Consider the following 57,671-nt stretch of genomic DNA (forward strand, 5'->3'; position numbering starts at 1 on the left):
CTGCTTTTTGCTATAAGTTTTATAGCCTGCAAAAAGAACAACACCATTGAAACACCCGCACCCGACGACAATGCCAACAAAGTGTATGCTCACATCCTGAAGCTGGGTTTCCCCGCCAGTGAAATCGTTGACAAACCCGGTGAATTTATAGTCGAGGGGGATATTTCTTTTTCTAAAGACATGGTGGTACCCGACAAGGTGAGCACCGAACAATATTATACCGGCAGCCTGGTTAGCAGCACTAAAGTGACGAATATCCGGCTAAGAGTAGATGCGACCATGAGTTCCATGGCTTCGGAGATCAACTCGGCTATTGCCCAATGGAATGCCGTTCCCGGCAGCCGCATTCACTGGACGGTTGTGACCGGCACATACGATGTGCTGATCATTAACAGCAATTTGGGTAACGGGGTATGCGGTTCCGGCACCTTCCCTTCCGGGGGTAATGCGGGCGGTACCATCCGTATTAACAAAAACTATATTGCCGGTAATAGTTTTGCGCAACGGGCTCGTACCATTTGTCATGAAATGGGTCACAACGTTTCATTCCGGCATACCAACTGGTCTTCTATCGGCGAATCATCTGCTACGGCCGTGCCCGGCGTTGGCGGCACCGATGCGTCCTCTATTATGAACGGCGGCCAGTGCGGCAGCGGTGCTACCGTTCTTTCCACAAAAGACAAACAGGCGGCTGCAGTTCTGTACCCGCTCTAATGTATTTGGGTAGGTTAAGCATCCCGATTAAACCGGGATGCTTTTTTATTTACCGCCTAACGGAAATGTGCATTGTTTCCCTATACTTATCATGGAAGAAATGCGTAAATTTCTGGAGCCGTAATTGCTAACTTATGCCAAAGCATTATTTCAACCGGTTGGAATACATCGACCGCCTTATCCGCATGAAGGGAACCGGTACACCAAAACAACTTGCAGAAAGGCTTCACATTTCAGAAAGTTTATTATACGAGTATCTATCGTTTATGAAAGAACAGGGCGCACCTATTGTATACAGCAAACTGCGCCAAAGCTATTATTATGAACGTCAGGGTGGGTTCAACCTCCGGTTTATAAATGCGAATACGATTGGTGAAGATTAGGCTGCGCCGGCATTATTTTGTCTGTTTCACAATTATTTTACTATTTCTGCATAAAGCCATTGGAAGGTTCCAGTGTTGCCGGTTATTACCTGAATCAGCTCAATACCGCTCTTAATATTATTTTTCCCTTGTTTTTTGTCAAATTGTGACATACCGTTGTTTAAAATATATAAGGCATGCTTTTACCATAAACTTATCCGGTCCCCGCACGCTACTCTATGATATGAATTCCAGTGTCGCTTCTTTATTAAAAACTTTCTATGACCATTTAAATTTTAAAGCATGAAAAAGTGGAAATTACTTTTCATATCCATTGCTATTGTAATGGGTATCGGGGGTGCTTTTGCCTCCAGCCTTACTAATTGCAGAACCTGTAAATCCGCTGTGCAATTCATTCCATGGAACGGTACATTTGTATATGCAGGTGAAGAGGGCGTTGATTATGCCTGCGTGGGAGGTGCCGGGATCTGCACTTATTACAAACCAGGCCTGGGGAGCCCCTATCTTCCCTGTCAATTCGGTTTTTACTATCCTATTTATGATGACGAACTCCACTCAAAAAAGTAGTCAATAGGTATTTTGATCGATATGTTTATTGAACCGGCGTACCTGCCCGGGTATCGGTAATGCGTATCGCCGGCTGTTGGGAAACAGCTCATATGTTTGCCCTTGCACTGTTCGTGTCAGCGTAAGCAAAGTATCATTTACGTTTAACCGCCGGATATCGGTCCACCGGAGTCCGCGGAAGATGAGCTCTTTTCTTCGCTCCAGAAGAATGATACTGAGTGCCATTTGGGGTGTGGATGCAGTATAGGGAACGTATTGTTCTGTTTTCCAACGGCTTTTCAGCAATTTATTTAAATAGAACAGAGCAGTATCTACCTCACCCTGCCGGGCATAACATTCCGCTACAATAAGGAATTGTTCTGCCGTATTCAAACCGGTGAACGGATAGAGCTTTCCAAAATAACCCGATTTGAAAACTGATGGCGGATTATTCTTTGTGAAAAAGAGGGCCCTTCGCAGATCACCGGTTTTATATTCCCGCAACAACGTGGAATCAACAAAGACCTGTCGTTTTATCATGGCTTCATACAATCCGTCGCCATCGCTGGCTATTCTGCTTTGGTAGAGCGTTTCTTTATTGGTAGCGCTTACAAGCAATGCAGCATTCGTTAACGCCGCATTGAAATTGATCAATGAATCATACACCAGCGATCTTTTTGCGGCATCCAATGCCTGATCGTATACACCCATACTTAAATACACCCTGGCAAGCAACGCACAGGCTGCCGGCCGGCTGCTCCGATTAGGGTGTGCAGTATCTACTATTGCCGGCAACAACCCGATTGCCGCCTCCAGGTCATCGATGATCTGTTGATAAGTAGCAGCCACAGAACTGCGTTTCAGGTCTTCATCCCGGTCGATGGTGAGCCGAAGGGGAATACCCGGCTCCTCCAAAGTATTAAGGGAATAGGGCAGCGCAAAGATCTGGGCTGCGTTAAAAAATGCAAAGCCACGTTTAAAGTAAGCATCACCTGCCAGGGGGTTTAACGTTTTCTCGTCGATGCTGCCCCGTAACCGTTTCACGCCCTCCAGTACATTATTGGCATAATATGCCTGCGCATACGCATTGTTCCAGTCGGGCACTTCTTCCCCTTCATCAAATAAAAAATCTTTATGCAGATAGGCATTCACTATACTTTGCTTCAAACCCGGCAATGCAGATTCTACGAAATAAAACTCGTCGCCACCAATAAAATTAAACGAAGTGGTTGGTGCAAACACTTCCTCATAATCCAGTAGGGCCTGGAGGTCAGCGGGTGTTGTGGGCACAATAATCGCAGTACCCTGTTTTTCTTTTAACAGGTCTTTTTTATTACAGGCTGTCGTTTGTAATAAAACCAACAGCAAAGCAATCGCATATTTCATATTAATCTTGTGTCTATAATTTAAAAAGTACACTTTACGCCAACTGTTATGCTTTTAGGTTCGGGGCTGCCAGTGAGATAATCCGGATCTATTTTGCCCGGCGCAGCCTTCCATATCAATCCCAGGTTATTGCCGATACAATAAAAACTCAATGCCTGCAGTTTCATTTTTTTCAGCCCGGCCGCAGGTAAATTATAGGTTACCGATGCATCGTACAATCGGATATGATCTCCTTTCACCACCAACGGCATGGCATTGCTGTAGAACAGATTCCGGGAAGGGTCAGCATTCAGGGCAGGAACATCTGTTTTATTTTCATCGCCCGCCACCTGCCAACGGTTTGCATAGTCATCCAAACCCGCTACCACCATACTCAATGGCCGGCCATAGTTAATGGAGCTGCGCCTGAAATAATATTTGGCTTTGAATACAAGCGTAGCAGCTACAGTAAACCGCCCATAACTTAAAGAACTAAAAAAACTGCCTGAATAGATAGGCACCCTGGAACCCACCCGTTCCAGGCTATTGGGCGAAGCCGTGTAAATGGAGTCGTAGTTTTTGCTCAGCTCCCCATTCAAATAACCTTGCGGATCGCCACTTGCATCCAGCTTGCCCCACTTATATGCATACAGTGAATTTACTGCATCGCCCACCTTTGGAGTTAATAAATCCGGTTCAGTATAATACCAGGCCTGATTATATGAAGCATCATAACGGGTAACCTTATTGGTGGTTTTGCCAAGCAGTAACAAAGTATTCAACCGCCATTGCTTCCCAAAGGCATGATTGGTTGCGAGGCTTACATCAAAGCCACTTCCTTCCATAGCTGCATTGTTACCCCAGAAAAAGCTACTGCCCAGGGTTGGGTCCTGAGCTCCCTGTGCCAATAAAAAGCTTGATTTCCGGCGGTAATAGTCAACACTTAATTCCAGTTGTTTTTTCCGGTCTGCCAGATCGATACCAACATTGAACAAACCGCTCTTTTCCCATCGGAGAAAAGGGTTATTGGGGCTAATAATACTCATTTGAACGGCATTGAACTGGTTGGTGCCAGCCTCTATCACCGCAGAGGTATAAGCGGTAGTGCGTTTATCGACATTACCGCTTAAGCCATACGATGCCCTGAGTGTGCAATAAGGCAAAAATGACGTCTTGGGATAAAAGGATTCATCCCCGGCATTCCACCTAAAACCCGAAGACCACAGAGGTATACTTTGGCGATTTGTTTTCAGGCCAAAGAGATTGGATTGGTCTATCCGCCCACTAACAGAAAAGGTATATCTGCGCCTTACGGTGAATGCGGTATTGATATAAGCAGAAGGATAAAAATCAAAACCGGCGCCTATCCGATTTACATTGAGCACACGATCTGTTGATGATGGATCATAAAACAATGGATAGTTCCCGTCAAATTTTGTAGCAGGGACGGCCCGGTTGCGATCGCCATAATACCCAAAATAGCGCATGGCAAAGCTGTCTGTTCTAAACTTTCCAAATTCCACCCCGCCCAGGGCCGAGATGCGCAGATTCCGCTTCTTATTCCACTCAAAATTCAACTGCACCCGCGCTTTATTGGCTGTGTATTCATTGGTGCCGTAATCAAGGATGCCACCAAGCGGGATCAAATAGTCCGCAACACCGCCATTACTGCTGGCAAACCTGTTCTGCAAATTCCGGGCATAGTAAGATGCGGCGCCTTTTATATCATTTATTTCTTCTGCGCCCTGCTGCCGCTCATAGATAAACTGCACGTTTAAATCACTCGTCAGATGAAATTTACCTGTTAGGGTTAACCGGGAGTGCCGTCCTTTTTGGAAAGTGGCTGTTTCCCGGTTTTCCTGCAGCGGGCGATACGCCCAGTCCTGCAACAACCCCGATACACTATCTTTATAATGTGGTTTCAGGTCACGCGGCACTTCCTCATTCAGATCTGAATAAGGAAAAAATCCATCCGGGGTGGCATGCACCGTAGACCGCGTGTCGGTAAAAAACACCTGCACACCAAACTCACACAAATTCTTAGCATAGCTCAGGTTACCCGTAAGGGTGGTCCGTTGCTGGTACGACTTAACCTGCGTCATCCCTTTATTTTCAAAACCACCACCCAGGTAATACCGCAGGTTTTCACCGCCACCGGCAACACCCAGCGTATGCCTGGTTGTTAAACCGGTCTGGTACAACAAACGACGCTGATCATCGCGTACATCTTTTGAACGGAGGCTGTCGAGCTCCGCCTCCATCTCTTTCTCGGTAATTGATTTCGCATTGTATCGTTGCCTGATCTCCACGTCAGGCGGCACCAGTGTGTAATAGGAATTGAGATCGCCTTTAAAACAACTATTATCGAAAAGCATGCTATTGATCCCGATGTATTCTTTTGAGCTTGGCAGCGGCAGGTACCAAAGGTCAGGCTTTGCCGTTATAGTGAGGGAGCTGTTCAGTTCAAGGATTGGTCTTTTCCTGTCATTCCCCTTTTTTGTAGTAAGTACAATGACGCCATTGCCGGCGCGGGCGCCCCAGATAGACGTGGCCGCAGCATCTTTCAACACTGTAATGTTTTCAATATCGTTCGGGTTAATATTCCTGATATCTCCATAATAAGGGAGATTGTCTACTACATACAAGGGGTCTGTATTGGCGAACAGGGTGCTTTGTCCGCGAACGGAAATAAAAGGCAGGTTGGTGTTGGGCATTCGGTTCATATTGACCAATACCCCTGCTGCCCGTCCGCCGATCTTTGTTAAGATGGAGGTTTCGATCTGACGATCGAGTTGTGATTTGGATACCTGGGAGTAAGCGCCGGTTGCCTGTCCTTTGTAGAGAAACTGAAAACCGGTATTGATGAGTTTAGACACACTATCGAGCGTAACCAGGTTCAGTTTCATCCGCACGTGCAAAAGGGTATCGCCGTGCAATTCATAAACGTCGGGTTCATAGCCCACCCGGCTACAACTGAGCTGTTGTTCACAGGCAGCATTATCGATGATCACTTCCCCATTGCTGTTTGTCATAACCGACTGGCGATTGGGGATGGTCACCGAAACCCAGTCTAACGGAGCCCCATATAATCCGGTTATCACCACCTTTAATGGTCTGGGAGAGATCTGGATAGAACCGTCTTTTATTTTATATTGTAAGGGCTGCCCCTGAAAGATCCGATTTAGTAATGCCTCTACAGTGAGGCTGTCTTCCCTGCAGTACACGGGGGTTGTACACCGCATCCATTCCGTTCTCACAAAAACCGTCAAATCAGTGTACCCATGAATATCTTCCAGTACTACAAAAAGCGGCTTCCCGTTATATTTGGACGGGATCTTTTTTTGCAAGATCTGTAGTTGACTATAGGTTACTTTACCTGCATACAGGCAGAGTATGACAATAAACAGCAATCGTTTCATAAACATAATGCCTTTAACCAAAAAATAAACGAAGTGAAAGCATACTCCAACGGAAGTATCGTAAATTCACTTCGTTTTGCCTTCAGGCAATTCTCCAATTAATTAAAAATGATAAAGAGAGTTGGCCCCTGACAACTCCTGCGAACCATTTATAGGTTCGCAGGGTGCTTTAGGACTGTCATTGGTTCCTAATGACAGAGCGGATAAAGTCAAAATAGGAAAGGCTTTGGGATGAATAGGATAAGCCGCATGGCTATGGGATTTGAACAGACTACAATTGATGCAGCAAACTCCGGACTATGGTTGTATGATGATCCTTTTTCCGTCTACTAAAAAACCGATACCGGTTTGTTTTTGCAGATAGTCAAGAATCGACTCTATTGTGCTGGACCGGGAAAAGATACCGTAATAGGTATTTTCAGGAATTTCACCTTTATATTGGACTTCCAGGTTGTACCACCGGCACAATTCATTTATTATTTCTTTAAGCGTATTGTCTTTAAAAACAAAAGATCCATCTTTCCAGCCAATGGCATCTTTTACCAGGGTGGCATCGGTTTTCACTTCGAGTTGCTTCGATGCAGTAAACACCGCCTGTTCGCCGGCTTTCAGGTAGGTCACCTGTTTACCAACTTTTAATTTTACATGACCTTCCACCAGCGATGTTCTTATTATGTTATCTTCTTCATATGCTTCTATATTGAATTTGGTGCCAGTTACTTCAATTTCCAGTCCGGGTACCCGTACATAAAATGGCCGGGTGCGGTCTTTTACCACTTCAAAATAAGCCTCCCCGATTACTGACACCCGCCGTTCACTACTACCGGATGTGGAAGCAAACAAAACGGTTGAGGCGCTGTTCAACACTACTTTACTGCCATCGGGCAACTGTAACCGGTAATACCCGCCGCGTAATGTTTGCAGTGTATCGGTTAACAGGGTATTACTGCGCCGGGCAGCCGGGTATACCAGTTCACTGTCGTTCTTTATCACCGGCTCGCCATCAGCATAACCAATCACTCCGTTTTTTAGCTCATCCAGAAAAACAGCCAGACCGGCCGCCCGCTTCCAGACCGCTTTTTGCGATTTGGCATGATAGCTGGCAAACTGCGTTTGAGCGGGGCCGGGTGCTACTGTTGGTATTACTTCCTGTGCCGGTTTTGCATAAAAATACCAGGCAACCACCCCGGCAACAGGCAGTATAACCGCAGCAGCAGCCAGGTATTTTTTCAAGCCATACCATTTATTATGAAAGGGGTAAGCCGCTTCTATTTGCCGCCAGGAAACCCGGGTTTTACCTTCACTCATGATCTTTACCTGCGCCCTTGTCTGGTGCCAGTCAGTTAATTCCTCAAAGAGCTTCCGTTTAGCGGGGTCTGTAAGGATCTGGTTTAGTTCAATGCTGTCTGGTCCTGACAAGCTACCTGTCATGTGCTTGTGTACCAACTCAGCCATCCTATAATGCGTAGTAGCCATATGCCAGGTTTAATATGATGGATGTTTTGGGGTTGTGCTGCGATTAAATAAAAGAGGCAAACAATCGTTAGTCCCGAAAAAATGACAACTTTTTTTTATTTAAGCGGCAGCAGTATACCTAATATGAGCACTGTCAATGACTTACGGATAAGTTCATTCCTTATGGCTTTCAGTATCAGTTTTCTTGTATTATGTACCGTTTTAACGTTCATTCCCAGTTCGTCGGCTATGTCTCGTGTTGACATCTCATCTAAGTAGTAGAGTTTCATTAATTTTTTGTTCCGGTCAGGCAGATTTTCAATCGCCTGTAAGGCTAAATGATAAAACTCTGCTTTTGTCTTTCTTTCCTCTACGCTGTTGTCGTCATCCGGCATTTCCATTAGATCCTCAATATTTCCATGGGTTGCCCTTTTCTTCAAAATATCCAGACAAATCCAGCGCACCCTTTTATATAACCATGCCTCAATATTGTTCAGGCTTACAAATGCCTCCTCCCATTTTATGATCGCGAGGTAGGCATCGGTAATAGCATCTTCTGCCTGCGCCTTATCTTTCAGAAAGTCATAGGCGTACCAATAAAATTTCTTATGAATATGACCATGCAACTTATTGATGGTATGTTTATCCCGGCAGTTAAGTCCCTGCAATAACGCTACTTCATCCAATTGAAATTTTTTCATTATAAACAGGCAGTTTGGAGTTGAAAAAACCACCCCGTACAGCTTAATAAAAGCTATCGGAAATGATATCTGGACAGAACAGGTCCAAATACACCATCCTATTAAATTGGTTGGAATGACTGCGGGAATCTATGTAACAGCTACGCGAACGGGAAACACCCGGCATACAAATATTGATCTTAAAATATGACAGGTTGACTGCAAACCGGGAATACGCAAAGCTAAAAAAATTTTCAGAATATGTTGGGAATGAATTTTTAACCTGCGCTTTCTCACAGTATGGTGCATTGATTTTCAACACAAAGAATGCTGTGAGTACACGAAAAAACGTCAGGTAGTGACATGAGTGCACTAAAAAAATGCACCGTATTTACACCTTAAAAATGCAAACACGGTGCATTTCCGTTAGTGGATCTGCTGTAATGCCTGTACCAGTGTGTCCACGTCGGCACAGGTGTTATACAGGGCCAGTGATGGCCGAACCGTGCTCTCTACGCCAAAGCGACGCAGGATGGGTTGGGCACAGTGATGCCCGGAACGTACGGCAATGCCCTGTTTATTGAGCCAGGCGCCTACTTCTTCTGTTTTGAAACCTTCCAGTACAAACGATAATACGCCCGCTTTATCGGCAGCAGTGCCAATGAGCCGCAAGCCTTTTACCTGTTTTAATAACCCGGTAGCATAGTGTAATAAGTTATGTTCGTATTGATCAATCAGCTCTAATCCTATTGCAGAAACATAATCGATGGCAGCACCCAGCCCCACGGCATCGGCTATATTACCGGTGCCCGCTTCAAACCGGGCTGGTGCCTGCTGATAGGTAGTATGTTCAAAAGTCACCTCCCTGATCATATTACCCCCACCCTGCCAGGGTTGCATTTCGTTCAGCAAGGCTTCTTTTCCGTATAAAACCCCAATACCGGTTGGGCCAAAGACCTTGTGCCCGGAAAATACATACCAGTCGCAATCCAGCTCCTGTACATTTACCCTTTTGTGTGAAACCGCCTGTGCCCCATCTATCAATACTTTAGCACCGATAGCATGCGCCATGGCTGTAATCTTCGTTGCGGGCGTAACAGTGCCCAGTGCATTAGACACCTGGGTAAAAGAAACCAGCTTTGTTTTGGGGCTTAACAGTTTTGCATATTCTTCCAGAATAACCTGACCATCATCATCTGCCGGTATCACGCGCAACACCAACCCTTTTTTGGCCGCCAGTTGCTGCCAGGGTACTATATTGGCGTGGTGCTCCAGGTGACTGACAATGATCTCATCGCCGGCTTTTAGATGTTGATCGCCCCAGCTTTGCGCTACCAGGTTAATGGCTTCGGTGGAACCCCGCACAAAAACGATTTCATTAACAGAAGCCGCATTCAGAAAACCCTGTACTTTTTTGCGCGCCCCTTCATAAGCATCTGTTGCCCGGGCTGCCAGCTCATGCGCTGCGCGGTGTATATTGGAATTCTCCGTTTCATAAAATTGACTGATGCGATCGATCACCTGTCTGGGCTTTTGCGTGGTAGCTGCATTATCGAGCCAGATCAATGGGTGCCCGTTTACCTGTTGCTGCAGGATCGGAAAATCAGCCCGTACTTTATTGAGATCGAATGGTGGTTGTGCGTGTATCCCTGATTGTTGACCAGCCAGGAAATAAAAAGAAGGTGCTGAAAAATCGGGCAACTGTGAACCGGGAATGATAACCGAAATCTGTTTCAGGATCTGCTGTAACTCTTCTTCAAACGAAGGCACGGTGTTGCTCTTATTTTCTATAGCAGGGGAAATGCCGCTGCCGGCTACTGATTTCGGGATCTGTCCGGCTACAAAATGCGGATCGGGCAAACTGGTTTGCGGATCTTTTAAATCAAAAGAGTTTCCCTGCTCCAATGCCGAGGGAGAGATTCCACTGCCAGCCACCGATTGCAGTACAGCGCCATTCGCAGGTGCAGGTGGCTCCAGCCGATAGGTTGGAATGGCTGACTGATCATTGGGCAGTGTTTTAAAAAACCGGTTGGCTAACTGCTCCAGCATCTTTACATCGGGTAATCCGTTTGCGTGTCCATTTGCATGTTGATGATTTACACTCATAGCCATTAGTTGTATTGATGATATTTACCAATTTCAACATCATCGAGCACCGCTACGGCGTCATCTACCAGTACAGCCAAAGAACAATACAGGGAAACGAGGTAAGAGGCTATGGCCTGGTGATTGATACCCATAAAGCGAACGGACAGACCGGGTGACTGCTCGCCGGGCAAATTGGGCTGATACAACCCTACCACCCCCTGGCGGCTTTCACCTGTACGCAACAGTAAGATCTTGGATCTGCCGTCTTCAATGGCGATCTTATCGCTTGGGATCAGTGGAATACCCCGCCAGGTAAGGAATTGGGAACCGAATAAAGAAACCGTTGGTGGCGGAACGCCCCGGCGGGTACATTCCCGGCCAAAAGCTGCAATAGCAATGGGATGCAATAAAAAGAAACCCGGTTGCTTCCATACTTTGCTGATCAGTTCGTCCAGGTCATCAGGTGTGGGGGCACCCGTGCGGGTGCGGATCCGCTGCTGGGGAGCAATGCTGTGTAATAATCCATATTCGGGATTATTGATCAGCTCACTCTCCTGCCGCTCCTTGATTGTTTCAATGATCAGGCGTAACTGCTCACCAATCTGGTTATACGGTTTGCTGTACAGGTCAGACACACGGGTATGCACATCCAATACGGTATTCACCGCACTCAGCATATACTCCCGGGGATCTTCAATATAGTCAACATAGGTTTGTGGCAGTTCGCGTTCATCGCGCGCAGAACAATCAACCTGTACACTGCTGGCATCCTTAACTTTATTAAGCCGGTAAATGCCCGATTCAACCGGGATCCAGCTTAAGAGATGGGTAAGCCAGCGGGGCGTAATGGTGATCATTTGGGGCACCGTGCGGGTTGCAATAGCCAATTGCCGGGCCGCCACATCGCCAAGGGCGGTCTGTTTTCTTGTTGCTTCAACCATAAGTATTGATTTTTAGGAAGAAAAAATTAGATGGGTGATCAATGAATGAATAACAGATAAAACCTATATTATTTATTTCCTACCTGTTTAGTGGAATATTACATCCTAAGGATGGCCTGGCTGTTCCCTAAGATAGTACTTTTTAATTAGTCCACCATTTTTACATACTTATAATTTAAAACACAAAGGGCATGCGCCCTTAAGCACATGCCCTTCCAGGAAAATTTATACGAACTGTTATTTTACGAATACCACTGTGCTGGGGTTAACCGCAGGCGTGGTAGAGAATGAAAATTTGATCTTACCGTTTTTATCAAAGCAAAATACTTCGCCTGAAGTTTTGTAATCCTTTGCATCGGTAATGTAAACATCGTCGTTGTCGGGATTAACATTCACATTATAGGGATTAACTATTACAGTGCCATCTGTAACAAAGTTGGGGCTCTGCTGTGAAAAATCGGTGGTGCTTAATTTCCGTACTGTTTTCACGCCTTCGTAACTGCTGGCTGCATACAGCGCGCCGTTATAGTATTTAATGCGGCCTACCGAGGTGTCAGCCACTTTCAACACTGAATTGCTGGCGGTGCTTACCTTAACCAGTCTTGCCCCTAAAGTGCCCGTATTATAATCAGGACCGCACGTGATGTACAAATTTCCTGCTTCGTCTGCAGTCATATAACCGGGATTGTAACCTACGGTTATTTTACGGGTTTCGGTCATGGTGTTCAGGTTGATCTCTGAAACGGTTGAATCGTTCACCGTATTCAACGCTCCTGAATTAACAACATACAATTTATCACCAATGATGGCCATTTGCTCCAGATTGGTTTTCCCCAGGTTAATATCCTGTTCAATGGTTAAGCCAGTGGTGTCAATAACGGCCACCTTACCATCCCAGTCAGACACCAGTATTTTAGATTTGTAAGGTATCACATAACGGGGCTGGCGGGGCGCGCCATCAGATTTTAAAAAATCTATATTTTTAATTTTTAAGCCAGTGTGTGCATCCACTACAGTCACTACACTCGACACATTCATTACGATGTACATTTTACCTCCATAGATCACCATATCGTTACCCGTATCACCCAGGCCGGTACCAGCATTTGTATTGGCAAATAAGTCGGTACTGGCAGTTTGGGTACTGAAACTATAATACGAAAGCATGCTGTTATTTTTATTCGCCAGGCCTTCGCACAATACCAATACACCGGGAGTAATCTTTGGCGCCTGTGTGTCGTCCTTATCTTTTTTACAAGACGCCAAACCTGCTACCAAAAGGGTTACTAATAAAATGATCCTGTTCTGATTCATGTTGGTTAATTATAAATTATTAAAAAGCAAACTTATTTTCCATGACCTGCCCGGCATAGGGAAAAACCGTACCACATCATACTTTTGATCGGTCAGGTTATTGAGCTCGCCTTTTACCTGCAGGGCATATTGTTTTATATTGAACCGGCGGGAAACAAATACGTCATGTATTCCCCAACCTTCTATCTGGTTATGTGGATTGTTTTCACCCAGATCGTACCGGATACCGGAAAACAACAGGCTGTAGCCGGCAGTCCATTGCCGGTAATTGACACTGGCCAATGCGGAACCGGAGTGATCGGGAGTATACAGGATCCTGTTCTTATAGGTTACACTTGTTGGGTCAGTAACATCCAGCGCATGTTGAAAGGTATAGTTCAACCGGGTGAACCAGTTTACCTGTTCACTGAATGCACCATCTATTTCAGCTGTTACATCTACGCCTTTAATGCTTACTTTACCCAGGTTCAACATCGTCCAGCCAAACAGCGTTTTGCCGGGCACCGCCACTATTTTATCCCTGATTGAATTGTAATAGGCATCGGCACTTAGCTGCAGGTGTTTCACCACACCCTTCATGGCTGTTGCATACACGACGCCGATATTATATTGCCGCGCATATTCGGGATGCAGGGAAGTATTACCAATAAGCCGGTAATACAGGTCGTCGAAACTGGGCATCCGGAATACATGTTTGTAAAACAGGCGCAACATAAAGGGACTGTGTGCCGTTAGCTTCCCATTGAATGCAAATGATGGCGTAAGCTTATTGATGGTACTGGCAGCCGGCCCTGTTTTCACCTCGTCGTTGATAGTAGTAAGCAAAGCGGACCCATTCAATTGCCAAAGGGGTCGGGTATAATTTAACGCCATGCTGTTCCAAAAGCTCTTGCGCTCGGGGTACACAAAACCCACCACATTGGCATTCAGCTTTGAATAAGCCGCATCTGAAGAGGCCGATACGGTCAAATGCTCCAGTACAATTTGGCTAACGGCTGCACTGAGGTAGTATTCGTATTGGGTATACCGGTTATCGAGCCCGCCACTGTTGTTCTGGTAATCGGGATCCCGGTACCTGGTATAACTGCGGGTGGCCTTTGCTGATATCAGCAGGCCGGTGTTGTTATGATTAAAGAATTTACGGTAGCGGCTTTGTACATAATAATCCTCGTTCCACAGGTGTTGTACCGACCGTTCATTATAAAATGTTACGGCGCCTGGCAATCCACGGCTGCTGTTATACCCCGACAACTTTACCTGCCAGGTAGCACTGTCGGCGAATTGTTTCAGCATATTTATTTCTCCCTGGAATGATTGTACATCGGTATTCTTCCGTTTGGTATTCAGGGAGGAACTGCCATTATCTACATAATAGGGATAATTACCTTTTGAGAACACCCCTTCGGCATTTATGCCAAGTGCCATCTGTTTGGGCAACGCGAGGTTTATTCCGGCGGATGGTTGCCATAACCCAAAGGAGCCTGCTCTTAAACCGGCCTGCCAACGATTCCGTTGTAAAGCTTCCGTAGAAAAAGAGAGGGTATTGATAGAGAGCACAGCCGCAGCCGCATAGGCCCGGGCCGGTTGTAACACGGTTTGTGCATTCGCCTGTTGCAGATCGATGCTTTGCACAAAGGTTACGCTGTACTTGCTCAGATCTATCTGCCCGGTTTGCGCATCAGACACCGGAATGCCATCGTAATTGATGCCGGTATGTTGTGCGCCCAGGCTTCTTACCGAAATGGTTTTAAGACCGCCTACGCCACCATAATCTTTTACCAGAACACCGGAAAAGAAACGGGCCGCATCACCCACCGAGGGTGCATTGATCTGTTGCAGCGTTTGGCGGTTTAAAGACTGGGCCGGTGTTATCGCGGTGAATGGTTGCTTCTTTTTTTGAGACCCAACAGTCACCTTTTCCAGGGTTATTACACTGTCTTTTTGTTGTGCAACAAGCGCAGCCGGCAATAAAAGCCCCACGCCAAGGAAAGCAGATATAATTAAAGCTGTCTTCAATTAATTTTTGTTTTGGCTGCACACCATGGAACAAACTGTAAAAACAACAAATGGAGAGGCAACAGCAGGCCTTTAATTGTTTTCACCAGCTTCTTCCACGAAAGCCGATAAATAAGCTTGAAATGGCAGGTCTTCTGGCTCGTTTCATTTGTTCAACACCTTCCCTCCCGATACTTCGGGAAGTGGCTGTAGATTGAACTCTTGTGAATGATCATCATTCACGAAACTTACAGCTGCGGGACAGCCCCGGACTTACACCGGGTTCCCTTTTAATCCCTCCCGAACTGGCCGGAAGAGAACCATAACACGCGCAAATGTAGGGGAAAAATAGAATATGTGGGGGAGGAATGATGAAGTAAGAGGTAAGATGGAGGAGGTAGGAAGTAAGAGATAGGAATTTGCGAAGCTCGCGAACCGCTTACTTCCTATTTCTTACCTCCTGCTTCGTACCTCATACATCTTACTTCCTGCTTCAGATTATTTCGAAACGCGTACTTCAAACCTGTCTTTCAAACAGGTATAGGGATCAACTACTTCGTACACCGTTTTTGCAGCGGTTGGTTTTACGATAATAGAGCGGGTGGCATCTTTCCCTTTGTTCCATTTATACGTACCGATAAAAGAGGCGGTGAGGGTGGCCGCCTGGCCTTTTTTAATGGTGATCACCTGGTCACGGTTCACATCCTTCATCATTACAAAATGGTCCCTGATTTGTCCGTCGGAACAGATCCATTTCAACTCCAGGCGGTTTTCATTGACCTCGATCATGGACGCACCGCCCAACTCGTTATAAGAATAATACATGGCATCGTGCGGATAGGTAGCCTGTCTGCTGCCCATGGCGCCGGCAGAACCGGTTACCACATACACCGTGCCTTTGTTGGCTGAATCTTTTATATATGGACAGGAATTTTCACTGCCATCGTATAAGGCGGTTGAAGAGCTCAGGTTATGTTCTGCTGCGTTGAAAGTAGCTTCCATTCCATAATGGCCGTTCATTAACCGCGATCTTTCATACAAATGGCTGTGGCCACAAACGATGAGGTCAACCCCATACCGTTCCAGGATGCGGATAAAGTTCTCTCTTATTTTTACCAGCTCCGTTTCGTGATCGGAGTTATGCGAACCCATAGTGTATGGCGGATGGTGCCAGTACGCCACTACCCATCCTCTTTTGGTATTGTGAAATGCTTCCAGGTCTTTTTTTATCCACTGTACCTGGGCGCCCAGCGTATCGTACAGGCGGGTTTCCTTGTCTTCCTTGCCATAAGAATCGATTGACAGGAAGTGCACATTACCAATATCAAATGAATAAAAGGCCTGGGTGCCGGAAGCTACGCCCCCGCACTCCCCTTTGGTGGGCATGGAGAAATTCTGGTAATAAGCAATATCATGTGTGGCCTGCGCGGTTGCTTTATACTGATAAAAATCATTGTAGTCATGGTTACCGGGCGCTGGGAATAAAGGATATTTCTTCAGCAGGTTGTCTTTGTAAATATTGAAGAACTTCTCCTGGAATTCCGGGTCCTGGCCAGAGGTGTAAGCATTATCGCCTAACAGGATCCAGGCATCCATGGGTTTATCGGCCAGGTATTTTATCACCTGGTCGCGCACCGAACGCTGGTTTACGGAGTTGTTGCCACAGTCGCCAAATACGCCGATGCGGTAACTGCCTTCAGCACCGGGAGGCGGCAGGGTTACAAAATAATTATCGCTTCCTTTTTGCAACGTATCGCCGGGACCACCGCCAATGGCATAATAGTATTTAGTACGCGGTGAAAGACCGGTTATGGTAACCTTATGCTCAAAGGTAAGGGCCGGATCCTCTGCCAGGCCTTTTAGTTCTTTTTCATCGGGACTATAATTTACCACGCTTCTTTGTAATGCATCGGTACGCCAGCGTATAACAATACTGGTACTGCTGGCCACCTGTAAATAGGGACCACGGATCAAATGCGCCTGTACATCAGGCTTTCTTTGCGCGCTGCTGATAAATGGCAACAGCAGGCCAGCTACTGCCATCCCGGCTATTAATTTCCTTTTCAATTGAGTTGTTGATTTATTACTAATGGCCGCAAAGAAACAATTCGTATGTTATGTCTATATTAACCCCTCTTTGATCGCTTTTAAATAGGATTTGTTATTCGACTTTTTAATCACAATTTCATGGCACTGGTTGAACCGGGCAAACGCCTTCAACACATCCGTAAATGCCTCAAGCATGGCCTTAGTGAGCTTTACCTGTTCAAAGTGGAGATTGTGTACGATCAATTGCCCCTGTTTGCGATCTGCTTTTGAATCCATCCGGGCCACAAAGCGATCGCCTATTAAAATGGGCAGCGAGAAATAACCGTATTTCCTTTTGGGGGCCGGTAAAAAGCATTCTATCTGGTAATCGAAATCGAAGAAATCTTTCAGGCGGTGCCTGAACACATTCAACGAATCGAATGGCGACAGGATAAAGGCATCGCCGGTCAATTTGAGCTTTTTGTTTTTATAGGCGGGCAACATATAGAGCGGCCCTTTCAATCCTTCTACCGCCACCTGCAGTATTTCTTCCTCCGCAACCATTTTCTCCAATTCCTTTTTTACCAGGTTGTCTTTTACATAATGCGCCCGCCAGGCCATTTCTTTGGCATAGGCCACCCCCATACTTTGCAAACAACGCCTGATCACCTGCCGCGCAAATTCTTCGGGTGTTGGCATGCTGGTATCTACATCGGCATGAATGATATTCCGGGGCAGGTCATACTGTTTATGGAAATCTTTTTTGCGCGTAACCATCAACTGGCCACTCATGTACAATCGTTCGAGTGCCACCTTTGAAGGACGCCAGTCCCACCACCCTGAACTGGCCACCTGGCGGTCATTATCAAAATCCTTTACGCCCAGTGGGCCATCTCGTCCTATTCTGTCGAGCACCTGTTTCATCAGGTTGATCTCGGGTTGTTCCAATGGATATCGTTTAGCAAAACTTTCTTTTATGGGCAGTGAAAAACGGAAATCATGCATGGGCATATAACCTGCATCACAGGTGAAGTATTCAAACACCCGTCCATCGTGTTGCAGTTCTTCAAGCCATTCGGGTTTATAATCGGGCACGCGGGCAAAAATGGCATGGTGATGCGCCCGTTCCACCACATAGTTGGTATCGAGCTGAACAAAACCCAAATGATCGATGAGTTTATACACGGCTTCGCGCCCTTTTCCAAACTGCGCACGTTTGGCCAGTCCGGCCGCATGGAGAATGATTGTTCTTGCCTGTTCTTTGGTAAGGATGAGCTGGTTCATATGTAGTCAATAAAGTTAATAAAAATCCCGACGGGTACCCGTCGGGAAGTCAAACTGCAGATCTTGCATGAACCAAAACTATTTCACTGTCAGAATTTTTTCCATACGAATGTCCACGGAGGAACTGCCCAGCATGAGCTTAAATTCACCTGGTTCCACTACCCGTTTCATCTGGCGGTTCCAAAGCGACAGGTCATCTGCTGTAAGGGGAAGCTGCACCACCTTTTTCTCGCCCGGCTTCAGGCTTACCCGTTGAAAACCTCTTAAACTCATAGCCGGCGTAGTTACACTGCTTACCAGGTCGCGGAGATACAGTTGCACTACTTCTGTACCTTCCACAGTACCGGTGTTCTTTACTGCAATGGATACCGTAGTTTTTCCATTCACCGGGATCTGTGCGGGCGACAACTGCAGATCGGTATACTCGAAACTGGTATAACTCAACCCATGTCCAAACGGATATAAGGGCGTATTTTTTTCATCTACATAGTTATATCGTGAGGTGGGTTTGTGGTTATAATAAATGGGAATTTGTCCTACGCTGCGTGGAAAGGTCATAGGCAATTTGCCGGATGGGTTTACCGTACCCAGCAACACATCGGCGATGGCGGTTCCTGCTGTTTCACCCAGGAACCAGGTTTCCAGCACGGCAGGTACGTGTTCCGCCACCCAGTTGATGCAAAGCGGCCGGCCATTTTTCAATACAGCCACTACAGGTTTGCCGGTTTCTACAATAGCTTTTACCAGGTTTACCTGCGCTTCGCTAAGATCGAGGTGGGCGCGGTCTTTCCCCTCGCCTACTTCTTTTACATTTTCACCGATCACTACAATGGCCAGGTCTGAAGCCTTCGCCAGCTCAACGGCTTTTTGTTTGGCCTCCTCAGTAAGGGTATTGCCTTCGTAGCCTTTTTCATATTGTATTTGAAAGCGGTTATCGGCGCGTTGTTTCAATCCATCCAGCACGGAAATAGCTTTACCATCCCGGTTCGAATAACCACCGAGGTAAGTACTGGTTGCCAGTTCGCCAATAACAGCGAGGGAGCGTACGCCCGATCTTACCGGCAGCAACCCATTGTCATTCTTCAACAAACAAATGCTTTCCTGCGCAGCCTGCAAAGCAAGGTCCTGGTGCGTTTGGGAATGGAATACGCGATCGGCCAACGACGTATCGGTATATGGTTTATCAAAAAGTCCCAATAAAAATTTCACCCGTAATACTTCCCGTACGGCCCGGTTCAATACTTCTATGGGCAGTTGTTTATTGTTTACGGCCTGCTTCATGGCATCCAGAAAAACAGCATGGCCAAAGTCGTAGAACTGCATATTCATACCGGCCCTGAAGGTTTGCGCCAGTGCATCGGATATACTGCCGGCAATGGTATGGTTCTCCAAACTCATTCTGATAGCGCCGAGATCGGATAACACAAAGCCTTTAAAACCCCACTCGCTGCGCAGCACGTCTGTGAGCAGCCATTTATTATCTACACAGGGAACACCGTCAATTTCACTATAGGCTGCCATCATGCCCATGGCGCCACCCTCGCGGATTGCCTTCTCAAAAACATACAGGAAAGAAGAACGGGCTTCGCGCTCGCCGATGTTAACAGGCGCCGTATTGCTACCGGCTTCAGGAATGCCATGTACGGCAAAATGTTTGGGTTCCGCAATTACAGCATCGGGTTTACTGAGGTCATTACCCTGCATGCCTTTTATAATGGCCACCCCATTGGCGGCATCGAGATAGGGATCTTCGCCATAGGTTTCTTCTACGCGGCCCCAGCGTGCATCACGGGGTAAACAAAGCACAGGTCCCAGGATCATATCGATGCCATGCGCCCGGCTTTCGGTTGCAATGGCATGACCGATCTTATGGATCAACGCCGTATCAAAGGCTGAGGACATTGCTATAGGTGTGGGAAAAGAAGTGCTGCCAAACTTTTCATACCCATGCAGCCCTTCTTCAATAAATAAAACGGGGATGCCCAGCCTGGTATTTTTTATAGTATACTCCTGGATCCTGTTTGCCAGGTCTGCTGTTATGGGGTAGAAATCGTGCACAGAGCCGATACCGGTTTTTCCAATATATTTTACCACAGAGTCTTCGGAATATACCGTGGCTTCGTGCCCCCCTTTCATATCAGTTATTTCTTTACCCCAGAACATATCCAGTTGCATGATCTTTTCATCGAGGGTCATTCGTGCCAGCAGGTCGTTCACCCGGGCATCTACAGGTAAGGAGGCGTTTTGATAAGGATATTTTACCGGTGGCTGTTGATCGAACGCACAGCACACCAATAACAACAGGCATTGAATCGTTTTCATTTTCATATCTATGAATATAGGCTTTTTATGGTTTCGGAACCGTTACCTGTACCGGTATTTGCTTCCTGAGCATTTTGGCTGCCATACCGGTGAGGTATAAGTAATAATCTTCCCGTACATCTTTCTCAAACGTCACGAAATTGCTGAGCCCCACCGGTGGGTTTTTAGATATTTTAAAGATAGCGGTGCCTTCATCCACTTCATCGAACATGGCTACATACAACATTCCGGCACCGCTCTGAATTGCTCCAATGATCTGTTTCCAGTAAAACTGTCCCCTGTTGCGTGGCGTTTGGTTCATGGGACTTTGATTGTACATGTTGTGCCAGCTGAAGCCGGGGAAAATGGTAGGCACATAATCTACGTGGTGTTGCTGGCACCAGGCTATGTCGTCTTTGATCAGTTGTGGAAATGACGAATAGCTTTCTTCGTTATACCGGCCTACGAACCAGGGATGGATAATATCCACCTGCTGCAACAAGGTATGCAGGGCGGAATCTTTTTCCGTATCCCGGCCCAACTCACGCCAATACGTAGGCACGCCTAACAGAATGGAACAGCCGCCATATTCCTTATCGTTCTTTAAGAAGTTGACTATCTTTTCCACCTCTTTCAATCCATATGCCCGGTGGTCGTTAAAGCCAACACCCCACAGGGCCACCAGCGGTTTACCATTGTGGTATAAATATGGTTGTTTATTACCGCGGGTAGTTAAACGCAGGCTGTCTACCAGGTGTTTCCAGTCGTTCATCACCATTTCCTCATCGCCGGGTCTCATGCCACTGAAATCATACATTACTGCAACAGCGCGGTGGTATTTTTCGGCAGCATTCAGTGCATTGCTTAACACGGTATTGTTATGGTGCAGGCTGTTCTGACTTTTTATATTGGTCACGAACCGTTGTACAAATACCCCATCCACGCCATATTGCTGCATCCATTTAAAATGCAGGTCAACACTGCTGGCGTCGTAGGAACTGAAGACATAAGCCACACTGCTATCGGCATGTTGAAAAGGTGTTTTATACGTCTTCCTGTATTCGCTTACATCGGGCCATAGGTCTATTTTAGCATCACCTGGTTGAAACTTTCCATGGTTAGCATAATGAAACCAGCCCCGGTTCGCCCCATCTTCCGGTGCATTGAACCAACCCTGATAGCCGGCCATTACCAGGCCTTTGTAAGAAGGAAAGTCTGATTTTTTACTGTGTTTTGTTTGAGAATAAGCACCTATACAATGAAGGCTTATTAGTAGTAAGACAAGCTTCTGTAACATGAACTATATTTTGTTCAGGGTTGAAAGTTTAAAGTTCAAAGTATTAAGTTGAAAGTTTTATGTTCAAGGTTTAAAGTTCGCCATATTGCGAGGGCTTTCAACTTTAAACCTTAAACTTTCAACTATCATCATTCTGTCCCCCACTCCTTATTCGGCTTCGGTCCCATTTCCAGCTCCAGCGTGCCGCCGGCCATGAGTTGTTCATGGGTGAACCAGGGTTTGGTAAGTGGCTGTCCATTGAATTTGGCGCTTTGAATGTACTTGTTCACCACCGAACAATTCCTTGCGTTTACGTGAAACTGTTTGCCGCCGGGCAGGTCGATGCTGACCTTTTCAAATAAGGGGCTGCCAATGGTATATACCGGCAAACCGGGAGTAACGGGATAAAAACCCATGGAAGAGAACACCACAAAAGCCGACATACCCCCGCCATCTTCATCACCGGGAATGCCAAAGATGTTGTCTTTAAACCATACATCGAGCAAAAAGCGAATGCGCTTCTGCGTTTTCCAGGGGCTGTTGGTGAAGTTATACAAATAGGGAATGTGGAAGCTCGGCTCATTACCCATGCTATACTGACCAACCAGCGCCGTAGCGTCTGGGAATTTTGCCCAGAACTCGTACTTGCTTCTATCCAATCCTTCATGAAACAACTGGTCGAGCTTTTGTTCAAAATTGTCTTTGCCGTTCATCAGCGATACCAGTCCTTTTAAATCATGCTGCACCTGCCACAGGTACGTCCAGCCATTGTTCTCATCATAATAATCACGGCCGCCCATACCGCCGTCGAACTTGGGGTCTATTTGTACCCATTGGCCTTTGTCGTCTTTTGGCAGGAAGAGGCCACGGGTAGGGTTCCATAAATTTTTATAGTTCACCGCATGGGCGTTGAAGATTTTATAGTCGTCGCTCCTGCCCAGCTCTTTGGCCAGTTCACCTACTGCCCAGTCGTCGTAACTGCCGGCGAGGGTAACGGCTACGGCCTGCCGCTTTTCAAAAGGATGCACGGTCGTATTGGTTTCCGTAGCGCCTTTTTGCAGGGCAGGAAAATAACCATTGGTATGATAGTATTCGTCCAATGGCGTGGCGGGGCCATTGCGCCAGGGGATCATGGTGGCCTGGGTGGCATTTTTCTTCATGCCTGCATAAGCTTCCTGCACATCAAAATGCCGCAGCCCCTTGCGATATCCATCGAGGATCATCACGGAAGAATGGAACCCGTTCATACAGGCATGATCACCAAACAACACCGGGAAGGTAGGCATCCAGCCGCCCTGCTGGTACATGGTGACATAAGAATTAAGGATGTCTTCTTCCATGGAAGGGTTTAACACCGCCCGCAAAGGATGTTGTGCCAGGTAGGTATCCCAGGTCCAGTCATCGACATAAAAAGGGCGATTGTTTTCAATAGTATGCACTCTGTTATCGAAGCCACTGTAGTATTTTCCCTCTTCGGTAATATCAACCAGTCGTTCATAACAGCGGTACAGTGCGGTATAAAAAGAACGTTTCTGGGCATCGGTACCGCCAGCCACCTGGATCTGTCCAATGACTTTGTTCCAGCTGTTCTCAGCCAGTTGCTGTACCTGTTCAAAACTGGCATTGGCCAGTTCGCTGGTAAAATTCCTTTTCGCCTGTTCGGCACTGATATAAGAGATGGCGTATTTAAATTCGATCACTGCAGGCGCGCTGGCGGAAAAGGCAGCCCAGGCTTTTATGTCCTTGCCACTTACACTTCGTGCCGTTTGCAGCGCCCCACCTTTTACGGTTCCGCCAGTAACATCGGCATTGAACTGCCCATATACATACACTTTTATATTACCGTGGTAAGTTTCCATACCCGTGAACTCGCGGGGCGACGTGAAGTTGAATTCACTCTCACCATTATTATATGGTGAGAACAAAAGGTTTTTGGCAGAATTGGCGGGAAAGGTAAACCGGTAATACCCTGCTTTTTTGCCGGGTGTAAACTCAACGGTGATGTTGTCATTCACCAGCCAGGTACTGTAATACCAGGGTCTGGTAACCTCCAGGTCATGGTCATATAACATAGTTTCTTTCCAACTGGCCAGTACTGGTTGTTTGACGGTGGGTTTAAGGGCGAAGACTTCGCCCAACCGGTGCGATACAATGTTCAATGGAAAACTGGCAATCTGATCGTCGATGTAATCGGTCCGCTGCGGATGCATGCGGATCATCTGGTTGGGTTGCTGCACTGTTGGGCGGGTTGGTTGCAACAATGTGCCCACATTCCCAATACGCGGATCAACATACCGGGTATTGTTTTCCGGGACTGAAATACCGGTTGAGGAGGCGGAGCTTTGCGCCCGGCTGATCAATGCAGCTACCTGTAATAATAAAAATAGTACTATACGTTTCATTCAATAAATCTATCCCTGCGCGTATAATAAAGTCTTAATAAACCATTAACAGCCTCCATTTCAGTTATTAAGTGGGTCATTTTTATGCAATTGGTGTTTTTGGGCCGCCTGCCTCCGCGCATTAATTCACAAATGTGAACGAACCAGCCCTGGCTCCGGGAGTAGTTTTGTATCCGTAAATCGATCAGCCATGAAAGCATTCCATAAAACATTACTGATAATATTAATGACAGGGGCGGCTTCAGCCAGCTATAGCCAGGAAGCCCAACCCCGGATTTTAACCCTGGCCCATGCCTTTGAGCTGGCCGCACAAAACAGCGAACAGTTAAAAATAGCGGCGAAAAATACGGAACTGGCCCATCAAAAAATCGACATCGCCAAACTGGGCCACCTGCCCAATATAGCCACCGCCCTCAATTATGGGTATTTAAGCAATTCACAAATATGGGAACCTTCGTTCGACAAACACAGAACGGCACCCGTTCCGCACAACCTGACCCAGTTTTCAGTGCAGGCATCGGAAACCATTTTCCGGGGCGGTGAGGTTGCCAACAATATAAAAAAGGCCAGCCTTGAAGAACAGGTTGCCTTGTTGAATCAGGACAAAAACGGAGAAGACATAAAATTCCTGGTGGCTGCCAAATACCTGGATATTTATAAACTCATCCACCAACGCCGGGTATTCGAGAACAATACCAAACTGGCGCAGGAGCGACTGAAAAATATCCTCACCCTGCAAAAGCAGGGACTGGTGACCAACAATGATGTGTTGCGCACCCAACTCATCATCTCCGATCTTGAACTGGCCATCCGTAAAACAGATGACAATATCAATATTCTTACGCAACAGCTGAATGTGGTACTGGGACTTGGGTTGAATGAACAACTGGTACCCGATTCTACCCTGTTAACCCTTCCTTTTAAAAATGTGACCATTACCCAACTGATGGCAACAAGCTATGCCAATAACAAAGACCTGAAAACGGCAGCTAAGGAAATTGAAATTGCGAAAACCAATCTGAAGATCATCAGTGCCGACCGGTATCCCGAGGTGAGCCTTTTTACCAGCAACAATTTTCAACGGCCTTATACCAACAGCCTCCCGGCCATGGATATCTATTATAATATCTGGCTTGCCGGTGTAAGCATCAAGTACAACCTGTCTTCTATTTACCAAAGCCCCAGGAAAGTAAAAGCAGGCAAAATACAGGTAGAACAAACCGTTGCCAAAGAAACCCTGCAAAAACAAAATGTAGAATTATCGGTAAACGCCGCATTTATAAAATACAAAGAAGCAAAAGATGAACTGACCACTTATACTGATGACCTGAAATCGGCCGAAGAGAATTACCGCATTGTAGAAAAAAAGTATTTCAACCAGCTGGCCCTGCTTACCGACATCATCGATGCGGCCAATACAAAAATTGAAGCAGAACTTAAAGTAAGCAATGCACAGATCAATATGGTATACACACATTACCAGTTACAAAAATCAATCGGGTTATTATAATACACTCAACTCACTTATATGAAACACAACCTGCACAAAAACAAAAAAATGATCGTGCTCAACGGTTTGTTGATCGCGGTAGCCCTGGTTTTTATCGCCTGGGGCACAAACACCTATTTTCACCTGAACAGCGATCTGTATACCAACGACGCGCAGATCGAAGAATACATCAACCCGGTTAATACGCGCATTCCCGGTTATATAAAGGAGGTTCGGTTTACCGAGCATCAGCATGTAAAAAAAGGCGATACACTGGTGTTGATAGATGACCGGGAATACAACATTCAGGTGGAACAGGCCGAAGCAGCGTACCTGGCAGCCAATGCCTCAAAAAATGTAACAGCAAGTAACGTCAATACAGTAGAAAGCGGGCTGCGCATCAGCGATGCCAACATAGCAGCTGCCAAGGCCCGGTTGTGGAATGCGGAAAAACAATTCCACCGCTATGAGAACCTGTTGACCGAAGGCGCTGCCACCCAACAACAATTTGACCAGGTAAAATCCGAGTACGATGCATTGGCGGCCCAAACCAAAGCATTACTGCAACAACGCACCACTACCGGTCTTTCCGCTGCTGAGGCTTCGCAGAAGATCCCGGTCAATAATGCCGATATCAAACGCACACATGCTTTACTGGAATACGCCAAACTGAACTTATCCTACACAGTTATTACTGCACCCTATGATGGCGTTACCGGTCGTCGTACCATCCAGGAAGGACAATTGTTACAGGCCGGACAAACATTGCTATCCTATGTACGAAACGGCAGCAGCTGGGTGGTGGCCAATTACAAGGAAACACAAATAGCCCGGCTTTCCATTGGACAAAAAGTAAAAATGCGGGTGGATGGTTTTAGTGGGCAGGAACTGGATGGTGTGGTATCTGCGATCGCCGAAGCAACGGGCTCCCGGTTCTCCGCCATACCCACCGATAATTCAACCGGCAACTTTATAAAAGTGCAACAACGCATACCCGTGCGAATTGAGTTTGTAAAAAATGACACCAATGCGGAGTTACTAAAACACTTCCGCGCAGGAATGAATGTTGAAGTTCGCATCGCTCATTAAAATAATTACAACATGGAAATCAAACCACTTTTTTATACCTGGGTACCTACCTACCTTAAGAATGCTGTTTTAACACTGCTGACGTTTGTAGCGCTTTGTATAAATGGTGTATTTACCGGAATAACCATTGATATGTACAGTGACCTGGGGGTATATGCAGAACCATATACCATGGCCGGCAACGCCCTGTTTATCGGCATGGGTACCAGTATAATCTTTATGATAAGGCTTTTAGGCAGGCTGCCCATTAAAACCCTGGTACTTACCGGTCTTATTATGCAGCTGTTGACGAACTGGGTTTGTGCCGCTACCAGCAGTCCCGGTATAACAGTAGCGGCTACTTTTGTATTAGGCTTCACCAAAATATTTACCGTGGGTCCGATCTATCTGGCCTGGTTAGGCATCTGGAGCAAAAAAATGGAAACCGCCCGGTTATATCCTTTCTTTTATTTTATGGTGCTAGCCGGTTTGTATTTCATTACCTGGTTTACCGCTTACCTCACCAACATGTACTCCTGGAGATATGCATATTACGCTATGTTTATCCTGATTGCGATCAGCATTATTCTGGCGGTCTTCTTTATTGAACACCATCCGTTGAGAAGGAAGATCCCCTTGTACCAACTGGACCTTACAGGTTTGTTGCTGTTGATCACTGCCTTAATGCTGATCAACTATGTGGCCGTGTATGGCAAGGTGGAAGACTGGTTCAACTCAGCAGCCATTATTACTGCGTGTTTTGGTGCCGTGATCGCCCTTTTGTTGTTTATCAAACGAGAGCTGATCCAGAAACGCCCTTTGTTGAATTTGCACCTGTTCAAAAAAACCAATTTCAGTCTGGGGCTTGTACTGCTTATCCTGTTAAGTGTATTTACACCCGCTACGTTTCAGGCCGCCTATTCAGGCAGTGTGTTGCGTTTTGAATCTATCAGGAATGCAGAATTGAACCTGTACCTGATCCCCGGCATCATTGTGGGCTGTTTTATAGCCTTTTTCTGGTACCGCAATAAATACAACGGTCAGTTGCTCATCATCATAGGTTTTGCCGCCATGGTTGCCTACCACATCCTGATGTATGGCTATTTTGTGAATGACCTGAGCCTGGTTGATTTTTGGCTGCCCTCCCTGGTTAAAGGATTTGGACTGGCACTGCTGTATATTTCCATTGGTTTGTATACAACCGCGGGGGTCCCCATTCCCCATGTGCTGAAAATTGTAGGGGTGATTGTGCTGGTACGTTCTTTTCTGGCGCCGGGTATTATCTCCGGGCTGTACAGCTATTTTTTATATGCGGCAAAAACCAGGCATTTGTCAAAGCTGGCCACGCATATAGACGCCAATGAACCCCAGGTATTTGCTCAGGGCAATATTGCCCGATTCTACCAAAACATTCAACAGCAGGCGAGTTTAACCGCGTTAAAGGAAATCTCAGGAACTATCATTATTTTTGGTTTATCGGTTATTACAATATTGATGGTAATACATATTTACCGAAAGACAAACCTAACTGCATTACATGATACCGGTAGAAACTTGTGAACCTTTTTTTAATTACATGCGAAAGTTTGTAGAACTCGATACCGATACCATGCAGTTAATAGCCGATCATACCAGCGAAGTAACGCTGCCTGAAAAACACCTGCTGCTGCTGGAAGGCAACCCCTGCGACAAGATCTATTTCATTGTATCAGGGTTGGGCCGTTCCTACTATACCGACTTCTCAGGCAAAACCATTACCTGGAACTTTTATTTCAATACACAGGAAAGCGTTAGTAAAAACCTGTTTGCTACCGATTACCGGGCATTTCTCAGCAACACCGTTTCTTCTATCGCCGTTGAGGCATTGACTGAAATACATGCCTTCCTGTTCACGAAAAAGGAAGTGCACTATTTAACAGAAAAATCATTTACCTATGAACGTTGGTTACGGAAACTAAATGAAACTGCCTTCATGAATATGTACGACAGGGCCTTTACCCTGCTTACTATGGCAGCTGCAGACCGGTATGAAAAATTAGTAAAAGAGGAATCGCATTTATTGCAAATGTTCTCCAACTATTATATAGCTTCCTATCTGGGTATTGCGCCCCAAAGCCTGAGCCGGATCAGAAGTCAGCATTAATTCTCCCTTTTTCTTTATTCACAAATGTGAACGGTTTTACTCCCCTGCTATACGAACTTTGACCTATCAAACGAACAGAGAGCATGAAAAGAGCAGTGACAATAGAACATGTGAGCTTTGAGATAAAAAGCAACTTCGATCGATTTACCAATCAGTTTGAAAAAGAACTGGGCATATTAATGCCGGCCGCGCTTCGTTCATTGGGAGCAGCCCCCGCCTCTATGGCCGGCCATCTAAACAGTACCGGTGATGACAGCAGCCTGATGATCTACAGTATTATGTCACAGGAAGATTTGCCTCAAAAAGTACATTATAGAAATGCAAAACAATACCAGCTCGGTAATCCGGAAATAATGGGCAGAATGATAGGCAACCATATCGGGGCCGGACTGTATGTACCCATTCACCTGCTGGTTTATGAAAACGAGCAAAAGAAAGTGATCGTTGAATACGACCTGCTTTCATCCCTCTGCGCCCAATTCAACAATACCACCCTTCTTGCAGATTCCATTTACCTCGAAAACAATCTTGCCAGCCTTATTCAAAAGGCTGATGAGGCCAGGGATAGTTAATCATTTTTTTTGACCATAAATATACCGATCGGTATAAATCTATTTTAATAACAATCTAAAATTTAGAAAAATGTCAACAACAACAAACCAATCAAGCAAAGTTTATTACACTGCTCACACGCACACAACCGGTGGTCGTGAAGGTGCTTCAAAAAGTTCTGATGGTAACCTGGACGTTAAATTGTCAATGCCCGGTTCAAACAAACCCGGTACCAATCCTGAACAATTATTTGCTGCCGGCTGGTCTGCCTGTTTTGAAGGCGCCATGGCGAAAGCTGCCCAAAAACTGAAAGTACGTCTTCCCGAAAGCCTGTTCATCGATGCAGAGATCGATCTGCTGGTAGACGATGGAAACTTCACCTTAGCTGCCCGCATGGACATCAGCTTACCTGGCGTTGACAGAGAAGTTGCGTTGCAGATAATAGAGATCGCACACAACATTTGTCCGTATTCAAAGGCCATTAAAGGCAATGTGCCTGTTCAGTTCAACCTGGTTTAATTTAATGGTCGCCAGGCTTTCCGGAAAGCCTGGTGATCATTTACCTTTGCATCATTCTACCCGCCGCACCCCGCCTGTCTGCTACCCGATATCTACCTTAAAGAGACACATAACCATTCAAATTTTCACATAATGAAAAACAGTCAAAACAATATTGTTAAAGCAGCCGCCGTGCAAATAAGCCCGGTGCTCTACAGCCGCGAAGGCACTACGCAAAAAGTAGTTGATAAGATCCGTGAGTTAGGAAAACAAGGCGTACAATTCGCTACCTTCCCCGAAACCATCATTCCCTACTACCCTTATTTTTCATTCGTTCAAACACCTTATGCGCAATTGGCCGGCAATGAGTTTTTAAAATTGCTCGATCAGGCAGTAACCGTTCCTTCCGCCACTACCGATGCCATTGCAGAAGCGGCTAAAGATGCCGGCATGGTTGTATCGATAGGTGTAAATGAACGGGATGGCAGCACTATTTATAATACGCAATTGTTATTTGATGCCGATGGCACCCTGTTGCAACGCCGCCGCAAAACAACACCTACCTATTCTGAACGTATGGTTTGGGGACAGGGCGATGGTTCGGGGTTACGGGCCGTCGACAGTACGGTGGGACGTATAGGCCAGCTTGCCTGCTGGGAACATTACAATCCACTGGCACGTTATGCCATGATAACCGAGGGGGAACAGATCCACTCTGCGATGTATCCCGGTTCTATTTTTGGCGATCTGTTTGCTCAACAAACCGAGATAAGCGTACGCATGCATGCCCTGGAATCGGCCAGTTTTGTAGTGTGTGCCAGCGCCTGGCTGGATGCAGATCAGCAGGCACAGATCATGAAGGACACCGGTACACCTATAGGCCCCATTTCGGGTGGTACTTTTACCGCCATCATTGCCCCTAATGGTACTATAATAGGCGAACCCCTTAAAAGCGGGGAAGGTGTTGTTATTGCAGAACTCGATTTCACGATGATCGACAGACGCAAACAAACCATGGATGCCCGTGGTCACTACAGCCGGCCTGAACTACTGAGTTTATTAATTGACCGCACCCCCACCTCCCATGTGCATGACCGCAGAATACCAAGCCCCGCCCCCACTGCACAACCTGCAGAAGACCTGATCAACTCCCTTATTAATATTTAACCATGGTAGCCATCATGACATCGATAGAAATAACAATTCGCCGGATCAGTATAATCTCTCATCGCCCGTTCGGGGAGGTAATACAAAAACTGGAACGTGCAGTTGGCCATCCGGAGATGCAAGCCTTTCACCAGGGAATTTTGCAAGCCAAAAACAACACTGAACTCGAACGAATGGTGCAGGAAGCAACCGGCCCCGATGGACTGATGGAGTTTTATCGCTTCGATTCGGGTGAGGTATTACGTAAGTGGCAGCATGATGAACAACCCCACCTTATGCGCTTCCTGATCGGCAACCCGGTGATCATGCGCAGCATGGCTAAATCAGTACCCGACGCAGCGGCCTATGCCCCTGTTACCATCCTGGTACATCAGCGGGAAGATGGGGTGTATTTGTCGTACGATTTAATGGAAAGCCTGTTGGCACCTTATGGGGATGAACCGGCCCTGGCTTTTGCAAAGGACCTTGATATAAAAGTGACACAGCTGTTAGAGAAAGTGGCGAAGTAGGAAGTAGGAAGTAGGAAGTAGGAAGTAGGAAGTAGGAAGCTCGCGATTTTGTTACCTCTTACTTCTTACCTCTTCTAAAATACCAAGACCTGTCAGGAGCAATTAAACCTAATAAATACGCAGGCTCAAGTGATGCACCTTACAGGTCTTGGTTATGGTTTTATCCAGATGGCCTGGCCGCCGGAAGGAAGCAGTTTAACTTCCAGTATAGTAGCGACGGTTATCTTTTTTTCTGTAACCTTTACTTTGGTAGCGGTAGTCACCGCGGCATCGTCTGAATAGACCCGGGCAGTAAAGGTTTTGCCTTTGGGCAGAAAACTGCAATCGATCTTTACAGTACGCTCCTGGTTATTGGTAATGGCGCCTACAAACCATTCGTTGCCCTTGCGTCGCGCTGTGGTAATACACTCGCCGGGTGTTCCCTGAAGCACATGGGTCTCATCCCAGGTAGTGGGAATATGATCCCAGAATTCCAGTTCCGGTTCGTTGTGACTCATGGCCGGCTTATCGTACCAGAAAAGTGTTTGTATAGGACTGTAATATATGGCAGCCAATGCCAGTTGGTGCGCATGTGTTGTTTTAATGCGTTTATCGTAATAGCAAATAGTATAATCGGCTGCGCCGGCTATATACCGTGTAAATGGCAGGATGGTGTTATGCCTAGCATCGGGCATTTCTTCATTGCCACGAATGCCCTCGGCCGTCATCAGATTGGGCCAGGTGCGTTGTTCACCGGTTGGCCGCCAGTCGTCGTGAATATTCACCATAATGTTGTTGCCGGCTGCCTTCCGGATCATTTCTTCTATCCAGGTTGTCCAGCGGTGTGAACCAGCCTGTACAAAACCAAACTTCACGCCTTTTACCCCCCATTTATGATAGACCCGAAACAAGGAATCGGACTGCGTATAGATGCCCTGTAAATTCACATACAACCAAATGCCAATGCCATGTTCTTTGCCGTATTGAATAATACCAGGCAGGTCAAAATCAGGAATGGCTACTTTGGTGGCATCGGATGAAAAACTAAATGCGGGGCCATACCATTTCCAGTCGAACAGGATGTATTGCAAATGGTGTTTGGCTGCAAAGTCGATGTTCGCTTTTGCCTCGGCTGTTGTTTGGGTCATTACCCGCATGATCTTACCGGGCCGGATCCAGCGCTGGTCCCTGATCTTTGATGGTTCATTCAGGTTTAAGATCAGGTGGTTGTTTACGATCAGGTCGCCGGGTTTTTCTGCCACCATGATCACGCGCCAGGGCGTACCCACCGGTGAGATCAAATCGGCCGGGCTATACATACTGGTAAGAATGGTATTGGGGTTTGCCGGGTTCACCTTGTATTTGGTGCGTGCATAATCTGTAAGACCGGCCTCAGCCAGACAAGCATACAACCCACCCGGCAATTGCAGGGTAAGGGGCCGTTCGCTTTCATCGGGCCAGTTATTTAAAGCCAGTAATTTATACGGTGCCTGTGCCCAGGAAGCGTGCCAGGCCAAGGTACCTTCGGGTAAACTAAAGGCAGTGTTCTCTTGTATGATCCTGTAGTAAGTTCCCTTGGGGTTCTCAGGAAAGAAATATCGAATGGCGGCGCCTTCATTATACACCCTGATCTCTACACGTAGGGTATAGATCGGATTGTCATCTTTCACTGTTTCTATGACAACCGCGTTGTAATTGTCCCGGATCTGGCTTTGTTCGCCATAGACCGGTTGCCAGGTTGTATCTTTTGAGGCAGGATGAATGCCCGTTACTTTCAGGTTCTCGCACCACTTCGCATGTTTATCTACCGGCAGCGCCATGGCGCGTTCACTTAGGCTATTATCGAGTTGAATGTCGAGGGCAGATTCACCGATCACGGGTTGGTTCTTATAACTTAACTGGTAATACATTTCTCTTTTACCAGCTGCCAGTTGTTTCTGGTAAAATTGTACTGTAATACTTTTATCGGGCGACTGTACACTTGTTCTGGTTGCATCGAGTATTGTTTGTGCCGGACTACTGTCACTGATTTTGGTACTATCATGCAGGGTGTGGGTTGTTTTTGTTAACTGGGTAATGCAATAATCAAGTGCATTGCTGGTCCCCTTCGGCTCACTGGTTTTACAACCGGCAACTAGCAGTACAACGGCCATACTCGCTCCTGTTATACCTCTGAGAATCTTCATGACAAGTGTTCGTTAAAAAAAGCCAGGGAAGAGGCTAGTCTTCCCTGGCTATTAGTTTTAGTGTTTAATAATTTGTTTTGTTGTTATAGTTTTTCCATTGCGCACTTCCACCTGGTAAATACCGGTTGAAAGAGATTGCAGGGAAATTGTCTGGGTAGCAGTAGTGAGCCTTTGCGTAAGTAACAGTTCGCCTCTGAGGCTATACACTCTTACCATCGCGTCAGGTGCTACTGAACCTACCTGGATGTTGAAATGATCTGTTGCCGGATTCGGGTACAGAACGATCTTATCAGCAGCAGCATTGAGGTTATCAATTACATCTGCAGGGGTATTGGCCGCTACACGCAATTGTTGCGCACCAGCTGGCTCAGTACCAAAGATCAATTGTCCTTTGTAATACACGGTCATGTGATCATTCACTGCTAACTGGTTAGCAGGTGCTTTGTATGAATAGTCATTCGAGAAATCGAAATTAGACCAGTCAGATTTTGCAATGCGGTATTGGATATTACCGGTATTGCCTGCAGGGTACAGGTTACCCATGGTTGGCTTAATCTTGATCTCGAAATATTTATCAGCACCATTTTTTACAGGACTTACTGTATTGAAGCTGGTGAGCACATTGCTGTTACCGATCTTGGCGTAATCCACCCATGAATTCAGGGCAGAATTGCCATCGGCGGTGAACCAGTAACGAACACTCAGGTCGCCATAAGCTACGGGCACATTGCCTTCGTTGTTGATGGATACAAAAGTGCTGATGCTGTTTTTACCACCATTTTGTGTTTGTGAATAAACCTTCACTTTCACTTCAGGTGTAACAGCTACTGGTTCAACGCCCCATACCAGGATACCATTGCGATACAAGGTAATGTGGTCATTGTTTGTGTACGTTTTGTTCTTCGCATATGAATAGTCATCGGCTTCGTTGAAGTTTGACCAGTCGGTATTTGCAAAACGAGACTGAATAACACCGGAATTGCCACCTGCTACCAGGTTACCGGCTGTTTTATCGAAGCTGTATTCGATGTAACCATATGCACCGGCACGTGGTTGATCGAGCTGTACATATTTGGCTTTCACTTTGCTATTACCCAGTTGAGCATAGTCGATGTAGGTATTGATACCTGCATAGTTCTCAGCAGTAAACCAGTAACGCGCAGTCAGCTCGCCATAAGCTACACTTGCTTTACCCTTATTCACCAGTTGCAAATATGGGTTGATACTGTTGTTGGTAGCTTGTCCGTTGTCACCATCCTGTGACTGTACAGCAATACCCAATGGAGCAATGGTCAACGTACGTACAACAGGCGTTGCAGCCAGATAGGTTGAGTCACCTGCCTGAGAAGCTGTAATTGTCACAGCGCCATCACGTTTGATCGTCAATACGCCATTGTTGATGACAGCGATAGTTGTATCAGAAACAGTATAGCTAACCGGCAAACCTGAGCTTGCAGTAGCCTTCAGTGCAATTGTTGCTACATCACCCACAGTAACAGCAGACAGGGCATTGAAAGTGATGCTTTGCGTCTTCTTGTTAATGGTTAATGTATTTGAAACTGATGCAGCAGACAGGTAAGTATCATCACCCGCTTGTGAGGCAGTGATAATTACGGTACCAGCGCGTAAAGGGGTTATTACACCATTCAGGATCGTAGCGATCGTAGAATCAGAAACGGTATAGCTAACAGCCAGGCCAGAAGTAGCAGTCGCATTCAGTACAATAGGATTGTCACCCAGGGTAACATCGGCCAGTGCATCGAAAGTGATGCTTTGTGCCTTCTTATTTATAGTCAATGTACGCGAAACAGCTGCAGCAGGGAGGTAAGCCGAATCACCAGCCTGTGAAGCTGTGATGGTTACTGTACCAGCGCGTACAGGTGTTACTACGTTATTCGCCAAAGTAGCGATGGCAGTATCAGAAATCGCATAGCTAACCGGCAGGTTTGACGTGGCGGTAGCATTCAGTACAATCGGGGTGTTATCGCCCAATGTAACGGCAGCCAGTGAATCGAAGCTGATGGTTTGCTGAACATGTGGTAACGTGTTCTGCAGCTCTTCTAACGTTTTCACTGTTTTTACCCACTCAATTTCATAGCTTGTTTCACCAGAAGAGATATCAGCTACTTTAAACTGGAAGGTAGTCAATGTGGTAGCTCTGTCCGTAGGCAGTTTAGTACCAGCAGCACCAAAACCACCTTTGGTCAAATCATAATAATAAATATCATCACCTACTTTACCGGTCCACTTATTGGAAGTATTGCCAAATGAACCCAGGTTGGTATCGAAAGTGATATTCGCTACCTGTGGTTTTTTGAAGCGGATTGCTACGATGGGATAATTGTTTGGTAACAATTTAGCACCGGCAGTCCTCTTCACATCACCACGGCCTTTTGCATTTGTTTGGGTAACCAGGGTTACCACCAGCTTACCATTCTGAACGGTTGCTACGGAACCACTGGTTGCAGCAGCCCAGCCATCGTTTGTACCAATGAAGTTATCATCGATCAAACCAGAAATGGTATCAACCGGCAGTTTAACAACCAGTGTACGGGCAACAGGTGTTGCAGGCAGGAAAGCGGTATCACCAGCTTGTGAAGCCGTAATGATCGCTGTACCTTCTTTTTTAACATTTACTCTATTGTTTACAATAGTAGCAATGGTAGTATCGGAAATGGTATAACTAACAGGCAGGCCTGAGCTGGCTTTGGCATTCAGTATAATTGTTGTGGTATCACCCAATGTAACGGCAGCCAGTGAATCGAATGTAATGGTCTGTGATTTGGTCGGAGTTGTTACTTCCACCAGATCAGCCACTGTTTTCACTGTTTTAACCCATTCAATCGCATAGCTGGTTTCACCAGAGGTGATGTCGGCTACTTTAAACTGGAAGGTAGTGAGCTTGGTAGCCACATCTTTTGGCAGCATGGTTGGCGTTGCGCCAAAACCGCCTTTGGTAAGGTCATAATAATAAATATCATCACCTACTTTACCAGTCCATTTATTGGCAGCATTTCCAAAAGAACCCAGGTTGGTATCGAAAGTGAAACTTCCGGCCGCTGGTTTTTTGAGTTTGATGGCAAAAATGGGATAGTTACCAGGTTGCAGGGTAGCGCCCGCTGTTCTCTTAACATCCCCGCGTCCTCTACCGTTCGACTGGGTAACCAATGTAATGTTCAGTTTGCCATCCTGTACGGTAGCTACTGAACTGGCAGTTGCTGCCGCCCAGCCATCTGCTGTTGAGGTAAAGTTATCGTTGATCAACCCAATTGTGGTATCAACAGGTGTATTACCACTTGGATAATCGGGCACGGTGCTCTGATAGAAGAACAGAGAGCCATAGCCAGTACCATCTGCACCTGCAGGAGCACTTTCAGGACCTGTAGCCTGCATCACCTGCAGCGTCCAGGGCATTTGCAAACCTTTTTGAGCAACGTAATGGTTATACGCTATTTCAAAGATGGGTCTGAACTGGCCACGGGCAGTAGCAGAGATTGCCTCGGGGGTATAATCAGTGTAATTTTTTTCGCAATAGTCGTAAGCTGTTTGGTAATCAACATTATTTCCCAGGTTATATTTCGCAGCATACTCATAGCCGCGCATAATAGCATTACCTGAGGCAGAGTACAGGTCAACACCCTGTTTACCGGCCATTTCAGCCAGTTCAGACAGTGAGCCCAATGCCAGCAATACGTGTCCCTGGTCGCGGTTGCTCTCCTGCAACTGACCGGCGGCAGTTATTACATAATTGTCGATGCTGCCATTGCCTTCACCATGGTAGAAGTAAGTTACCACCCGGTTGAACATCTCGGTATCATTGTTGTAAACGGCAATAGCCATCAACGCTTTCATACAAATGATGTCCCAGTTACCGTGTGAACAGGGTGAGAAGTTTTCCAATACAGGATAGAAAACATTTTTCAGCATGGTTCCGGCCTGCTGTTGTTTGTCAACCGGCCATGCGGGATAAGTAGAGCGCATGATCTCGGCGGCATTGGCCAGCATACAACCATACAAACCGTTCAATGCGGCATCTACGCCAACAATAGCGGTAGTGGTAGCTGCATACGCATCGATGATCTCTACAGATTTTTTGGCATGCGCCTCATCGCCGGTGATGTTATACATCAGGGCATTGTAATACGCTGCCAGGAAATCGGCTTCCACGCCATTTTTAACAGTTCCACCATTTACACCATTCACGGTAATGGTAGCGTCGCGGGTAAGCTGCGCATAAGGTCCTGCCATATCATAGGTGGCAGAAGAGCGCGATGAAGCTGCCAGCAACTGATAGCTTGCATAAGGACGGCCGAACTTGTTGGCCACCTGGCTTTTCATTCTTGCCAGGTCAGCTACACTGTGTAACAAACCGGGGTGAGCAAAAGCTCCCTGAAAACTGAAGGAGTCCGGGTTGTTAACGCCTACAGACGCCCGCAATTCATCTACCGACGCAAAGGTCTTCACCCAGTCAACCTCATACTGAATATCATTCGCAGCTACTTCTGTAGACGTTAATACCACGTCGGCAATTTTAAACTGAAATGAAGTGAGGTTGGTGCTGCTACTTACCAGTGCAGTAGTACCGAGGGTACCTTTTGACAGGTCCCAGTAATACACATTACCAGAAGCAGAAGCAATTTTGGTAGCGTTGTTGTTGGAACCATTGAACGACCCCAGGTTGGTGTCGAAGAAATAGTTACAACGGGGTGGCTTGTTGAACTTGATAGCCACAATTGGATAAGCGCTGGCATTAAACGTGGTGCCGCCTACCTTTTGAAAATCGCCGCGGTATTTACCACCAGATTGTGCGGCCAATGTTACCACAAACTTGCCATTTACAATCTGACCGGTTGAACCGGCGGTAGCAGCTTTCCAGTTGTTGGTGCTGCCGGTTGAGAAATCATCATTCAACAATCCGGTCTGGGCCATAGATTGTTGCATAAACAAAGTGAGCACAAACAACACGCTTGTCGCTCCAAACTTCATGACTGCGGATCGCAGCCACTTTTGCTTCAAAAGAAGCACATTACTCATAACGGTAATTCTCATGCTTAGGGACTTTTGATATTTCACGGGATTATGAAATCGCAATCAATAGGGGTTTACACCGGGCCTTGCGTTTCTTTCACTCTCCGTGAATATCATTTCACAAGGCGCCGTTATTGGTTATGGTAGTTATTTGATAGTCCTTTTATCTGTACCGCTACTCCCCCCGATGCCAGCAAAGGGAATGTCAGGATCACCTGCTGGTTGTCACGCATGGCCTTGCCTGGTTTTATCCACCCCGTTTCTTTGTTACTCGTTCCACCTTCGGCAATAACAGCATATATACTGTCCGCCGAGATGGTGGTAAGGGGTAATTCACAATTAAATTTTATTTCAGAAACTGGTACTTTATTATACAGCCCTTCATGGCCGTATTCTTCCCACACTACGGTACCCGGTTTAAATTGCTTTATCATGAAGGGAGCTAGTTATTTGTCACGGATACATTGTCGATCTGTACAGTAGTACTGCTACGCATGCCAGATGCCACCGGTATACCAACCAATATTTCTTTATCAAGTAGAAGGTTTATGCTTCCTATAGGCGTCCAGTTATTACCATCGTAAGAACCAAAGGCAGTAAAAGTGGAGCCCTTTCTTTGCAAACATACCCAGCAATAACCAGTCAGGCGGCCATGGCTTACAGCGGGCTCCACCAATGGTTGTCCAGTGGCACCAACGGTTGTTACCCCGCCTTCTTTAGCGCGACTCATTAAACGCAAATGCCAGGCAGGAGCTTCCACTGAATTTGTTTTACCCGGGTACAACATCAGCGAAGCATACGCGGCATCAGGCGCAATCGCTTCGCGCATCATCAATCCCATGCTGGAAAACTGCGAACTGGGTTCAGGATTAATACGGGCAGTAATAGCCCCATCACCATTCAATGATTGGAAAACAAATAAACAGGAATCCTGGGTATTGCCTAATCCACTCCCCAAAGCTTCTATGCTAAATCCATTACCATCGAAGTTTGCTTTGTTCATCGCTGAATTGCCGCCAATTGCCTGTTGTTGCCAGTTAAGGGGCACGCCGGCAGCGACACTCACCGCCAATGTATTGGGGCTTTCGCCTTTCGCACTGGTTGCAGTGAGGGTATAGTAATAAACAACACCCGGACTTACCTGTTTGTCGATATAGCCGCAGTTGAAAATACCTTTTGCAATGGTCGTATAAGGACCGTCACTTTTTGTGGCACGTTTTACCGAATAGGTTTCCGCACCAAGTGTCGCTATCCAGCTCAGTGTTATTTGTTGGTTGGAACCGGAAGCAATAATACCACCCGGTGCTGCCCGCGGATTGTGCACCGTCGCCGAACCGGCTGGCCTTGTATATAGCAGGGTGCCATAGCCCGGGTGATCGGCACTGGGTTTACCGGGCCCTTCGGGTCGTATTTTTTCTGCTGCCTGTTTTGTAAAGGGCGCAGTCAATCCCATCCGGTTCACATAATGATTGTAGATCTGTTCGTATACCGCCCGCAAGTCGCCCCGTGCTTTTGTAGCTGGTTTGAATTGTTCATACTTCCCGGTGCGATCGAGCACATGCGCAAAAGGCACATCATTACCGAGGTTGTATTTCGCGATGTACTCAAATCCTTTTAACAGGCGGTTATTGTCATAACCATACAGGTCTAACCCCTGGTGCCAGGCCATTTCACAACAATCGCCTAACAAGGCAATACCTAATTGGGCATGCCCCTGGTCACGGCCGGATTCCTGTATCTGTCCGGTTTCGCCGATTATATAATTCGTGATCCGGCCATTGCCACAGCCGTTCACATAATATCGCAAAGCCCGTTCGTAGATGGCCTGGTCATTACAAAAGATGCCAATGGCCATTACGGTTTTTATCGCTGCTGCATCCCAGTTGCCATTGGCAAAGGGCGCAAAGTCTTTCAACACAGGATAGATCACTTCTTTAAAATGATTTTCCGTTTGTTGAATAGCCTCACCTGACCAGCCGGCATTTGTATAACGAATGATCTCCGCCGCATTTACCATTTTGAAAGGGCCTAAGCCAGCCATTAACACCGCATCACGACCGGTAATAGACTTCAGCGTAGCCGACCAGGCATTGATAATTTTGATAGCCACATCTGCATACTTTTTCTCACCGGTGATCACCCACATAATGGCATGTTGATAGGCGGCATTGGCGTCATTGTCGTACGTGGCTTGCCCTACGGTTGGGTTACGCCCCACCATGGCCATAGGTCCCTGCATTTTATACTTAGCCTGCGAAGCCGGGTTCTGCATAAATACCTGGTAGCCGGAATAAATAGGTTCCTGCTTTTCAGCCACCGCGGTCTTCATTCGATCCAGGTCTTCCCGGCTTTGCAATAAACCGGGATGGTTGAATATTTGGGCATGTATCAAACACGGGAACAACGTCAAAATGATGATTACAAAATGCTTCATATTATAATTTAAATAGTTTCAAGCCATAGGCCAGGCAGGCACAGGCGAAGCCAGTTTAATCGGTTGTCAATTTTATTCATAATGGCTGTTTTAAAAATGCACTAGCAATCTTTTTATAATTGGCAATTGAATAGTTTCATAGGACCAGGCATAGAAAAGCCATTCAGACCAGTCTCGTTAGGTTGACCTGTTACTCTTCTGTCGTAAAACTTCAATGATCTAAAATGCGGGGAGTAATTGTTGTAACAGTTTCATGTTGGCAAGTTTAGGTTTGAGAAGATCAATCGTTACAGGGCAGTTGCCTTAACGACTGCAAAATACAGGGAGAAATCAGGAGTTTAGGGAGGGGTAAAAGCCGGAAAAGGGGGGTGTGGAAGCCATTTTATCAGTTTTACCCCCTCATTTCTCATTCTTAATCTTTACAACAAACTGATTTCCGAACGTTTTCCGGTACTTCTTTATATAGTCTGAAGGGTTCATGCCAAACACCTTATTGAATTCGGCGCGGAAGAATTTGATGTCGTTAATGCCGACCCGTAACGCCGTTTCGCTTACATTATAATTTGTATTAATAAACAATTCGGCTGCCTTGCGCAACCGGATGAACCGGATAAAAGATTTAATGGACAGGCCCGATACCGATTTTACTTTCCGGAACAGGTTGGAACGGCTCATGCCGATTTCGGCCAGCAGCACCTTCAGGTTAAAGTTGTCGTCGTCGAGGTGGCTTTCCACGATGGCGATACAACGCTCCAGGAATACCTTATACTCCTGCGACACCTTCTGATCGGTATGGTTCAGCGTGATGGCATTAAAGAAATAATGCTGCAGCACGGTGCGCGTCTTCAGCAGACTGGCCACCCGGGCTACCAGGATGTCTTTATCAAAAGGTTTGGTGATGTAATCATCGGCGCCGCCTTCCACGCCTTTCAGCCGCACTTCGGCCGACGTACTGGCGGTAAGCAAGATCACGGGAATGTGTTGCAGGGCGGCCTCCTCCTTGATCTTTTTACACAGATCGATGCCGCTCATGCCCTGCATCTGAACGTCGGTAATCACCAGATCGGGCAGGTGTTTGTGCGCCAGGCTCAGGCCATCTTCCCCGTCTGAGGCCAGTAACACCTGGTAAGTATTTCTAAACAACCCAAACAGGTACTGGAGGATCTGTTCGTCGTCATCTATCAACAGGATCGATTTCTTTTCCGTTACCACGGCTTCCAAAGGTTCGCCCGCTGACTCCCCGGTTTCCAAAGTGGACTCAGTCACATCATCCAGTGCCAGTTCTTCCAGTAATACGGGTTGAACCGGCCCTTCATCCAGGAGCACTTCATCGCCCCAATGCTGAAAACCCTTGAGCAGACTGAGCGTAAAAGTGGTCCCTTCACCCGGCTTGCTTTCAAAACTGATCTGTCCTTTGTGCTGGGCAGTCAGGTGTTTTACCAGGTACAACCCAATGCCGAAACCCTTTTGGGCAGTGATGGCCTGACCGGAAGCCCGGTAGAATTTCTCGAACAACTGATCACCGGTCTCCTTATCGAAACCAATGCCTGTATCCTGCACATGAAATATTACTTCGTTATCTGATTCGCGCACCTGTAAAACTATACGGCCGTTTTCCGGGGTATACTTCACTGCGTTCGACAGCAGGTTATACAGGATGATACCCAGCTTTTCACGATCGGCATATACCTCTGGGTGTTGAACCGGGCAATCAAATTCGTAGTGGATCTTTTTTGCTTTGGCCTGCTGTACAAAACACAAATAGATATCATTCGCCAGTGCATACACGTCCTGTTTTGCCGGTCTGATGGTATCCATCCCGCTTTCTGCCTTGCGGAACAACAACAACTGATCTACCAGGCTCAGCATGCGGCGGGCGTTCCGGTATACGGTTTGTAATTCGCCATCTGGTTTTTCGGGCGGTTCCTGCTGGCGGCCCAGCACATCTTTTAGCGGATTGATGATGAGGGTAAGCGGTGTTCTGAACTCATGTGAAATATTGGTAAAGAAAGTGAGTTTGTTTTCATTGATGGTGCGTTCGCGTTCATTGAGCACCTGTTCCTTTTCCCGTTCGGCCCTTTCTCTTTCCAATTCCGACTTTTTATTTTCGGCATCGAGGTGCGCAATGGCCACTTCATATTTCAGGCGGGTCTGCCTGGAGCGGTACCACCACCAGGCATAAAATAAAGAAGCAATAGCGCAGCCATACAATAAATAGGCTAACCAGGTCCGGTACCAGGGTGGCAGCACCGTAATGCGCAGCATCACTTCTTCCTTATTCCAAACACCGTTTACATCGGTGCTTTTTACCCGAAACACATAACTGCCTTCATTCAGGTGTGTATAGTTGGCGGTGCGCAGATCACCCGCATAGTTCCAGCCCCTGTCCCACCCTTCCAGATAATAGGCATAGGAGATCTTTCCAGGCGTGGCATATTCCGGGGCTACGTAGTTGAACGAAAAAACCGCTTTATTGTAAGGCACGCGCATTTTATCGGTATAGGGTACCGATTGATTATCTACCATTATACCGGTTAAATATACAGGTGAGGGATGCGGTGTCTGGCTTATGCTTTCCGGATGAAAAATATTGAACCCTTTTATCCCGCCGAACAACAACTCGCCTGAGCGAAGCGCCAATGAAGAATTAGGATTGAACTGGTTGCTTTGCAACCCATCGCCCTGGTAGTAATTATGAAATATTTTGGTGGCCAGCGTAAAACACGACAGGCCATTAAAGGTGCTCATCCACAAATTTTCTTTCCCATCTTCCTGCATGTTCAACACCGCATTGTTACACAGCCCTTCAGCCGTAGTATACCGGGCAGTAATTTTTCCCTGGACCCGATCGAACGATACCAGGCCGCCGCCCTCTGTGCCCAGCCAAAAATTACCCGCCTTATCTTCCACAATACTGCGAACACTTTTACCGATGTTGTAAAAAGTATGTTGTTTGTTGATGCGGTCAATCTTTATAAGCTGGGTCAGGTTACCGCCCCACAACACACCGTTTCGGTCTTCTTTTAAAGAAAACAATTCCGACAGGTTATCGAAATACTCAAAGCGGTCAGTTGTTTTATTGAAACGATACAAGGCCCCTTTTATACCGCCTTCCTGCAACGTAGAAACCCACAGGGTTCCTTCCCTGTCAACACACAACTGGTACACCATCTTGTTTTCGGCATTGTTGTATAGCGGATTGAAACATTTGTACCGGCGGAAGCTTTGTGTCTGTTGACTGTATTGGTTCATGCCGCCCCAATAGGTGCCGATCCATACGGCCCCTGCATGATCAGCAGCAATGCTGGTGATGAAATTATTGCTGATGGAGGATGCCTTACCGGGATCATTGGTGAAATTGGTAAAGGTGCCCTGCTTTCTATCCCACCGGCTCACCCCGCCAAACTCTGACCCGATCCAGATCCTGCCATCATTTGTTTCATAAAAAGCCGATACATAGCCATTCACCAGGCTGTTACTATTAAGGGGGTCGTGCGCAATAGTCGTAAAACGGCTTTTTTGTCCGTCAATGAGATTGATGCCGCCCCGTTGCGAGCCCAGCCATACGCGGCCTTCGCGGTCAACAAAAACGGTATTGAAGTTCTCATTGCTCAAACTGTTTACCCGGCCATCAGCCACCAGGTGCGTCAACTGCCGGGTAGCCGGGTCGAATACTTTTACGCCATTGTCCTTGGTCACCATCCATAAGCGGTGTTGGTGATCGAGCGCAAAATCAGCTACTTTATCGGTTGCCAATTGCGGATCATACTGATTGAGCGCACGGGTATAGGTATTCGTTCCTATATCGTAGGTATAAATGCCATTGTTAGTGCCTACCCATAACTGATCGCCATCGGGGAAAATTCTAAAGGAAGCTTTCAATGTTTCATTCACCAGCTGCAATTGCAGGGTGTTGGAATTGAACAAACAAAGCCCACGACCAACAACAAACACCCAAACTCTTTTTTTATCATCGATGCGTATACAGGCGGCGGAATAATTGGCCGTACTAACGCCATTGGCCACCAGTGGAACCTGCACCGCTGTCTTATTTCGATACACCAACAACCCATCGGTTAAACTGGCGATCAGCATGGTGCCATCAACTGTTCGTTTCAGGTCTTTCGTTTCCGTAGTGAGCGTACGGGCCGCCTTCTCCGCATAGGGGAAAAACTGAAGCCGGGTAAATTTACCGGTAGCTGGCTGATAAATACTGAGGCCCGTGTTGGTGCCGATCCATACATTACCGGAAGCGTCTTCCTGGATGGCATGGATGCTGTTATCTACCAGCGAACTGGTATCGTTAAACCGGTTGCGGAATACCTTGAATTCATAACCATCGTAGCGGTTCAGCCCATCGTAGGTACCAAACCAGATAAAACCCTTCCGGTCCTGGTAAATAGCACGGATGGTATTATTCGAAAGCCCATGTTCAATGCCCAGATATGATAATGGCGGATTTCCGGTTGCAAAACCAAAACGGGGGTAAAATATCGCTACAAATACAATCAGGATACACTTTAAAACAGCCTTCAGCATGAAGCAAACTACAGAAAAATACCGAAATATTATATGCCGCTCAATCCAGCCTGATCTTTTTGATCAGGGGCTTCCTGAGTTGGCCGGGATTGAGGATAGTGCCATCTGGCTGCAACTGACTCACCTGACTGATGGCGATAAAATAAAATTCGTTGTTTACAATGGCGCCGGTAGTTGGCTCCACATAATCCGGATGGAAAGATTCCAGCACCTGGATGCGTGCTACCTGCTGCCCAGATTCGTTTAAATACAGGCGTACGATCCGGTCTTTATCACTGCCGGTACCCTGGATACCAATAAGGGAATGGTTATAAAAATACAAACCATCAATATAGTTCAGGAAACCGGGTTCAACTGTTGTCAGTGCAGTCAGTGCATTTGTTTGCAGATCGATGCTGGTAATGCCTGTTCGGTCGGCTACATAAAGCATATTCCTTTTTTCATCGAAGGCAATGCCGTTGGGGTAAATAAAATCGTGGGCAACCAGCGGCGTAATATGCCCTTCTGTTAAACTTAGTTTATACACTTTTCCTGCTTTGCTGTCGGTAAAATAGATAGTATTGTTCGGAGCAATGACCAGGTCATTAAACAGGTGTTCGGTGCTTTTATTGTCGAGCACATATTTTTTGATCAACCGGCCCGTGTTCAAATCAAACCCAAAAATACCCGAGTAACCGTTGTGGCGGGCGTTTTCCGAAGCACTACACACCCAGATGCTTTTCCCATCAGCGCTTATCTTCATCCCCAGTACCATCCAGATCCTGTTTTGTCCCGGTAAAATGAAGTCTTTTTGCCGGTTGTTCTCATATGCAACAATTTTGCGCTGGGCCAGGCTGCTTATAAAAAACCGTTTTCCATCAGCCGTTGCCGTGAGGCCTTCGGGTATCATGCGAACATCATCGAGTACAAATGCATTTTCACTACCCAGCACCGGTTTGGCGTTACGGGCAAATTGTTCAACGAGGGAACCATAGGCGGTTGTTCCTTTTAGCTTATCCAGTTTCAGGTTGGAGGTAATATCATAAGGAAGGCCTTTGCCGGCCAGTTCCTGCAGCAGCCCCAAACTTTTATTGACGCTATCTGCCTGGCAGTAACATTCTGCTACTTTATATAAAATCGAGGGATAGCGAACCATCTGTAATAATTGATTGCCCTTTTCAATACAATCGTTGTAATCTTCTTTTGTAAGCGCCTGCTGGAACTGCTCATAATTTATTTTGAAAGTTTGGGCAAGGCCAGGCAATGACAAAACAATCAGCAGCATGATGATGAGTGCTTTCATGACAGGTTATGGTTGATCGTCTATAAATTTACCATTCCCTGTAAGAAGGCCCAAATCAATTCTGCAAGCGGTATTCAACGGGCGACATACCGGTCTTTTGTTTAAACAACCGGGTAAAGTGCTGGGGATATTTAAAGCCCAGTTCGTATGCAATATCGGTTATTGACTTATCGATGTCGAAGATCTTTTCCTTGGCAATATGGATCAACTTTTCCTGCACAAACTCCTGGGCAGATCTGCCGGTCTCCTTTTTGATGAGATCGCCGAAATAGTTGGGTGACAAATTCAATTCACTGGCGCACCAGGCTACCGAGGGCAGGCCAATGGTCTGTGGCTTATCTGTATGAAAATAGCCGTTCAACAGTTCCTCGAACTTTTCCAGAAACCCTTGGTTTGCGTTGTCCCGGGTAATGAATTGCCGGTCGTAAAACCGCACACAATAGTTCAGCAACAATTCTATGTTCGAGACGATCAGCATTTTACTGTGTTTGTCGACTGCCTGCTCCAGCTCATATTGAATTTTGGCAAAACTTTCCAGGATCACTTTTCTTTCCCTTTCTGATAAATGCAATGCCTCGTTGGCCTGATATCCAAAGAAACTATACTCCTGGATGTGCTTCCCTAAGGTGGTGCCATGTATAAAATCTTCATGGAATACCAGTACATGCCCTTTAGGTTGAATCAGCACGCCATTGCTATCCACACCCGCTACCTGGCCCGGCGCAAAGAAAACCAGGGTTCCCTGCTGGTAATCATATTTATGGCGGCCATAGCGCATGTCGCCGCATTTAACATCTTTTATGAAGAGGGTATAAAAGCCATAGTACGTGGGCGCGCCCAGGCGCGGATCGGCTTTCGACAGATCTACCACACTTACAAGCGGGTGTAATGTTTCATTGTTATTGAATGCGTTATACTCACTTATGGTTTCAAATCGCCTCGTAACCTCCATTTGTTTATAATTTAACGGGAACAAATTTACCACTTTATTCGTCAGTTACCAGCCGGTGGGCAGGCATCAGGAATAATGGTATATAAACCAGTAATCTGTATACAAAACAAACAGGCCGGTGGTTGGAACTTTGCATCATCAAACAAAAAGTTATGCAAAAAAGAACGTTAGGAAAAAGTGGGCTGGAAGTATCCGCATTGGGCCTGGGTTGTATGGGCCTGAGTTATGCGTACGGCCCCGCCACAGAAAAACAGGAAGCCATTAAACTGATCAGAAAAGCTTATGAGCTTGGGGTCACGTTTTTTGATACGGCTGAGGCATACGGGCCTTTTGAAAATGAAATACTGCTGGGCGAAGCATTGCAACCATTCCGCAAGGAAGTAGTAATAGCCACCAAATTCGGATTTGTAGATGGTATACCAACAAACGGGCCAGACAGCCGTCCGGAAACGATCCGGGCATTTACTGAAGCCTCGTTGAAACGGTTAAAAACAGAGGTAATTGATCTGTTGTACCAGCACCGGATCGATCCCAATGTACCTATTGAAGACGTAGCAGGCACCGTAAAGGAGTTGATCAAAGAAGGAAAAGTAAAACATTTCGGGATGTCGGAAGCAGGTGTTCAAAGCATTCGCCGGGCGCACGCCGTACAGCCGCTTGCTGCGTTGCAAAGTGAATACTCGCTCTGGTGGCGCGAACCAGAACAGGAAGTCCTGCCTACACTGGAAGAGCTGGGAATTGGTTTTGTGCCTTACAGTCCGTTGGGTAAAGGTTTCTTAACCGGAAAGATAGATGCACATACCACCTTCGGAGATAACGATTTCCGCAGCAAAGTCCCCCGCTTTACCGAAGAGAACCGCAAAGCCAACCAGGCATTGGTTGATGTACTGGCGCAAATTGCAAAGGGATTGTATGCCACCAATGCACAAATTGCACTGGCGTGGTTATTAGCACAAAAGCCGTGGATCGCTCCAATCCCCGGTACTACCAAACTGAATCGCCTGGAAGAGAACATGAATGCTGCCGCTATCACGCTAAGCACCGGCGATTTGAATAAGATAAATGAAGCGGTCGATAAGATCACCATACAGGGAGCAAGGTATCCTGAGCAAATGCAAAAAATGATCAACCGCTAAAGGGCAGAAGGCAGAGGCAGAACCTTATTTACAGCCAGGCAGCTCCGTTATCAATACCACATCTGTAAACGCCTATACGCCCGGTGGAATGCCTACTATAGAACTTCTTTATATAATAACGCAGTCCCGACGATTAAGCCGGGATTGTGTTATTTAAATACGGCAGTTTCTGCAAAATGATACGGTTTATTAAAGTGCTTGCACAACGCCATCCCCACTGCCATTCTTAACTGCCCGGTCCTGTTTTCCGGAACAGGGCTTAACAGGATCCAACTTTCCTGATCCACAAAAACATGATTTCCGTATAACTTTTGTTCCAGTGCGCCATTCATGACGGTGATGTGGTATTCTTTATGATCGTTTTTGTCTTTAATGCGGGCCAATGCGAAATACGTTTTGCCCTTATACTCAAATTCAATAGACACTATATCTTCCATACGCTTCAATTTTCTGTTTTTATTGAGAATATGATACATGCAATAACGATTCATCTGTCTGGTTACAGATGACAAAGCCTGCCTGGCTGTTACTTTTAACCATTATGTATTTCTGCTAAAATAGGCTGCGGAGGGAGAACATTGGATCAATTCAAAAAAATTATGCCTGTATCACAAATATAATCAAAGTGGCCTACATATTTGTTTTTTATTTATTGCATTGCATTAACTTAGTATGGTTTGTTTCCCGTGGCACAGGCATGTTAAAAGTTATTTGATGAATCCAAGATGAGGATTGAATAATTATCAAAAACTACACATTATGATCGAGATGTTTTTTGTTGGAATACTGGTGATTGTAGCGATAATTGTTTTTATCATTATAACAATCATCAAAAAAAGTAAGGGGGAACACATCGGTGAAGACGGAATTCACGACCGATAGCCCAACCAGCTGCCGTTGTGTTTTAGGGAAGCCCTTTCAATGTTTTGGAATTATGTAATAAAATAATGGAGCGGCCTTCGGCTATAAGCGTATCACCCGCATTATGTGTTGCACCTTCCAAAGTGATCGTATCATGTACAGTGTTGATCACTTCGGTCCAGCATTCCGCATAATTAGCCGGCGGCAATTTAAAGGCAACCGGTTCGGCCGTACAATTAAAGATCACATAAAAATTATCATCGGTGATCTTCTCTCCTTTCGGACCGGTCATATCCAGGTCTGCGCCATTCAGGTAAATGCCCAACAGGCGTGCCACATCTTTTGTATAATTATCATCCTTTAATTCTTTACCATCGGGTAAGAACCACTCGATGTCTTTCAGGTTCATCTCTTTTATCAGATGCCCCCTGAACCAGCGGCGGCGGCAGAATACCGGGTGGTTCCGGCGCCAGTGTATCAACTGCCGGGTAAATTCTAACAGTCCGGTATCGGCTTTTTTCCAGTCGATCCAGGAAATTTCATTATCCTGGCAATAGGTATTGTTGTTCCCGTTCTTAGTGCGGCTGATTTCATCACCACTTAAGAGCATGGGTACCCCTTGCGACAATAACAAGGTAGTAAGCAGGTTTCTTTTCTGCCGTTCCCGTAACGTGTTGATGCCGGCATCATCTGTTGGCCCTTCTGCGCCACAATTCCACGAATGGTTTTGCTGGTCGCCGTCCTTGTTGTCTTCGCCATTGGCTTCGTTGTGCTTTTCATTATAAGAAACCAGGTCATTGAGGGTAAAGCCATCATGTGCGGTAATGAAATTGATGCTGGCTGTTGGCGACCGGTAATCGCTTTTATACAGATCGGCGCTGCCGGTAAAACGTTCGGCAAATTCAGTCAGCATACTGTCGCCGCCACGCCAGTAGTCGCGCATGCAATCGCGGTACTTTCCATTCCATTCGGCCCAGCCGGGCGGAAATTTCCCTACCTGGTAACCACCCTCGCCTACATCCCATGGTTCGGCTATCAGTTTTGCCTGGGAGATCACCGGGTCCTGGTAAATAATTTCAAAGAAGGCGCTCAGGCGGTTTACATCATGCAGCTCACGGGCAAGGGTGGCTGCCAGATCGAACCGGAACCCATCTACGTGCATGTCGTTGACCCAGTAACGCAGGCTGTCCATGATCAGGCGCAGCACGCCGGGCAAATAAGCATTCAGCGTATTGCCGGTGCCGGTATAGTCCATATAATAACGCTTGTCTTCTGCAAGCCGGTAATAGGCTTCATTGTCGATTCCCTTAAAGGACAGTGTGGGACCCATATGATTACCCTCAGCTGTATGATTGTACACTACATCGAGGATCACTTCAATGCCGGCCTTGTGCAATTCCTTTACCATATTTTTAAATTCCGTTACCTGCTCCCCTTTTACGCCGCTGGACGAGTAACGCACATCCGGCGCAAAAAAACCTATGGTATTATAGCCCCAGAAATTGGTTAACCCTTTTTCAACCAGGTGGCGGTCGGCCACAAAATGATGAACGGGCATTATTTCAATAGCCGTAATACCCAGTCTTTTAAAATAATCTATGGTAGCCGGGTGCGCCAGGCCTGCATACGTACCACGCAATTTTTCCGGCACATCGGGGTTTAGCTCCGTGAATTCTTTTACATGCACTTCATAGATCACCGACTGGTCGTATGGGATCTTGGGCTGTTGCACGTTTTCCCAATCAAACTCCGAATCTACAACCACCGACAGCGGCATATAAGGCGCACTATCGGTACCATTCAGGCTAAGGTCATCCTGCCCCATCCGGTAACTAAACACACTGTCGTGCCAGTCGATGGTGCCCGATATTGCCTTGGCGTAAGGATCGAGCAACAGTTTATTGGGATTAAATCGTTTGCCTTCATTGGGTTCATAGGGTCCGTTTACGCGGTACCCATATAACTGCCCGGGTTTCAGATCAGCTATGTACACATGCCAAATGTGGTGTTCTCGTTCCTTGAGTTTTATTTTTACGAACTCAGTCTTACTATCCAGGTCTTCGAACAGGCACAATTCCACTTCTTCTGCATGTTCGCTGTAAATAGAAAAATTAACCCCTTTGCCATCATACATTGATCCCAATGGGAAGGCCTTTCCAGGATAAATGCCTGAAAACACACGTTCAAGGGAAGGCTTCATCCCTATCTTATTTTCTGCAATCATAAATAGAAATAATTAAACTTCTCCGGTGAGCAATAGAACCGGGAAATTGCTGAATAAGTTATGTATTGGTAAATCGCCTGCTGTGTCAACCATTTCCCCGGTAAAATTATTTTGCCATTTTACCGGCGCATTGGCTGGCAGGGTTATAGAACAATTGTTATAGGTTTCTTTCCCCGAAACCGGAGCTATTACCAGCACCCATTCTTTTTTATAATGGCGGGCGTAGGCAATAATTCCACAACCATTGGTTGCATATACCGGTATATACTCGCCATGCAAAAAGACTGCCGCCAGTTGCCGCCGGCATTGCAGGGCTTTTAGAGTCACATAAAATTTTTCAAGGCCTTCGTCTCTTTTCGTAGTGACATACTTCAAGACTTCCTCAAAGCCTTTTAAATCCTTCTCCCTGAGTTCCATTACATATTGTTTATATACATCAAAATCAACTGGTCTGCGATTATCCGGGTCCACATAACTGGTGTTCCAGCCTTCACTGCCCTGGTAAATATCAGACACCCCCGGCGCGGTGATCTTTACCAGGGTTTGGGTGAGCGACAACAATTGCGCATGGGCTACTATCTTTTTAACGAACGGCAGGAAGTTTTTTAGAAAATCATGCCGGGGCGACAGGAGCTTTTCAATAAACAGACAGCCAGCCTCTTCATATTGACTGTTGGGCTGTTGCCAGTTGGTAAACAGTTTTGCTTCCCGGATAGATTTTATATAATACGCTTTCAATCGCTCTGTATATTCCGGTGTTACCTGCTCATCGGTGGGAAAACCAGCAATCAATGATTGATAAATAAAGTATTCATCTTCCAGCGCCGGGCCTGGCGCATTGATCATCCGCCAGTGTTCCACCGCCTGCTGCCATTCCTCAGCAAACCAGGTAAGCGCATGCACGCGCAGGCGGCCATCTTCCCCACGTTTGGTATCGTGGGTAGATGTTGCATTTATAGAAAAGGGGAACTGTTGCTGCCGCTGTTCCATCCAATGATGAAAGTTCTGTACTGCATAGGCTTCTTTGTTGGGTGTATCTCCCACTTCGTTGTGCCCTAACAGGGCATTGTAAACGTAAAAACTAGTATCCTCCACGCCTTTAGCCATAAGCGGACCGGTAAACTGCATCAGCCGTTTTTGAAATTCCAGCCGGCGTAAATTAACAGCCGTATCATTTTCATCGAAGTCCCAAATGGTTTGTAACAACTGCAAAAGCTCCCGCCATTCAGATCCCCTTGTGATCGCTTCCTGAATGGTTTGGTCAATTATTTGCAGCGCCTTACTATCAGGCGCTTCTTCCCCGGGGTATAACCGGTACACGGGCATACAGCACATCAACAATGCCAGTGCCTGTTTCACTTCCTCCGGCTTAACCGTTGCAGGAACCAGTTGCAATGTATATAACAGCCGCACCAGGTTGTTCCATTCCCCTACCATATAAGTTTCCAGGAAATGGCGTTTCTTTTCAAAAACGATGGTCTTATAATCCGGCGTTGCCGGGAAAAGCGTTTGATAATAGTATTTCAACTGACGGGCACCTTCCGTATTGGTCAGTAACCAGCTGATCTGTGCCGTAAATTCATAACCCGTAGTACCCTGTACCGGCCAGTTGGCGGGTAGTTGTTCGTGCTGTTCCAGGATCTTTTCAACCACCACATAACAATCATCGCCAAAGAATTGCCGCACCCGGTTTAAATATTCAAGCGGTTTCTCCAACCCGTCTATATGATCAATGCGTACGCCCTGCACCAGTTTTTGCCGGTACAGGTTGTGCAATAACTGATGGTATTCGTAAAATACTTCTTCATTGGCAATGTTCACAGCAATCAGTTCATTCACGGCAAAGAACCGCCGGTAATTGATCACCTGGTTGGCATCCCGCCAGTAGCAAAGCTGGTAACATTGTTGCTGCAACAGGTTTTGCAGCACCCGGGCATCGCTGTTTATTACTTCCAGCAGTTTCCGCACTTCCGTTACCGCCTGTTCACTGGCCAAAAAGGTTTGCACCAGCCCGGTCTTTATTTCGCGCCACGACGATAAGGGCCAACCCTGCGCAGCTTCCTTCCGCAGTTGTTGTATCAATTGCACCACGTCTGGCTGATGCAACAGGGCTAACAAAGGCTCATAGGCGCTGATGGAAAGCGGGTAAATGGTTTCACCATATTTTACTACAAAACCTTCGGAGAGAAGAGCTATTTTAATTTCCCGCTGTTGTAAGCATTCGGGCAGTGGTTTTCCCAGGAAGGGCACCATCACCTTCCCGTTCAGCATGGGGTCGGGATGGTTCCAGTCTATATCGAACCATTTGTAATAGAGAGAATATTCACCCCGCTCCAGCACATCGGCCAGGCGAAAGTTGCTCATACCAAAGACCATATGATTAGGCACCACATCCTGCAGCCAGGTCATGTCTTTTTGCCGTAATTCAATATTGATCCGCTGCAACTGGTCCATTGTACCAATTTCAGGGTTCAATGTATAGGGATCCCCCACATCATAGCCATGCGTACTGCCAGCCGGAGCTGTAAAAAACGGGCTGGCATATATGGTGGTTATGCCCAGCTCATGCAAATAGTTTATGATCTTTTCTACATCGTTGAAGTTAAAGGAGGCATTCAACTGTAACCGGTAGGTAGATACAGGTATTATCATAAAACCACTCTCTTTATTATTTATTTATTCTTCCACCCTTGTTGGAATTTCGAAAACAAGTGCAGAGAACGGATTTATCAAAAAGGGTTGTTCGGGTTGCACCACTGCCGGCGCCAGGCTGCCCGGGCCATTCCATGCTACATCGGAGGTATCGAATAGTTTGGTACAGGCTTTTTCGAACTGAATACTTTCGGGTTCTTTGCCCAGGTTCAAACAAATGATCAGTGCAGCTGCATTGCCATGCCGTTCAAAATGCAGGATATTTTTTTGAATACGGATGTTGCGTACCGCATCATCGCGCCGGAAGTTTTGCAAAGCCGGTTGTTCCTTACGAAAAGCGATCAGGTACTTGTAGAACCGGAGCAAACCCGGCACTTCATCTATTTGCCAGCTTAATTTCGACTGGTTAAAAATCGCTTCCTCCTGCGGATTGGGCACCTTGCCTTCCCAGTTAAACACAGCAAACTCCCTGCGGCGGCCTTCACATAACTGTTCTATTAGTACTTTATCGGTATGACTGGTAAAATACAGAAAGGGGTTCTTTTCGCCATATTCCTCGCCCATGAACAACAACGGTACATGGGGTGACAGCATAAGCGTGGCCGCAGCTGTTTTCAACGCTTCAGCATCCAACACGGTACTAAGCCGGTCGCCTAACAGGCGGTTGCCCACCTGGTCGTGGTTCTGCACAAAGGCTATGAACTGATTGTACCCGGTATTCACAGGCATTTTACCAAAGCACCGTTTGCGGTGTTTGGAGAACTGCCCGGTATACACATAGGAATTTTGCAGGGATCGGGCCAGGTCTTCGAGCGGACCAAAATCTTCATAATACCCCGTTTGCTCACCGGTAATAGCGGCATGCAGGGCGTGGTGAAACTCATCCACCCATTGCGCATCCATGCCATAACCACCTTGTGCAACCGGGGAGATATAGCGGGGATTGTTCAGATCAAATTCTGCTATCAGGAGCTTTCTTCTTTGTACGCGTTGCTCCAGCAACCTTACCTGCGAAGTCAGTTCTTCCATAATATGCAAAGCACTGCTGTCGAAGATGGCATGCACCGCATCGAGCCGCAGGCCATCTATCCGAAACTCATCGAGCCACATCAGGGCGTTCTGAATAAAATAATTGCGAACACCATCGCACCACGCACCGTCGAAGTTTACAGCACCGCCCCAGAATAATTTATATTTATCGGTGAAATAAGGCGCGAAATTCGGCAGGTAATTCCCCTCCGGACCAGCATGGTTATACACTACATCCAGGATAACGGCAATGCCCCATTGATGAGCGGCATTTACCAGTTGTTTCAGATCGGCCGCCGTGCCATACTCATTATGAATAGCAAAAGGGAATACGCCATCGTACCCCCAGTTATGATGCCCGGGAAACTGGGCTATGGGCATCAGTTCGATGGCTGTTATACCCAGTATCTGGAGGTGATCGAGTTTTGAGATAATGCCCTGGAAAGTACCGGATTGGGTAAAAGCGCCCGTATGCAATTCATACAGGATCATCTCGGCCGGTTCTATGCCTTGCCAGTCGTTATCTGTCCAATCGAAAGAAGGATCAACAATTGCGGAGGGACCATGAACACCTTCGGGTTGCCAGCGGGAGGCCGGGTCAGGACGTTGCAGTTCGTTATCGAGCTTATACCAGTATTGCATCCCCGGTGTTACCTGGCCTATAGTGACCGTCCAATAACCCATTTCACCTTTTTCCATGGGCCAGGGCAATTGAGGCGAAGCTGCTAAAACCACCTGCACAGCATTGCATTCAGGCGCCCAGACAGTAAAGGTGCATTGGCCATTTTTTGTGGGCGCAGGGCCGATAGAGATATAGGTAGTATACAAGGTTGTATTTTCGGTAAATCGTTGAAAAATATATGCCACTACTCTTCCTGCAGATCGATCTTTTTCAGGTCCATGTTCGCAGGGCCATTCAACATCTCGCCATCAATGGAATACCGGGCACCATGACAGGGGCAATCCCAGGATAACTCGGCCGCATTCCAGGCCACGCTGCATTTTAAATGCGTGCACGTAGGGTTCAGCACATGCAGGCTTCCTTCCGGATCTTTATACAGGGCAATTTTATGTTTTTCAAACACTACTACTTTTCCTTCACCATGCGCCAGTTCAGACAGGGATTCCAAATGGCTTCGGGCTACAAGCCCGCTTACCAGGTTCTTTACCACATCGGCATTTTCCTTTATTAAATTCGTAAAACCTGCTATCGGTTTTATTCTGTTGGGATCGAACAACTCTTTATATGTACTGGCTCCGGTAAGAATAAGATCTGATAAAAGTATGGTAGCCACCTGGCTGTACACCATCCCATTGCCACCATATCCAGTGGCTACATACACATTAGGTCTGGCGCCTGGCAACTCGCCGATATAAGGCAGTCCATCAGCCGGTTCATAATATTGCGAAGACCACTTATGTGTAATACTTTCTACATTGAAGTACTTTCTTACATTCGCCAGCAACCGGTTGAAACAAGCTTCGGTATTGTCTTCATGACCTGTTTTATGGTCTTCACCGCCAACAATAAAATAGGGCTCCCCCTCTATTACCTGCGTTCTGTAATAACGATAAGGATCATACATATCATAACACAATTCAGCGGGATAGTTATCAAGTGGTAATTTTACAGCCATTGCATATGACCGGTAGGGTGCGCAGCGTAAATGCAACACATTTACACCCGGTGGAATATGGGTGGCATACACCAATGTATTGGTTACATAAGTATAATCATCTTCAGTTTGCACT

37 protein-coding genes and 1 riboswitch (2 of these 38 cut by a window edge) are annotated in these 57,671 nt (G+C 46.5%); of the genes, 12 read left to right on the top strand and 25 right to left on the bottom strand.

The genetic code is table 11. From position 1 onward, the window contains the following. The 3 genes from BMX95_RS31595 to BMX95_RS31605 form a co-directional block, all read left to right on the top strand. Window positions 1-714, top strand: partial view of a M57 family metalloprotease gene (locus BMX95_RS31595; RefSeq protein WP_081201883.1) — the 3' portion only. The gene continues 27 nt to the left of window position 1, outside the view; 714 of the gene's 741 nt are visible here — the last part of the coding sequence; its start codon lies beyond the left edge, outside the window; its stop codon occupies window positions 712-714. 134 nt (window positions 715-848) lie between these two features. Then, window positions 849-1,097 (top strand): HTH domain-containing protein, encoded by a 249-nt coding sequence (locus BMX95_RS31600; RefSeq protein WP_081201884.1) that lies wholly within the window; start codon window positions 849-851, stop codon window positions 1,095-1,097. 282 nt (window positions 1,098-1,379) lie between these two features. Beyond that, a complete protein-coding gene (locus BMX95_RS31605; protein WP_081201886.1) occupies window positions 1,380-1,664 on the top strand; it encodes a DUF6520 family protein in 285 nt (94 codons plus the stop codon). Here the strand turns inward: BMX95_RS31605 and BMX95_RS31610 are convergent, their stop codons facing one another. The 13 genes from BMX95_RS31610 to BMX95_RS31670 form a co-directional block, all read right to left on the bottom strand. Next, complete coding sequence (locus BMX95_RS31610; protein WP_081201888.1) at window positions 1,665-3,029, bottom strand: RagB/SusD family nutrient uptake outer membrane protein; 1,365 nt, start codon at window positions 3,027-3,029, stop codon at window positions 1,665-1,667. Window positions 3,030-3,049: 20 nt separating this feature from the next. Next, complete coding sequence (locus tag BMX95_RS31615) at window positions 3,050-6,427, bottom strand: SusC/RagA family TonB-linked outer membrane protein (RefSeq protein WP_165758991.1); 3,378 nt, start codon at window positions 6,425-6,427, stop codon at window positions 3,050-3,052. 297 nt (window positions 6,428-6,724) lie between these two features. Continuing rightward, the gene (locus BMX95_RS31620; protein ID WP_081201891.1) at window positions 6,725-7,903 is read right to left on the bottom strand and encodes a FecR family protein; all 1,179 of its coding nucleotides are present in this window, start codon (window positions 7,901-7,903) and stop codon (window positions 6,725-6,727) included. Window positions 7,904-7,998: 95 nt separating this feature from the next. Then, window positions 7,999-8,583 carry an RNA polymerase sigma factor gene (locus BMX95_RS31625; protein WP_081201893.1) on the bottom strand — a complete coding sequence of 195 codons (585 nt, stop codon included), beginning with the start codon at window positions 8,581-8,583 and terminating at the stop codon, window positions 7,999-8,001. Between the two features lie 405 nt (window positions 8,584-8,988). After that, a complete protein-coding gene (locus BMX95_RS31630; RefSeq protein WP_081201978.1) occupies window positions 8,989-10,668 on the bottom strand; it encodes a family 2A encapsulin nanocompartment cargo protein cysteine desulfurase in 1,680 nt (559 codons plus the stop codon). A 5-nt stretch (window positions 10,669-10,673) separates the two neighbouring features. Further along, complete coding sequence (locus BMX95_RS31635; protein ID WP_081201895.1) at window positions 10,674-11,591, bottom strand: family 2A encapsulin nanocompartment shell protein; 918 nt, start codon at window positions 11,589-11,591, stop codon at window positions 10,674-10,676. Between the two features lie 237 nt (window positions 11,592-11,828). Next, complete coding sequence (locus BMX95_RS31640) at window positions 11,829-12,905, bottom strand: YncE family protein (protein ID WP_081201896.1); 1,077 nt, start codon at window positions 12,903-12,905, stop codon at window positions 11,829-11,831. 9 nt (window positions 12,906-12,914) lie between these two features. Beyond that, window positions 12,915-14,921 (bottom strand): TonB-dependent receptor plug domain-containing protein, encoded by a 2,007-nt coding sequence (locus tag BMX95_RS31645; protein ID WP_081201897.1) that lies wholly within the window; start codon window positions 14,919-14,921, stop codon window positions 12,915-12,917. Between the two features lie 107 nt (window positions 14,922-15,028). Continuing rightward, a riboswitch (cobalamin riboswitch) is annotated at window positions 15,029-15,240 on the bottom strand. A 158-nt stretch (window positions 15,241-15,398) separates the two neighbouring features. Next, on the bottom strand, window positions 15,399-16,967 hold the full coding sequence (locus BMX95_RS31650; protein WP_081201899.1) for a purple acid phosphatase family protein: 1,569 nt from the start codon (window positions 16,965-16,967) through the stop codon (window positions 15,399-15,401). 54 nt (window positions 16,968-17,021) lie between these two features. Further along, window positions 17,022-18,212: a winged helix-turn-helix domain-containing protein gene (locus BMX95_RS31655; protein WP_081201900.1), complete on the bottom strand. Its 1,191-nt coding sequence runs from the start codon at window positions 18,210-18,212 to the stop codon at window positions 17,022-17,024. A 78-nt stretch (window positions 18,213-18,290) separates the two neighbouring features. Further along, window positions 18,291-20,540, bottom strand: a complete 2,250-nt coding sequence (locus BMX95_RS31660) for a glycoside hydrolase family 3 N-terminal domain-containing protein (protein WP_081201902.1) — start codon at window positions 20,538-20,540, stop codon at window positions 18,291-18,293. A 19-nt stretch (window positions 20,541-20,559) separates the two neighbouring features. Then, window positions 20,560-21,810 carry a glycoside hydrolase family 99 protein gene (locus BMX95_RS31665; protein ID WP_081201905.1) on the bottom strand — a complete coding sequence of 417 codons (1,251 nt, stop codon included), beginning with the start codon at window positions 21,808-21,810 and terminating at the stop codon, window positions 20,560-20,562. Window positions 21,811-21,938: 128 nt separating this feature from the next. Continuing rightward, window positions 21,939-24,191 carry a GH92 family glycosyl hydrolase gene (locus tag BMX95_RS31670; RefSeq protein WP_081201907.1) on the bottom strand — a complete coding sequence of 751 codons (2,253 nt, stop codon included), beginning with the start codon at window positions 24,189-24,191 and terminating at the stop codon, window positions 21,939-21,941. A gap of 190 nt (window positions 24,192-24,381) precedes the next feature. On the opposite strand from BMX95_RS31670, the gene BMX95_RS31675 reads away from it, so the two are divergent. The 8 genes from BMX95_RS31675 to BMX95_RS31710 all read left to right on the top strand — a co-directional run bounded on the left by BMX95_RS31675 (window position 24,382) and on the right by BMX95_RS31710 (window position 31,617). Then, window positions 24,382-25,701 carry a TolC family protein gene (locus BMX95_RS31675; RefSeq protein ID WP_081201909.1) on the top strand — a complete coding sequence of 440 codons (1,320 nt, stop codon included), beginning with the start codon at window positions 24,382-24,384 and terminating at the stop codon, window positions 25,699-25,701. 18 nt (window positions 25,702-25,719) lie between these two features. After that, window positions 25,720-26,769 (top strand): HlyD family secretion protein, encoded by a 1,050-nt coding sequence (locus tag BMX95_RS31680; protein WP_081201911.1) that lies wholly within the window; start codon window positions 25,720-25,722, stop codon window positions 26,767-26,769. Between the two features lie 12 nt (window positions 26,770-26,781). Further along, window positions 26,782-28,308 carry an MFS transporter gene (locus BMX95_RS31685; protein WP_081201913.1) on the top strand — a complete coding sequence of 509 codons (1,527 nt, stop codon included), beginning with the start codon at window positions 26,782-26,784 and terminating at the stop codon, window positions 28,306-28,308. A gap of 16 nt (window positions 28,309-28,324) precedes the next feature. After that, a complete protein-coding gene (locus BMX95_RS31690; RefSeq protein WP_133053968.1) occupies window positions 28,325-28,891 on the top strand; it encodes a Crp/Fnr family transcriptional regulator in 567 nt (188 codons plus the stop codon). Between the two features lie 83 nt (window positions 28,892-28,974). Then, the gene (locus BMX95_RS31695) at window positions 28,975-29,463 is read left to right on the top strand and encodes a DUF302 domain-containing protein (protein WP_081201917.1); all 489 of its coding nucleotides are present in this window, start codon (window positions 28,975-28,977) and stop codon (window positions 29,461-29,463) included. Window positions 29,464-29,533: 70 nt separating this feature from the next. After that, window positions 29,534-29,962, top strand: a complete 429-nt coding sequence (locus tag BMX95_RS31700) for an organic hydroperoxide resistance protein (protein WP_081201919.1) — start codon at window positions 29,534-29,536, stop codon at window positions 29,960-29,962. Between the two features lie 132 nt (window positions 29,963-30,094). Continuing rightward, the gene (locus BMX95_RS31705) at window positions 30,095-31,108 is read left to right on the top strand and encodes a nitrilase-related carbon-nitrogen hydrolase (RefSeq protein ID WP_081201921.1); all 1,014 of its coding nucleotides are present in this window, start codon (window positions 30,095-30,097) and stop codon (window positions 31,106-31,108) included. A 2-nt stretch (window positions 31,109-31,110) separates the two neighbouring features. Then, window positions 31,111-31,617, top strand: a complete 507-nt coding sequence (locus BMX95_RS31710; RefSeq protein ID WP_207631633.1) for a DUF302 domain-containing protein — start codon at window positions 31,111-31,113, stop codon at window positions 31,615-31,617. Between the two features lie 152 nt (window positions 31,618-31,769). On the opposite strand, the gene BMX95_RS31715 is transcribed toward BMX95_RS31710, so the two are convergent. The 7 genes from BMX95_RS31715 to BMX95_RS31745 form a co-directional block, all read right to left on the bottom strand. Then, window positions 31,770-33,782, bottom strand: a complete 2,013-nt coding sequence (locus BMX95_RS31715; protein WP_242673171.1) for a glycoside hydrolase family 97 protein — start codon at window positions 33,780-33,782, stop codon at window positions 31,770-31,772. Between the two features lie 57 nt (window positions 33,783-33,839). After that, window positions 33,840-38,831, bottom strand: a complete 4,992-nt coding sequence (locus tag BMX95_RS31720) for a DUF4979 domain-containing protein (protein ID WP_081201925.1) — start codon at window positions 38,829-38,831, stop codon at window positions 33,840-33,842. A gap of 110 nt (window positions 38,832-38,941) precedes the next feature. Next, window positions 38,942-39,244, bottom strand: a complete 303-nt coding sequence (locus BMX95_RS31725) for a hypothetical protein (protein ID WP_081201927.1) — start codon at window positions 39,242-39,244, stop codon at window positions 38,942-38,944. Window positions 39,245-39,252: 8 nt separating this feature from the next. Then, a complete protein-coding gene (locus BMX95_RS31730) occupies window positions 39,253-41,244 on the bottom strand; it encodes an alginate lyase family protein (protein WP_081201929.1) in 1,992 nt (663 codons plus the stop codon). Between the two features lie 399 nt (window positions 41,245-41,643). Next, window positions 41,644-45,783 carry a two-component regulator propeller domain-containing protein gene (locus BMX95_RS31735; protein ID WP_081201933.1) on the bottom strand — a complete coding sequence of 1,380 codons (4,140 nt, stop codon included), beginning with the start codon at window positions 45,781-45,783 and terminating at the stop codon, window positions 41,644-41,646. 40 nt (window positions 45,784-45,823) lie between these two features. Beyond that, window positions 45,824-47,065, bottom strand: coding sequence for an SMP-30/gluconolactonase/LRE family protein (locus BMX95_RS31740; RefSeq protein WP_081201935.1), 1,242 nt, complete (start codon window positions 47,063-47,065; stop codon window positions 45,824-45,826). A 55-nt stretch (window positions 47,066-47,120) separates the two neighbouring features. Then, complete coding sequence (locus BMX95_RS31745; RefSeq protein WP_081201936.1) at window positions 47,121-48,017, bottom strand: helix-turn-helix domain-containing protein; 897 nt, start codon at window positions 48,015-48,017, stop codon at window positions 47,121-47,123. A gap of 152 nt (window positions 48,018-48,169) precedes the next feature. On the opposite strand from BMX95_RS31745, the gene BMX95_RS31750 reads away from it, so the two are divergent. Continuing rightward, window positions 48,170-49,153, top strand: coding sequence for an aldo/keto reductase (locus tag BMX95_RS31750; RefSeq protein WP_081201938.1), 984 nt, complete (start codon window positions 48,170-48,172; stop codon window positions 49,151-49,153). 149 nt (window positions 49,154-49,302) lie between these two features. Here BMX95_RS31750 and BMX95_RS31755 read toward each other — a convergent pair whose 3' ends face one another. The 5 genes from BMX95_RS31755 to BMX95_RS31775 all read right to left on the bottom strand — a co-directional run. Then, window positions 49,303-49,590, bottom strand: a complete 288-nt coding sequence (locus tag BMX95_RS31755) for a hypothetical protein (protein ID WP_133053969.1) — start codon at window positions 49,588-49,590, stop codon at window positions 49,303-49,305. 467 nt (window positions 49,591-50,057) lie between these two features. Then, complete coding sequence (gene glgX / locus BMX95_RS31760) at window positions 50,058-52,238, bottom strand: glycogen debranching protein GlgX (protein ID WP_081201941.1); 2,181 nt, start codon at window positions 52,236-52,238, stop codon at window positions 50,058-50,060. 12 nt (window positions 52,239-52,250) lie between these two features. Then, entirely contained in the window at window positions 52,251-54,890 is a 2,640-nt protein-coding gene (gene treY, locus BMX95_RS31765) for a malto-oligosyltrehalose synthase (RefSeq protein WP_081201942.1), read from the bottom strand. Window positions 54,891-54,914: 24 nt separating this feature from the next. Continuing rightward, window positions 54,915-56,747 (bottom strand): malto-oligosyltrehalose trehalohydrolase, encoded by a 1,833-nt coding sequence (treZ, locus tag BMX95_RS31770; protein WP_081201980.1) that lies wholly within the window; start codon window positions 56,745-56,747, stop codon window positions 54,915-54,917. A gap of 38 nt (window positions 56,748-56,785) precedes the next feature. Further along, window positions 56,786-57,671, bottom strand: partial view of an FAD-dependent oxidoreductase gene (locus tag BMX95_RS31775; protein WP_242673173.1) — the 3' portion only. It continues 662 nt past the right edge of the window; 886 of the gene's 1,548 nt are visible here — the last part of the coding sequence; the start codon falls outside the window, past its right edge; its stop codon occupies window positions 56,786-56,788.

This window comes from Niastella yeongjuensis (genome assembly GCF_900110245.1).
Lineage (GTDB): Bacteria > Bacteroidota > Bacteroidia > Chitinophagales > Chitinophagaceae > Niastella > Niastella yeongjuensis.

What these genes read in the sequence shown, in the direction of transcription:
- BMX95_RS31730 (WP_081201929.1), bottom strand. Translation starts at nt 41,244, where the DNA reads ATGAAGCATTTTGTAATCATCATTTTGACGTTGTTCCCGTGTTTGATA.
- BMX95_RS31725 (WP_081201927.1), bottom strand. Translation starts at nt 39,244, where the DNA reads ATGATAAAGCAATTTAAACCGGGTACCGTAGTGTGGGAAGAATACGGC.
- BMX95_RS31715 (WP_242673171.1), bottom strand. Translation starts at nt 33,782, where the DNA reads ATGAAGATTCTCAGAGGTATAACAGGAGCGAGTATGGCCGTTGTACTG.
- treY (WP_081201942.1), bottom strand. Translation starts at nt 54,890, where the DNA reads ATGATAATACCTGTATCTACCTACCGGTTACAGTTGAATGCCTCCTTT.
- BMX95_RS31640 (WP_081201896.1), bottom strand. Translation starts at nt 12,905, where the DNA reads ATGAATCAGAACAGGATCATTTTATTAGTAACCCTTTTGGTAGCAGGT.
- BMX95_RS31705 (WP_081201921.1), top strand. Translation starts at nt 30,095, where the DNA reads ATGAAAAACAGTCAAAACAATATTGTTAAAGCAGCCGCCGTGCAAATA.
- BMX95_RS31695 (WP_081201917.1), top strand. Translation starts at nt 28,975, where the DNA reads ATGAAAAGAGCAGTGACAATAGAACATGTGAGCTTTGAGATAAAAAGC.
- BMX95_RS31720 (WP_081201925.1), bottom strand. Translation starts at nt 38,831, where the DNA reads ATGAGAATTACCGTTATGAGTAATGTGCTTCTTTTGAAGCAAAAGTGG.
- BMX95_RS31670 (WP_081201907.1), bottom strand. Translation starts at nt 24,191, where the DNA reads ATGAAACGTATAGTACTATTTTTATTATTACAGGTAGCTGCATTGATC.
- BMX95_RS31615 (WP_165758991.1), bottom strand. Translation starts at nt 6,427, where the DNA reads ATGAAACGATTGCTGTTTATTGTCATACTCTGCCTGTATGCAGGTAAA.
- BMX95_RS31660 (WP_081201902.1), bottom strand. Translation starts at nt 20,540, where the DNA reads ATGAAAATGAAAACGATTCAATGCCTGTTGTTATTGGTGTGCTGTGCG.
- BMX95_RS31685 (WP_081201913.1), top strand. Translation starts at nt 26,782, where the DNA reads ATGGAAATCAAACCACTTTTTTATACCTGGGTACCTACCTACCTTAAG.
- BMX95_RS31740 (WP_081201935.1), bottom strand. Translation starts at nt 47,065, where the DNA reads ATGAAAGCACTCATCATCATGCTGCTGATTGTTTTGTCATTGCCTGGC.
- BMX95_RS31690 (WP_133053968.1), top strand. Translation starts at nt 28,325, where the DNA reads ATGCGAAAGTTTGTAGAACTCGATACCGATACCATGCAGTTAATAGCC.
- BMX95_RS31635 (WP_081201895.1), bottom strand. Translation starts at nt 11,591, where the DNA reads ATGGTTGAAGCAACAAGAAAACAGACCGCCCTTGGCGATGTGGCGGCC.
- BMX95_RS31755 (WP_133053969.1), bottom strand. Translation starts at nt 49,590, where the DNA reads ATGGAAGATATAGTGTCTATTGAATTTGAGTATAAGGGCAAAACGTAT.
- BMX95_RS31655 (WP_081201900.1), bottom strand. Translation starts at nt 18,212, where the DNA reads ATGAACCAGCTCATCCTTACCAAAGAACAGGCAAGAACAATCATTCTC.
- BMX95_RS31620 (WP_081201891.1), bottom strand. Translation starts at nt 7,903, where the DNA reads ATGGCTACTACGCATTATAGGATGGCTGAGTTGGTACACAAGCACATG.
- BMX95_RS31610 (WP_081201888.1), bottom strand. Translation starts at nt 3,029, where the DNA reads ATGAAATATGCGATTGCTTTGCTGTTGGTTTTATTACAAACGACAGCC.
- BMX95_RS31665 (WP_081201905.1), bottom strand. Translation starts at nt 21,810, where the DNA reads ATGTTACAGAAGCTTGTCTTACTACTAATAAGCCTTCATTGTATAGGT.
- BMX95_RS31700 (WP_081201919.1), top strand. Translation starts at nt 29,534, where the DNA reads ATGTCAACAACAACAAACCAATCAAGCAAAGTTTATTACACTGCTCAC.
- glgX (WP_081201941.1), bottom strand. Translation starts at nt 52,238, where the DNA reads ATGATTGCAGAAAATAAGATAGGGATGAAGCCTTCCCTTGAACGTGTG.
- BMX95_RS31630 (WP_081201978.1), bottom strand. Translation starts at nt 10,668, where the DNA reads ATGAGTGTAAATCATCAACATGCAAATGGACACGCAAACGGATTACCC.
- BMX95_RS31605 (WP_081201886.1), top strand. Translation starts at nt 1,380, where the DNA reads ATGAAAAAGTGGAAATTACTTTTCATATCCATTGCTATTGTAATGGGT.
- BMX95_RS31735 (WP_081201933.1), bottom strand. Translation starts at nt 45,783, where the DNA reads ATGCTGAAGGCTGTTTTAAAGTGTATCCTGATTGTATTTGTAGCGATA.
- BMX95_RS31625 (WP_081201893.1), bottom strand. Translation starts at nt 8,583, where the DNA reads ATGAAAAAATTTCAATTGGATGAAGTAGCGTTATTGCAGGGACTTAAC.
- BMX95_RS31710 (WP_207631633.1), top strand. Translation starts at nt 31,111, where the DNA reads ATGGTAGCCATCATGACATCGATAGAAATAACAATTCGCCGGATCAGT.
- BMX95_RS31675 (WP_081201909.1), top strand. Translation starts at nt 24,382, where the DNA reads ATGAAAGCATTCCATAAAACATTACTGATAATATTAATGACAGGGGCG.
- BMX95_RS31680 (WP_081201911.1), top strand. Translation starts at nt 25,720, where the DNA reads ATGAAACACAACCTGCACAAAAACAAAAAAATGATCGTGCTCAACGGT.
- BMX95_RS31745 (WP_081201936.1), bottom strand. Translation starts at nt 48,017, where the DNA reads ATGGAGGTTACGAGGCGATTTGAAACCATAAGTGAGTATAACGCATTC.
- BMX95_RS31750 (WP_081201938.1), top strand. Translation starts at nt 48,170, where the DNA reads ATGCAAAAAAGAACGTTAGGAAAAAGTGGGCTGGAAGTATCCGCATTG.
- BMX95_RS31600 (WP_081201884.1), top strand. Translation starts at nt 849, where the DNA reads ATGCCAAAGCATTATTTCAACCGGTTGGAATACATCGACCGCCTTATC.